Genomic DNA, 57671 nt, shown 5'->3' with positions numbered 1-57671 from the left:
GGAGGGTTCGCCGGCTGCAGGGGCACGCCGAGCACTGTCAACGTCTGGTCTGTACTTCCGGAAGGCAAAGTACGTACACTCCGAATCATCTTCTCCCTCAACTCGCGCGGCGAGTCGAGGTTGATCTCGTCCGCCAGCAACGCCGGGTAGGAAGCAGCATCCCCAAAGTGGTCGCCCGGCAGACGGTACGGCTCGAGTCCAGGCATCTCCGCGAAAACGGATCCTTCCGAGCGTTGCCAAGTGGGATACGGCACGATGTTGGTTGCAACTTCACGCCACAGCATCCGAAGCTCCGTATCCACGCCGAGCATCTCTGCGGCCTCGGCCGCGCGCACCAGCGCCCACCTGAACATACACAGCGAACTGACCATGTCCTTATTGCGCGAGAATCTCGGGTAAAAGCCCCAGTCTTCTTCCTGCATCGAAGGAATAACATGGTAATAACCATCCTCGCCCTTCTTTGCATACGCTGCGTAGAACATCGCCATCTGCTTCATCAGCGGATAACACTCGTTGCGTAGCATCGTCACATCACCGCTGTAGTCCCATTCATCCCAGGCGGGACGTACTAGTTGCGCCATCGTTCCAAGACAAAATTCGAGGGTGATCGCTGAGTGCACATATCTATCAGGCTTTATGGGTGGCAGATAGCCGTGCACGATAAGTATGCCCGGCATGGAGCACATGTCGTGCGCGTTTTGCTCAGCCGCAGGCATCCAGTGCCACACAATCTGCTTCCACATGTCTTCGCTATCGCCCCAATTGCGGACGAAACGCGGCGTAGTGAAGATCTCGTTGTAGCAGGGGGAGCTGAACCACTGCTGGAAGTCCCGCTCCGGCAAAGCATAAGACGCGCTACATTCCAGAGCGCGCATGTCGGTCTTCGTTCCGCCGCCATGGCTGTCGGAATAGCTCTGATAGATCTCACGGATGTCATCCGTGCAATCGGCTCCTGATTCTCCGCGAAAGATGCGACCGCTCTCGCGACGATCGTAAAAACCATCCCACCATGCAGTATTTTCGCTGACTACACCGTCGAAACCTGCATGAGCCGCGTCCGCCAGCTTCTTCTTCGCCAGTGCTAACATGTCCTCGCCATCCATCGTAGTCACGATCGTGACCAGAGCTTCAAAGCCGGTCCCTGATGCCGGAAGCGTAACAGTGGCGGCCGCACCCGGAGCCTCCGATATCAACGGGATCGGCTCCCCATGGAGGTCCCATTGAACATCTGGCGGAGGCGGAGGCGTGCCCAGGCCGGTTTGGCTCTCTACGGCGCTCGTCTGCACCTGGCCGGGAGAGATGATCGTGCCCATCAGAACATACTCGAACCCTTGCGGGAACGTCTTTTCAGGCGGCATGCGCTGGCGAATCCAGAAGTAGCGACCGTCGACGCCACTGGTCGGTGCGTCTATAGGACCGTTATAAGCCTTATCTTGCTCTGCAGCCGGATTCTTGTAGCTTTTGCCGTCGTCAGAAACATAGAACTGGTGTGAGGTGTCGCGGTGGCGGTAGAGGCGCAGCCACACTGGCGAGTCTATGCCAGAGAGACGTCCCCGCACTGCATAGAGGTTGCTGGTCATGCCCAGCACATACTCAAGCTCGGCCTTTGCCCCGGCCTTTTCCATCTGGAACCGCACGACGCCGTCGGCGCAGTTTTGGCGAAGCTCTGGTGCGGGTGCATGTGCCAGAGCGTCAATGCCGAGAACGATTTGTCCGACCGGTTTCATCGACGGAAATGCATAGCGAATGGGCTCGCGAGAAGGATCGTGCGATCCTCCCTCTTTCCACAGCCAGCCCAGATCGATGGGCCGCAGTGACGTCGCCCGCACTCCATCGTAGTCCGCGTTCACCTCGGCGAAAGCGCCTTCGGTGATCTCGGCAAGTGTAGGCGGTCGGAATGGGTGGATGCGTCGGTCCCACACGTTGTTTTTCGTCAGGCTTACGGTGATGCGGTCGGTCGGTCCCCACAAAGTAGTGCGCATTTTCAGATTGTTGATCGACATGGCCCCACCCCGCGTAGTATCACTCCACCGTGGCGGCAGAGGATTTTTAGGGTCGAGCACTCCCTCAATGTTGATTGAGCGAGCCGCCTGCTTCAGCGACATTTCGCGTTCCCAGGGCAGCGAAGTCTTTGCGGCAACTGACTGTGCGAAGACAGGCGTGTCCCCTAAACGGAAAACAGCGGCACTCGCGACAGCGCCAAGCGAAGTCTTAAGAAAACTGCGTCGTTGCATAAAGAATTTCCTTCCGACCTGGTGAGTGGCTGGCTATTCCGCGATGACAGACTTCGAAGGATCAGACGCAACGCCTGCGCTGCTAAGAGTAATGACGCTGTACTCGTTTTTGCGTCCGGCAGGCACGGTAGTGTCACAGTAGCTCATGCGTGGGTAAGGCGCCTCGGGAGTGTCGTGATAGGAGAGCCCCTGGAACAACGGGCGCCCAAATAGGCGGTCGGGTGGCCGCTCCGGAAGACGAGCAATCCCGCGTCCGTTGCGCATCACCACGAACCCGCCGATGCCTGCTTCAAAGCCGGACTCGGCGTTCCACGTAATCTCGTTGCACTTGCCGCTCGTCTTGACTGACACGCTGAAGGGAGCGGGCGGAATCTCCGAGGTAGCCACGGTGCCCTGCTGCACATACTGCATCCATGCCAGGGCGACGCGCTCGTTCGGCAACCAAACAGCCTTCTTCACGTCGCCTCGGAACTGTGCAGCTGGCACCGCGGTAGCACTCATAGCCTCGGCGAGCCATGCCTGTGCATGCTCGACGGGCCGCAGCGCGTTGCTGGTGACACCCTTTTCAGGCAGACGCATTGCCATGCAGGCATCGAGGAATGGGATGGCAAGGTACCGAGAATCGCCGGTCTGGTGAGCAGTGCGAGGATCGGGAGCAAAGCCAATAGGAGCACCGCGCTCGCGGTACTCTTTGAAGGTGGCGATCGATCCCTCCCATGGTTCGTGCCCCTTCTCCTGCACGCCGGCATTGGTCATCGTCGGGATGGTGTATACCGCTTCGGGAATGGAGGGCTGCCGGAACTCGGGTTTATCACGGAACATTGCTGCTGTACCGGAGCGCAGGAAGATTGCTGCGATCCGCTCCGGGTGCAGCGTACTCATGGTGTTGGCCCAGATGCCTCCCGCGGAGTGACCCCAGAAAATCCACGGCACTACAGCAATTTCAGAATGGCCAGACCTCTCTGCTACGTCTTCGAGAGAACGCAGGTAAGTCTTTTCTGAACCGATTCGAGGGTCAAACCAGAGTTCCGAACCTCCCGGTATCAGGCCTATCCCATCGTTGAGTACTCGGTAGCTCGGACCCAGCAGAGCGCAGTCCCATTTCTTGGCTAGGGCCTGCCAGTGCAAATCATAGACGGCGGTCGCTCCGCCCTGTGCGGCAAGGATGCTCGCCCCGTGTTGGTGCATAATGACGCCGCGTATCCGCTGCACCCCTGGCGGCAGCCAATACTTATAGCTGACCGCGAGCTGTAGTTCGCCAGCCGCGCTCGACGCCGGATACTCGATCTCATAGTAGCGGCCAACGTCGTCCGAGGAACCGAAGGGACCCCACGTCCACGCAATCTTCTCAGCCGTAGCCTGCTGCTGAGACAATACTGGCGTGGGACCGGAGGCTGTCCACAGACCCAAACCCGAAGCGGCCAACCCGGTCATGAAAGAGCGCCGCTTGATGCCCGACGCGAACAGTTTGCTGGAGTTCATGCTCATCATTTTCCCTCGTTCTTAAAACATCAACTTCAGTCCCAATCGGATCTGCCGCTGTCCAGTCGAACTGGTGATGGTGTCATACCCGTTGAGGTTCGTCACCGCGCCATTTGCAAAGGTTGCGTTCGATACATTGGCTGCAGGGTTAGCAAACTGCGGCGTGTTCGTTAGACCGAAGGCGTCGGCCCGAAACTGCATTTGAAACCGTTCATGTAGCGGAAAAGTCCGGTAGAGACTCATGTCCATATCGAAGAATCCTGGGCCGCGAATCTCATTGCGGGAGGAGTTGCCAAACGCTGCGGTGGTGACCGGTGCGAAGGCATTCGGATCGAAATACGGTTGGTTAATCCCGTGGCCGCCGAGGATCGCGACATGGGGTTTTATTTGGTTGGCTACCTGAGAGTTTCCGGGAGCGTTCAGCGATGTCGCGGCTGCAGTTACCGTGAATGGCGTTCCGCTGAGTCGGCTCAAGACCCAGTTCACTTGCCATCCGCCTGCAAGATAGCCTGCCATACCAGTCTTAAGCCATCGACCGTCGCGCCCGAATGGCGCCAGAACTGTGCCGAACGTCTGGAAGTTGTGACGGATGTCGAAGCCCGCAGGGCCATAGTTGCGATTGATGGCGGGCAGGTAATTGAACAACAGAGCACGGTTAATATTAGGCGCGACGTCTTCGAAGTCCAATGCCTTCGAGTACGTGTAGTTCGCGCCGAAGCTTACACGCCCGACCTGACGTTTCAGTTGCGTCTGCAAGCCGTTGTAGGAAGAGGATGCGAAGGGCAAGGTCTCACTGATGCTGGAGGAGTTACCAAACTTCGCATAGAGAGGTTGACCCGCAACGCCCGTCCCGGGAGCGGCAGCATTGACGTTGATCCCATAATTCAGATCTACACCGTGCGTGGCCACATACCCCACCTGTGCTGTAATGCCCTTGCCAAAATCGTGTTCAACCACCAGGTTGTAGTTCTCAATGTATGAGCGCTTGTAGTGTGTGGGACTGATGGCTGCTCCGTATTGCACGGGTAAGGGCGAAAATGGCGAGGTGATGTTCGGTGCCGTGAACGCAGGAATACCGGTTGCGAGGCTGCCCGCAGCGGAGTAGCCATTACTTCCCTGGTACTGTGCTGACGCGACGGCGGGATATGACTGTACCGTACCCGTGAAATAGCTCCCGTCCGTGTTGATTGCGAAACCAGAACGTACCACTGTGTGCTCGCCAAGACGATAGGCAAGACCCAGGCGCGGGGCGACGTTGCCATGGCCGGTATCCACCCCCATGGTGAACGGATTGCCGCCGATGCCACCGAGATACAGGAGATTGGTGTTGGCATCGTACTGCACCAGACCGATACCGTAGTTGTGATTTGGATAAGGGTAGTATTCGAAACGCAGACCGTAGGTCAATGTGACGCTCTTGCCAATCTGCCATTGATCCCGGCCGTAGAACGCATAGCTACTTTCGATGACGCGCGAGGGATCGAAGACCTGATGGTCCTCGCCCATGGTCTGTGGCGAGCCCAAAAGGAAATCGGCGAAGGAGTTATACAGGTTGGGCGAAGTGCCGCCGTTGAGAGCCGTGACACCTCCAGAGAAGGAGAAGCCTCCGCGCACTCCAAACGAGGTATTGGCCTGAAAGTTTGCCATCTGGAAGTGGATGATCTCTCCGCCGAACCTCATAGCGTGTGAATTCTTGGTCCAGCTGAGGTTGAAGTCCTCCGAATAGAGGTCGTTCACGAACTGGAAAGGATTGGAGGAGTTTGTGTTGCCCAGCGACGAGAAACCTGAGAGCGTGAAGTTGGGATACCCACCGTTTAATGGGTTGCCCACACCTGCTCCGCTATTGGTTCCCGGGATTCCGAGCACATCTGTGCCATAGTCCTGACCGATATCTGTGTTCGTCGCTTTGAGGTTGACATGAATATAACCAGCATTTGCGTCGACGAGCAGATTCGGCGTGAAGTTATAAGTCCCACCGAGGGCTACGCGCTGAACCATGCCACTGCCGTTGCCCGGCTGGCCGCCGTCGAGGGTACCGCCGCCAGCCGGCCCGAGGGCCTGCGGATCATAACTCGAAGTCGGCGAGATGCTATAGCTGCCGAAGGTGGTCATCCGGCTGAGTGGGTTATAGTTCACCTTGATGTCAACAGCGTCACGATTCGACCGGAAGTCCCCGGAGGCAAAATAGTCGTTAGCCACCGTGCCCGGCACGTTGGGCATCGGGATAAGTGCAATCATCTTCGCGGCGGCCGGGTTGATTGGTCCTACCTGGTTGCCAGCAAAAGGGGTGCGGGCCAGACCGGAGGCAGTACCTGTTGTCGGGTTGTAGATCGTTGTCCCTGTTCCAGAGAAATTGCCCACGCGCATCGCTGCGGTTGGCACAGTCTGATATCCGTAGACCAGGTTGCGGAGCACGGTGCGCTCCCACGAGCCAAAGTAAAAGAGCTTATCCTTCACGATCGGGCCGCCTAAGTCGACGCCGAACTGATTGAGGATGTACTTAGGCACACTGTTACCAGTGAAGAAATAGTTCTTTGCCATCAGCGCGGAGTTGGTGTTGTACTCCCACGCTGCACCATGGATCTGATTGCCTCCGGATTTGAGGTAGACGTTGATCTGGGAGGAGGCGGCACTGCCCTGTTCCGCGTCGAAAGTATTGGTCACAATGCTAACCGCCTGTATGGAGTCCTGTGGCGGGATATACGCAGCGTCCTCCGGCAGCCAGGGAAAGAGATCGCTCACGCCGTCCACCTTGGTATTGTTTTGCGTCTCCGGCGTTCCGTTGATGTTGAAGTTCAATGAGCCCTGTGGATTCGAGGGGCCACTGTGCCCAATACCCGGGGGTGTCGAACCGGGGATTGTGCGGAAGAGACTCTGGAAGTTGCGCGTAGTGCTGGTTGGCAGGTTCTCCAGTTGCTGCGCACTGATCTCGCTGTCGACATTCGTCCGGTCCGTTTGCAGTAGTGGCGGAGCGTCGGTCACGGTCACACTCTGCTGAACTGAGGCTGGCTTCAACATTACATCGGCGCGCCGGACGGTATTGGCCGAGATAACTACCCCGGTTTCTTGCACAACGGAGAATCCGGCTGCCGCGATATGAATCTGATAAGTGCCGGGTTGCAGATCATTGATCAGATAAACGCCATTAGCCTCTGTTTTGCCATGAGTCACCACGCCCGTGCCACTGTTAGTCACGTCTACGATAGCGTCGGGCACCGAGGCCTTGCTCTCATCAGTGACGTTGCCCGTCAACGAGCCATAGAGAACCTGCGCGTTCGCCAGCGGGTGCGCCACCAGAGTTAGAAGCATCAACACGTTGAGGAGGAAAAGGCGGCTCGGGCTGAGAGCTCGCCAGGAACGAAGAAGCATTAGAGAGTCGGACATAATTAGCACCACCACAATAGATACTTGGAAGTTCTGCAACACCGTAGTCCGCGGGAGACTCCCTGCCAAGGTCGCAACAGGTTCTTAACAGTAGTCATTGGGACACTCCAACGGCGAAGGAACATCTGGGCCATCGCGTAAAGCTCTGGAAGCGTAGGATCTGAGTTCAACCTTCGCCAAAGACAGGCAAGCACGCCCGTAGGGCTCAGAGCGTTTGTGGCGGCGGAAGATCCTCGGCCCGCATGCCGAGCGCAGGATTTGATGACCCGCCCATCTCCAGTACGATCTCTCCGCCCGCCCGGACTTCCTCATGGCGGAACCACAGGCGCGTCTGGGGGCGCCCGTTCAGCCTGGCGGACTGGATCCCCGTGTCGGTGGGGCTCTTCCGGTGCGCTTTGATCGTCAGCGACTTTCCTGCTCCCATGTCGATGCGTACCGAATCAAAGAGCGGGCTTCCGAGCACATAGACTGTGCTGACGGGATCCACCATGTATAACCCCATGGCGCTCATCACATACCAAGCGGACATCTGCCCGCAGTCTTCGTTGCCCGCCAGCCCGTCCGGCTGGTCGGTATACATAGTCTTAAGCAGGGATGCCACGCGCCGCTGAGTCTTCTCAGGCGACCCGGTATACATATAGAGATAGGCGATGTGGTGCCCGGGCTCGTTGCCGTGGGCGTACTGTCCCACCAGTCCTGCGATGTCGAGGGGGGCGTTGGGCGGCAAGTCCGAGCTGGCGCTGAAGATGCCGTCGAGCTTTTCCTCCAGCGCCTTCCGTCCTCCCAGCATCTCTGCCAGACCGTCCACGTCTCCCTGCACGCTGAATGTGGCCGTCCAGGGATTGGATTCCGTATAGTCCCGCCAATTCCGGGAGTAACCCATCTCATTGGCTGCGAAGGGCGAGGACCAGCTTCCGTCGGCCACCCTCGGGCGGATGAAGCCGACGCTGCGGTCGTACAGCACCCTGTAGTTCCGGCTACGGCGTAGCAGGTACTCCGCGTCTCGATCTGCCCCTGCGCTCCGGGCAATATGCGCCACGGCGTAATCGTTATAGGCGTAGTCCATGCTCTCGCCAATGGAGTCTTTGCTAAGATCGCATGCGACATAGCCGCAGTTGCGATACTGGTCGAGTCCCCGATACCTACTTTCGGTCGCCTGCTGCCGTAGCACCTTGTACGCTCGCTGCGTGTCGATGCCGCCGAAACCTTTCTCCAGCGCCTCCGCAATGACTACAGAGGAGTGATAGCCGGTCATGCATTGCGTCTCTTTGCCCTGTAGCGGCCATACCGGCATTCCCACCGGACTTTGTTCCCCCATGCGAATCAGGCAGTTTACGAAGTCCGGCACGCGCTCCGGCTGGAACAGTGTATATAGGGGATGTGCGGCTCGGTACGTGTCCCATAAGGAAAACGTGCTGTAATTGTTCGCACCAGTCTCGAGCTGGTGCACCTCACCGTCCATCCCACGGTAGCGTCCATCCACATCGCTGAATAATGTGGGAGCCAGCATGGTGTGATACAGACTCGTATAGAAGATACGGCGTTCACTCGGCGTACCGCCCTCAACCTGAATCTTCCCGAGCTCGGTCTCCCAGGCCTGCAATGCCTCGGCTCGCAACTCGTCGAATTCCCACGCCGGCATTTCGTGCTCAAGATTGGCGAGCGCGTTTTGCTCATTTACGGCGGAGATACCTGTTTTTACCAGCACAGGCTCATTGCCGGGATCGAAGTGAACGGCGCACTTCAGTTCCCTTCCCTTTGCATGCCCTCGGTCTCCTGTCCACGGTATCCCGTCTGCCAGAATGTCGATCCTCTGAAAGGGGCGCGAGAACTTCATAGCGAAGTACAGAAGGCGCCCATTGGCCCAGCCCGCAACTGTCCGCCCACCGAGAAGCGTGTCTTTACCTACGACACTCAGGCTGGCCGCTTCCGAACGCTCAGGTCCTCCGTAGACGTGAGCCAGATCAACCAGCAAATGGCGGTCGCCTTCCGTGGGAAAGGTATAGCGGTGCATGCCGGCACGCGCTGAGGCGGTGAGTTCCACGAAGATCTTGGAGTTCTGAAGCAACACTGAGTAATAGCCGGGCTCAGCGACCTCGTCCTCATGGCGGAACCGCGAACGATAGCCGGCACCCGGGTTATCCCTCGTGCCCGGCACCCAGCGCACATCACCAAGCCGCGGAGCTACCAGGAAGTCCATCATGTCTCCAATGCCGGTGCCGCTCAGATGCGTGTGGCTGAAACCCATCAGCGAGTCGTCGCTGATATGGTAGCCTGAGCACCAGTCCCAGGTGCTGTCGAAGGTGTCCGGGCTCAGTTGTACCATTCCGAAAGGCACCGTGGCGCCGGGATAGGTGTGTCCATGGCCCCCCGTACCAATGAAGGGGTCGACCCATCGGGCGTAGCCCACGGCTTTCCGGGTTTCTCGGTATCCCGCATCCGCGGAGGGGCTCTGAGAAAGGGCTCGGCGTGCCGAAGAAGTATACAGCGACGCGGCGATTCCGGAGGCAAGGAAGCTTCTGCGGGATAGATTCATGTTCGAATGGCTCATCTCGAAGAAGAGCTTAGAACCGAGCGATGGCTAACGGTACAGTGTCCAACCGTAGCTACGTGTCCGTATTAAGGTTGGCACGAGGATAAAACCGCAAGGCGCAGGCGAGTGCGCCAGTCTTTGCGGACGCGCTCCTTCACCTTTAAATTTAAAGGTGACACTTCCCGCTTATGACAGAAGATTCCGCAGCCACAAACTGCATGCGCAATGAGCAATTTAGTAATGCATCCCAAAGCATTGTAGGACCCGAAATTTTACTGAAAATGCTACCTATTTGGCGTTGTGGGCTTTCCGTCAGGTGACGAGTTTCCGGGACCGCCTACTGCGTGCACCACAGGAATTCGGTCGTCAACCGCCGGCAAAGGAAAAAACGGCAGGTGAGGTTCGGTTTGATACCAATAAGCCACCGAGGAGAAGTTGTCTGAACGATGGTTCGCGTGCCCGTGTTCGATCGTAGCTCGAATACTCTTCGAGAATGGTATAGGGGAATCGAGGTGAAAGCGATAAACGCTGCTTCGTGAACCGGCCTCTTCCTTGCCAACCACTGGCGCGCCATAGAGTTGGTATGAAAACGGCGTACCAAAATCCCAGGCTCCTAGAAAATAGTCTTCCGCACCGGTGCCGGAGATCGAAGGTATGCTCTCTCCATCAATGTAGAACATGTCATTTCCCTCTCCCCACCAGCCATCCTGGTTCTGGAGCACGGACATAGTTACGCCAACATACTGGCCGCTTCCCTTAGCTTCAAACCAGAGATAGTTATCTGTTCCTTCAGGATTGCGTTTGAATACAACCAACGGGTCGTAATTGCTGTACCACTGATTCGTCCACCCCACATTGGGCACGGCCTGACGATATTGCGCATGGAAATAAAGGGTATTTGGTGGCAGAGGATGATGATCGGTCCTGTATTCGATATTGTAGTACAAATTCGAAATATTCTGTTTACCTTCGTTGGTTACGGTAATCTTGGCGTGCTTGCCATATGGCATAGGAAAGAAGCAATTCAAGGCCCTGCTACTGCCTACAGACAGCATTTTCGATTCCCAGTTGAAATAGTCGCCAGTGCCAAGCCCAAAAAAATCTCCGATAGGGGCTTCGACACTCGGGTCCGTTTCTCCATCCCAGTAAATTCGCAGGACGATGCGTTTAAGATGATAAGGTTCAGGATCGTTGATCGTAAACCACATATGAGAAATAAGGCCGGGACCGTCCGCATCCAGTAAGATGCGCGTGTCGCCCGGATTAATACTGCGATAATCACTCCCACCATTTGTGATTTCTTTGCTGCCAGCTCGATGCAACGTATAGGTCTGCTTTTGCATTAGATTGGGCGGCTGGTCAAAACTCTGCGACTTGGCCCCCAGTCCCAACATGGGGAGTACAAGTACCACTCGGTAAAATCGTCTCAGGACGCTGCGCATATCTTCTCTCTTTTGTTTGCTTTCAGTTTTGTTAACGTCCGCCAAACACTTCGAAGAACTCAAACAGCAGTTCTTCGCGGCCTGATTTTGACCGTCGTGTTCCAGTCAATTGTTCTTTCGTCCGTATCTTTGGCGACCATCCAGATGCAGGCCTTTTATCTTTGGAATGATTCTCTAGCCCTCACGAAGCATCGTGATATTTCGGAGAACGATCTGCCATTTGCATGGAAAGGTGCATGACAAGAAATCCTCATCAAGAGAACCTCACCACTTTGCGAACTCAAAAAGCGAGCGTTTCGCTCGTGTTGATAATGCATTCTGCTTCCAATTCGTCTTCACGCACATCTACGCTCGATGACAACTTCATAGACATTAGGCAGATCCAGTTCGAGCCGCTTGAGTATCACACTTGTCTTGAGAGCTTCGAGACCCTAGGTCTTCAGAAACTCCTCAACCTCTTTTAAGGTCGGGATCGAAGGTTGTGCTCCAATCCTTGTCACTGAAATGGCGGCTGCCGAGCACGCGAATCTTGCCGCGTCGACGGGCGCCATTCCTCTTACTGCCAAAGCATAGGCGAAAGCACCATTAAAGGAGTCGCCGGCTGCAGTCGTATCAACGGCTGTCACAGAAAACGCTGGAATTAACGTAGCAGTGACGTCGACCCCTTCCATATAAACCCCTACAGAGCCGAGCTTCAGCAGCACATTTCTAACTCCGAACCCCAATAAGTATGCTGCGGCCTGCCCGGCAGCGACGACATCGAACGTGTCGGGCAATTTCATCCCAGTGTCTCGAAGAAGAATTCGTGTTTCACTTTCGTTTGGTGTAAGCCACGTGACGTTTCGAAGGAGCGACGAAGATAGTGGGCAGGCTGGTGCAGGATCCAGCACAAACGGAATGTTCAATGATGTAGCAAGCGTTCCTAGATACTCCACTGTAGACATAGGTATTTCCAACTGCGTCAGGATGATAGATGCTCGCCCAATCTCGGCATCGTGAAGATCAATGTCTTCGGGAAGTAATCGATAATTTGCTCCGGTGTTAACCACAATCGAATTGTCCCCTTGAGGCATCTTCATGATTACGGCGGTTCCAGACGGTCCCGGGACCTTTCTGATAAAGTCGGTTTCGATGCCATGAGATATGAGATCAGCAAGCAGTCGATCGGCAAAGACATCGTCACCCAGTCTGCCAATCATCACTACCGGTCCTCCAAGCTTTGCGACGCTTACCGCCTGATTAGCGCCTTTTCCTCCAGAGTATGTGGCAAAGCCAAGACTTTTGATGGTCTCTCCCGGTGCAGGCATGCGGTCCACGGACGCTACTAGATCTAAATTGATACTTCCCACGACGACGATTGACTTGTTCACACTCATATTGAAATCTCCGCGTTATCGGCTAAAAAGAGGCGCTATCGCGATAGCCCCAAGGCCTACCAAGAAAAACAAAAACATCCATGGCACGAGACGCTTTGAGGCCCTTGGAGCAGAGACAAACTCTCGCCAGACGAATACTCCCCACGCTGCGGAAATCATCGTAGCTCCCTGTCCCAAGGCATATGAAACGGCTGGGCCAACTAGGTTCGCGTTTGAAGCCACGAAGCTCGCAACCGCACCGCTACACCATATGAAGCCGCCGATCATGCCCCAGAGGTGCCAGGTTGTTTTCGCCGATGCATACTGGGAGAAACTTGCGGGCCGTTCGCCTGTAAGCGAATGACGCATCAGCCACGCGTTAACCGGTAAGCTACATCCCGCTACGCCTAATGCAAAGATGAACGCAACTGTGTAAGGGCCTAAAGCGTTCGAGCCAATCGAAGCTTTGGCGACGAAGGGATAGAACAGTCCCATAAGAATACCGCTGACTACACTCAACACAATCCCACGCCTGCCCGCGAGAGAACTCGTTTCGCGACGCTTGTATGCGAGTGCATCCAGCCATATTGCAACTCCCACGAGCGCAACTCCACCAAAGATCAACAAGGGGTTCCCCATCGGTTGGATGATGTAGTTCAGGACAACGCCTACGATAAGTGCCAGGCCTATCCCCACAGGAAATGCGACAGCCATGCCTGCGATATCAATAGCCGCGACAAGAAGCAGATTGGCGACATTGAAAACCACTCCTCCTGCAAGTGCGAGCAAGATGTGGGGGAAAGATACTATGCGGAGATTTTCAAGGAATGCCGTCGGACCGCCGTAGACGCTCCCTAGAGTTAGCCCCCAAAACAGGCTGCAGAGAACGATGCCAATCACATAGTCCCAATAGAACAGCGAAAACGAAAAACCTGAAGTGAGCTTGCGCGTGTTCGCCCACGAACCCCAGCAAAGCATACTGGTGAACATCAGGGACAGCACAACAAAGTAAGCCTGTGGTTGATACAAGTATTCCTCCAAACTATTTCTGCCTTAGACAACAACTTTCGTAAGAAATGGTGCAGTGTGGCTTCTTTTCTGGAAGCGGTATTCCACTTCCGTTGCTAGAAGCGCAGATGCCCCTGCAACTGGATCTGGCGCGGTGGATACTGCGTCGTCGACGTTCCGAAGCTTGCGTTTGAAAGATCATTGACTGGATATCCCAGATTCACCCGATTGAATGCATTGAGGAGCTCTCCACGCATCTCAAACTTTCCTGCGGGACCGAGGATTTTGACGGGGAAAACACGTTGGATCGCTAAAGATACGTTCGCATAGCCAGGCGTGTCATAGGTGTTCCGACCCAGATCCCCCTCCTGCCCGGCAGCAGGTACAGGAAAGTCCGAGGGCTTGAAAAGTCCTTTGAGGAAATCTGAGCGATTCGTACTAATGTGACGCCCGAATTTAGGAACGTTCGGCACATCAAAGTCAAAGCCATCCGCGTTGTAATCTCCTCCGCTCGCGTACGGAGCTGAAGTATATACGGTGAACGGGGTGCCCGATTGCAAAATGATCACCGGCGCAACCGACCAACCTCCAAGAATGGCGTGAGCGATGCCACTGTGCGGTCCTGATATATACCAATACGCGTCTGCCGAAAGCCTATGTCGTGCATCATAGTCGGACCGTGCATACTGACGCTCAGGATGTTGGGCGTCGAAAATAGATTCTGCTCCACCGACGCCATTGTCGTTGCTGCTCGTATAGTCCAGGGACTTGCTCAAAGTGTAGGTTACGTGCATCGTCCAGTTTTTGGACCAGTGACGTGATATGCCGATTGTACCGAGCTCACCGTTGCCAATGCCTACGCTCCGACCATAAGTGACCGTACTAAAACTGGGATTGAGACGATTTGAGAAGCCGTTGTTAATGACGTAGTCGCCCGCAAAGCGATTGACGTCAGTCTGAAGATAGAGATCTCTGCTTGCCGAGCCCATGTAATTAGCTTCGATTACGAATCCACCGATGGCATGTTGCACTCCAAGAGCCCAGCTATGTACAAGGGGAGGAGCAAGATTCGGATCCAAACCTCCAACACTAGTGCGCGTTCCAACCAAACCGCCGCGTTGATCTACCTGATACGTGATGCCATGCGGCGGGGCAAAACCAGTTGCTCCCGAACCGCTTGTTCCGTATGAGAAATTTCCAGTTGTAGTCCCTGCGTTGAAGATATCAATGGTCGGGTCGGCTACGCCAGGTGGGTTTGTCCGCATATTGTTGACGTAGGCGTATTCGCCGACCTTATTGCTAAAGAGCGAATACCCCCCATGAACCGAAGTTTTGCCGTTCCCAAAGACATCCCAAGCAAATCCTACTCGTGGCGCGAATCGGAATTGTGTTCCGGTCGTTGCAGAACCGTTGCCATGGCGAACCTGCATACTACCGTTCGCGATTTGTTCAGCGAGCGAGGATCCCGACCCGGCTGTGAAGAATGCGATCGGCGTGTGACCGTTCTCTACGGTAGCCAGGTGGCCATAATCATCAAGGCGCATCCCAAAATTCAGGGACAACCTCGGTTTCACTTTCCAGTTGTCCTGGACATAGGGTGCGACGTAAATCATCATGACGCGCTGGTAAAGATTATTCGCGGTTGTTTGAGTGGTGAGATCTACGACAGGACCACTTTGATAGAAGGGCTGGTCTGCGGCAAAGTCCACCACATTGAGGAAGTAAAAATATGGCCGCACGAGTCCATCTGTAAAATTGTCAAGGTCCTGCTGTCGCTCAATATCAACTCCGACATGGACATTATGCGCCCCACGGGTGTAGCTCAAGCTGTCTTGGTATTCCCAATTGTTCTGGGCCCAACTAATCGGGCCATACTCGGAGAAGTCATCGCTGAGTGAGCCAATATAGTAGACATTTGGTAGAGATGGCGCTCCGATGGGCTGATTCCCCGTGTTGCGGGTATAGCTGATGCCAGCCTCGTTGACAAGTGACGAAGAGAACGCGTGGACATAGTCAAACTTGGCGTAGAGCGTGGCGTTCGGGCTAATGTAAGAGTAATTGGGACGTGGGTCCGCGACCTCGCCTTGAGTCGTATTCCGAAAAAAGCTGAAGAAGAGTTTGTCGTTGTCGCCGCGTAGGTTATGGTCCAGGCGGACGTGGCCCTGAAAGCCATTGCTAATAGGAGAAGAGTTGACTCGTGCTGTTCCAACTGCAACTAAAGAGGCCGGAATGGAAGGAGGGGTGTACACGCTGGCATATTGAGATTCCACCTGCGCAACCGTTAGGAAGTTCGAAGTGGGCACCGCACCTGGAGGTCCAGCTGCAAAGAATTGGGCAGCAATCGAATTTGGAAAGTTTGTTTTGACGTAGTTTTCGAACTCGGGCGTTTCGACGTTCGCGAAGACAGTCTGGCCCAGAAGAGAACGCGACCAGAACAACGATCCAAAGAAGAATGTCTTATTCTTGTAGATCGGCCCGCCAATTGTTCCCCCGAAGTCATTGCGAATGTATTTCGGAACCGATGTCTGAAATTCCGTTCTTGCCGTAAGAGCATTGTCAGTATGGAACTCCGACAACATGCCGTGAAATTGGTTTGTCCCCGATTTTGTAAAAATTTCTATGAGCGCTCCGCTCTGCAGGCCTTTGCTCGCGTCGAATGATGCTGCCGTGACCTTCATCTCCTGGATAGTCTCTGGTTCCGGCGTGATATTAGTGATGCCGTCGCGAGAATTGCCATTAACCGTAGTGCCATCGACTTGGTATTCGTTGGCTTCTTGACGCTGCCCTCCAGCATTAATCTGATAGCCTGCCTCCGCCGTAAAACTGCTCGTACCTACAGACCCAGCAGATCCAATATTGCCGGCAGCTCCCCCGAGGCCTGTTACTCCTGGCGCAAGGGTGGCGACTGACGCCAGGACATCCTGGCCAACAAGTGGAGATTCCTGAACCGTCTGTGTCTCAAGAGTACGGCCGATATTCCCGCTGGTTGTCTGTACCGTCTCATGGTCTGCTGTGACTTCTACGGTCATGCTCTGCTGACCAACATCGAGCTTTGGATACAGGGTGCGTACATCATGGCCTTCTATTCGTATATCCTTCTGTTCCCACGAAGTAAATCCATTCCTTTCGATCTTCGCTCGGTACACGCCCGGAGGCAGTTGCAGAATATGGACATAACCCTGACCGTCCGCAGTAGCTTTCTCCGTTATCTGAGTGTTCTGATTTGTGATCGTAAACTGAGCTCCAGGTATTACGGCCCCCGTTTTATCGACGACAGTAGCCTCGATACCGCTTGCGAATTGAGCCAATACTGGACGAGTAAATAATAGAGAAGCGATAAATACAGTCAGCAACAAACCTGGAAAAGAAGATATCCCTCGTTTCACTGCGATGTTCATGGAGCCTCCGACCGACATAGTTCTACTTGAATCTGTTGTCTCGTTGTTTGAACGCTTTCAGGAAAGGCGCAACCTCTAATAAGTGGAAGTGTAAGCAGTGCTTACGGCTGTCTTACTCTATTCGCGCGCAACGACATTCTGAGTGTGGAGGATGCTGACCCGAAGGCCAGAAATTCTCGAGGATTTCCGATCGGAGTATCCCTCCCGCGCCCACGCTGAACTTGCCCGCCTTATCAGGCACAGGGGTTCCATAAAAGTTTTGCGTGCCAACGTCAATGCCATACAGGGACTGCAGGTTCAGTCCGGCCTCAAGCATCGGCGAACCGGGCAAGAGCAGATACTCAAACAGATCTTCTGGATGATATCCATTTGTAATCCCTCCTCCACCGGGGGCGACAAGCAGAGGATCGGAGGTCAACCCGACATTAACGCCTCTCATCTCTTCCTGACTGGTGGCCGATTGCCAATCTGAAAAGGAGGAATATCCTACGTTGCCCCAACTCCACGTGCCATTCCCTGCGTAGTCATTCCCCACCATCGAGATGTTCGATGGGTTTGGCAACAGGAAGGCAACTGACGGCGGAGAGTTCTGAGAATAGAAGATATTGTTTGCGAAGATACAGTTGATAGGCGCAGTTGCATTTGCACCGACCATGGCCACCTTATCGTAGAAGGTGTTGTTATAGATATAGCAAGCGTTCATCGATAGCGAATCGTCATTAGCTATGAAAATGGCTCGTGCGCTGTTTTGACCGATGTTGTATCGGAAGATATTGTTCGACCATTGCGGCTGCCTCGAATCGGTATAGGCATAAACTAGAAAGTCCGCCCCGTAGTTATCGTGCGAATAGTTGTACTGCACGACTGAGTTGGTTATCCCTCCATCGAGGTCGAAACCGTTGCCATCACATCCACCCACTGCAAAATTGGTCTCATTGTCGTAGGTCTCGTTGAATTCGATAACGACATTAGCGGACGAATAAGCCCAGATTCCATTGGGACCGCCACAAGTGTCGTTGTACACGCCCGTATGATGAACGACGTTGCGAGCAATGGTAGCGTTCGTCGAGGTTGAAAGTAGAATCCCTGAGCCTGTGTTGTTCCTGGCCTGATGTTGGCCAACGCAGTTGTAAACCGAATTTCCAATGACCTGGACGTCGCTGTGCGCAGTGGGATTCGGGTAGGTGGGATTGGAGATGATGCGGATGCAAGCTGAGTCATCTCCGATATTTGCTTCGTTACCCGTCACGTCGTGAACATCGTTGAAGGAGATGTTTATCCCAGAGAATCCAGATGTACCGTTCGAGCCAGAGACCTCAATGCCATTATCGCCATAGCCGCTGACCGTATTGTTTGTAATCGTAGGGCCATTCAACTTGACATTGTCGGCGAGGGAATTATCAACAACGATCCCAAACGACGTATTGGACGTGATCCCTGAGCCAACGCAGTTTAGATTGTGAACAGTGATGCTCGGGACGTTACTGACTGAAACACACGGCAAAGATCCGGAATCGATGGTTGCCTGCCCGTCCCCATAGGTGCCGACAGTCATGCTTGTTGCGGCATTGGCCGAAGTGAACATAATCGCGCCAGAAAAAGACTCTCCTCCTTGAAACAGCACTTGATCGCCCGCTCCAAATGTTGAGCTGTCGATTTTTGCGACCGTCTGCCAGGCGGTTGAAGATGATAAGCCATCATTTCTGTCTGATCCCGCGGTGCTTACGTAGAAAATGCGGCCCCGCCCACCAAGGGGGCTACCTTTTGCCGAAGGAGTGGGAAAGAAGCAAGCCGCGGTTATAAGTAATCCGGGAACGATATATTGACTAAAACTTGATGGAACGTTCATGGCGCCTCTGACAACTTGGATCTCAAGATCAAGAGCTTTATAATTTGAAAGCTTTCAAATTGCGACGGCGCCAATCTTATTTACTCAGTTCAAACCTTGTCAAGAACTTTTTCGCAGGAGGATTGAAAGCGGTATGAGCAGCGCCGATTGACCACAGTCTAAGATTGCTATCCATTTTTAAATGAATGCTATAGGGAGGTACTTCCCTGACAGCCTTCCTCGTTGACACCTTTGCAGGATCTAGCTTCAGGGGCTTCCGACATGAACTGCAGCGGATTTTCGTCTAGAGATACCTGTACAGTATTTTTTGAAAGCTTTTATATTGAAGTGACTCTATGATTTTTCTTAGGGGTTCCTCCGTGCGATCACGCCAGTCTTGCATCTTCTTTCTTATTGCTCTAGCGGTTTCGACGCCCTCTCGCGCACAAGACACGGTACTTCCCTCAATAGCGGGCGAGCAGATCCCCGGTCCGACGTGTGGCGGATTGCCTCAGTGGTATATGCGAACACCCGCCTCCACCTGCACCGACGACGAATTGGGTTCATGGCTCGCGGATATCGACCATTGGCGAGCGGAGCGGCGCATTCGTGTGGGCTATGACGGAAAGCAATATGAGAGATCGGAACTTTTGTGGACCCAATCCAGTTACATTCAGACTCAAATGATGGTTCATGACCGGTTCTTTTATAACCCCACGATTCAAAAATATACCGTGGACAGATATCTGAAGGACTTGGAGACGCGTTACGGTGGCGTTGATAGTGTTCTTATCTGGCCCACCTATCCCAATCTTGGCATCGACGACCGGAATCAATACGACCTTGTCCGAGACCTGCCAGGAGGTCTGGAAGGCGTGAAGCGCATGGTGGACGACTTCCACTCCCATCACGTCCGCGTCCTCTTCCCTGCCATGTTGTGGGACCAAGGGACGCATCCAGAAGGAACAGCAGACTCTGAAGCTCTGGCGCGTGAATTAGCCACGATCGATGCCGATGGGATCAACGGCGACACGCTGGAGGGTGTGCCAAGAACTTTTAGAACAGCGTCGGATGGGTTCCACCATCCACTAGCGCTGGAGCCGGAGCTCGGTCCCGCGTCCGATGAGATGTTGAACTATAACAACATGACATGGGGGTATTGGAAGTATGATTTCGTGCCTTCGATCAGCCTGTACAAGTGGCTCGAGCCACGACATATGGTAAACATCTCCAATCGCTGGGCACACGATCACCAAGATGACCTTCAATTCGCTTTTTTCAATGGTGTTGGATTTGAGTCTTGGGAGAATGTATGGGGTATTTGGAACCAAATAACCCCTCGTGATGCTGAAGCCCTCCGAAGAATTTCTACGATAGAACGCGCTTACCGCCATCTTCTCGTTAGCAAGCAGTGGGAGCCTCACACCGCCATGCTGCAATTTGGAGTCTTTGCCAGCAAATGGCCTTCAAGCGACGCTACACTGTGGACAATCGTCAATCGTAATCACTACGAAGTCACGGGCAGACAGTTGGCAATTCCCTACCGGGAAGGAGTTCATTACTACGATCTCTGGAACGGAGCTGAACTGCAGCCTCGGCACGAAGGCAATCAATCCATCCTGAGTTTCCCTTTGGAGAGCGACGGGTACGGCGCTGTCCTTGCTTCTATCCGCGAGGACGACAACACCCTTCGCGTGCTGTCGACGATGCATGCGTTGAGTGAACAACGCTTAGCCCGGTTTTCGAAAGAGTGGGTTTCACTGCCCCAAGAGATCGTTTCCGCTAAATCAACCGTACCGCCAACCGAAAATCCGCCCGGGATGGTGAAGATCCCTGCAACCAAATTCGTCTTTAGTGTGAACGGCATCGAGATCGAAGGGACAAACGATAATGGAGTTGACGTGCAATATCCGGGTGAAAGATCGGCGCGCCGTTACCACGACTTCGAAATATCGATCGGGTCTTTTTGGATAGATACTTATCCTGTCACCAACGCAGAGTTCAAGAAGTTCTTAGACGTCACGCGCTACAGCCCCACAGACCAGCACAACTTCCTGAAGGATTGGGTAAAAGGAACATATCCTCTCGGATGGGCGGACAAACCTGTGACCTGGATATCACTGGAAGATGCACGTGCCTATGCAAAATGGGCTGGCAAACGCCTCCCGCATGAATGGGAATGGCAGTATGCCGCCCAAGGCTCGGATGGTCGTGTTTATCCTTGGGGTAATGCATGGAATCCCAACGATGTACCCGCGGTCGATACTGGAAGAATGATGCAACCTCCAAGTGACGTTACCGATCACCCCCGCGGCGCAAGTCCCTTTGGCGTACAAGATCTCGTCGGCAATGTCTGGCAGTGGACAGATGAATTTACGGATGAGCACACGCGCGCTGCAATCATTCGGGGTGGAAGCCATTATCAACCGCAGGGTTCGCGGTGGTACTTCCCCCAAGCGTATAAACTGTCTCAACATGGAAAATACCTTCTTATGGCGCCCGGTATTGACAGGTCCGGGACGATCGGTTTCCGTTGTGTCATGGACGCTGAGGATAAGGGCGCGTCATGAGTCGTAAACGCGATATATCGGCAGAGGCAGGCGCGCGCGTTACGATGCATCAGATCGCAAAGCGAGCCAACGTTTCGCTCGGCACGGTCTCGCACGTAATCAATGAGACCGCTACAGTGCGCAAAGAGTTGAAGCAACGAGTAGTTGATGCCATTGAGGACCTTGGCTACCATCCGAATCAACTGTCGCGTGGCCTTCGCCTGAACAAAACAAGCTTGATAGGCATGATCATACCGGATATCACAAATCCGTTTTTTCCCGCCGTGGTCCGGGGCGTTGAAGACATCGCCTATAAAAACTCATACCGATTGATGCTTTGCAACGCTGACAATGATCCGGCAAAGGAAGCGGCCTATTTCAACGATCTGCGGTCCTTCCTCGCGGCCGGTATATTGATCATTCCCTCGCTGAACAGCACCATCGCGTGGAAACATGCCATGCCCCCCATGGTCTGCGTTGATCGGCGCTTGAAAGGTTGGAAGGGCGACAGCGTAACCGTAGCTAATGCCGATGGCGGCTATCTAGCGGGCAAACATCTTACCGAGATGGGTCATCGTCAAATCGGAATCATCTCGGGCCCCTCGAATTTGGCCAATGCCGGCGATCGCCTGGCGGGATTTCTCAAAGCATTAGGGGAAGCGGGAGTTTCATTGAGTTCAGAATATGTACAGGAAGCCCAATTTGACCGAGCTGGTGGATATAGCTCTGCAATGCGGCTCCTGAACCTCTTGCCGCGTCCCACCGCACTGTTTGCAGCTAGCGACCTTATGGCGATCGGGGCGCTCTCGGCAATCCGTGCGTCCAAGCTCCGTTGCCCGGACGAGGTCTCTCTAATCAGCTTCGATGCGCTCGATATCACCGAACTGACTGACCCAGCCGTCACGGGCATCTTCCAACCTGGCTATCAACTTGGATACACAGCCGGAAAACTACTGCTTGACCGGGTTGATGGGCTTGATCTCCCCGGTCGAGATATCGTCCTCAAAACAGAATTGAAAGTACGCGATTCCGTTAGTCGATTGTTGGTCATGGCGGATAAGTGATCCGCACTCATGGGCGATCACGATGAATCATCGCGAAAGGGTGCGAATCCCTTTGCCTCTGCTGTAAATGCAGGCCAGTAAGGAAATCCGGAATGGTTCGGATTTCCACTATGCGCGAAGGCGGCGCAAGCCTCAACCATCTGGCGCGAAAGACGCGGGCCGGAAGCCGTGGTCTCCAGATCAAAAAGCTGAACAAGGGTGTCGATATCACCAGCGTTAAGAGCGTGGTCGAAACTGGTTCCCTTCGTCTCTGTACGATCGGCTCAGCGGCTTCCATCCGTCCCATCCCGGCGGCTCACACCACTTCTTCAAAGAGAATGCCTAAGCGGAAAGTCGCCGTCGAGACGGTACTCCCATGACACTTACTCTCATTGAACTGTTCCCGATGAAATATCGTCATCTCAACTCGCGAGGTTCGGCATCAGAAAAATCGGACTCGCCGATCCGAAGGGACAAACTGCCGCTCTTCCGGAAATAAATAGGACGCATCAGTGTTTCTCTATATAAAGCTGGCCGGTGAATCATCGATAAACCAGTCAAGCAAATTAAGGAGAACAACCTCGCGTGAGCAGATGGACATTGGATAGGATTGTTGTTCCGGATAGGATCGCTGGTCCTGGCCCGGCAAGAGAGCTTCCCCCTCCCGATTGTGGACACAGTTTTAGCGTGACTTTCTATTTGACCTACAGGAGAAGCGCGCCAACTCTGCTGAATAAGCTCCGGAACAAACAAGCTTTTCAAGAAACGCCTAAATTAGAGTGGCAGGAGACGATCACGATGAAGGAGTCGGGCGGCGCGATTCTATTTCCACGATTTTGGACGTTTCAAATGGATATGTATCGGCATAATCCGTCGTCTCTCAATCTCATAACCTGGCGAAAGCGATATATTTTGGCCTACGGTGACGTCGCGCGCGAACCTGCTCCTCCCCGTACACGGGGCTTCGTAAACCTAAGGTCTCCCACCGGCCGTTATCTCACGTTAGCCGATCTCCGGGTAAACACAGCTATACCAACTACAAATCCTATAGCTAGAGCTGAAGCCGTTCGCGACTATATCGCCGCAAATGGATGCCAGATGATCATTAGCCTCGAAGACAGGCCTAGCATATCTTCAACGGGAAATTTTCTTCATAAAGAGCGCCTTACGGAGTTCAACATTGGTTTACGAGGTATAAAAAACCGCATAATCGCTTACCAAAAATTGGACGTGCAAAAAGCAGCACCACAAGGTGCACCGGTTTTGGTCACAGATCAGAGAGACTTCCAGCTCTCTGCCGCCCCTACAGGGGTAGTTCCGGTTCCCGGCCACTATGCTATGTCAGATCCCCCCGTTAGTGTGGAAGACGCCAGAGACCCCTTGGCCGTGAATGGAGAGTACGACTAGGGTATTCCCACCCCCTTGGAGAGCTTGGATGATGAGTGCGACGCCAAGAAGGCCGAATCGGCTCTGTTGCATAGCTAGGCAGTATCGACATATAGATGTAGGTGTAGCCAGGCGCAGGCGAGTGCTACGAGTGCTTTTCTGACAGCAGGCCTAATCGCTGCTTCGCTTCTTTCCGAGACTATTTCTAAAGCGCGGCTACCCGAAGAATCGAATAATGGGTATCTGAGATGTGCTCGGCCCCTTCTCGCATCAGCCTGACACCACAAATGGGACGAGGCGAAATGTAGTCGTTGATGGTCGGTCAAAAGTCTGCGGGATCGGAGTACTTCGCGTTGCTGCGCCTCCATTTGTCTTAGAGCGATCACGGGAAACCAATGGTCCCACACGTTGTGATCGGAGAGAAGGCGGAAAAACTACTGCTAAGCGCTCGATAAGCAGTAGGTCCTAAACCATTCAGCATTCCTCGCACGGTTCTCGCGGCTAAGCATGTTCGGTTCGGCTGCGAGAAAGAACAGTTTCCATTTCATCACGAATCTCAAAGGCGAGAGGAATATTCAAATGCATCATTTATTTTCAATCAAGAAAGAGAATCTCACTTGAATTTAGCTAGACTTATCGTCGCAATAATTGCCGTTCTGCCCCCGTCCTTAAACGCGCAGCAACCCGCGCACCATAGCAAACAGGTCTCAACGCAGACCAGCGAATCTATGCAGAAAATGGTTGGTGATATTTTTGTAAACGGGCAAGCGTATGAATACGATCGTCACCTCGCAGATGAGATTGGGCCACGCTTGACAGGATCTGCGAACTATATGAAGGCGGCTCAATGGGCCCAGCGGAAAATGCAGGCTCTCGGACTGGCCAATGTGCATACTGAGATCTTTTCCATTTCGGCCTGGGAGCCAGATGGCCCGGCGATCGGCAGTATCACGATGCCGTTTGGACACGAACTGCACATCTATTCATTTCCAGGCAGCCCCTCCACACCCAAAGGTGGTATCTCTACAAAGGTTGTGCACGTTCCGGGAATCACTCGTGCTGAGATTGAGCCAGTTCAGGACTCCCTCCGAGGAAACTTCGCTCTGGTAGATCGACAAAGCCTGCCCGCCAATCTTGTAGATGTCGATTTAATGCAGGTCATGCCTCTCCTGGAAGAGTTTGGAGTCAAGGGCATTCTTGTTGGGGATCTGTTGCCCGCTCCGATCGGTCATTACGAGAATGGGATAGAAGATCCTTTTACCTCTACCCCGGATGGAAGCATGTTGAAAGTACCCACAGCTCAGATAGGGAGCGAGGATGTACAACTCATCCATCGATTGATGGAGCAAGGAGATGTGACAGTAACCTTTAACTTCAAGACAAAGATCAGGCAGAGTGTAGATGTTCCTCAGGTTGTCGGTGAAATTCCTGGAAGCCAATATCCCGATCAGATTGTCCTCGTTGGAGCACATCTTGACAGCTGGCATCCTGGCACAGGGGCTCAGGATAACGGCACCGGCGTTGCTACCGTTCTCGACGTTGCACGCGCGATTGAAGCCCAGCAGAGGGCTCCCCGTCGAACCGTCCGGTTTGTTCTTTTCGGAGGAGAGGAGCAAGGAACGCTTGGCTCCATCTCTTATGCACAACATCATCGTGATGAACTAGATAAGTTTGATGCTGTCCTGATCTCAGACACCGGTTCCGGGCCGGTGCTCGGCTGGTCAACCATGGGTCGCAACGATGAGCAGGATTCTCTGCAGGCTGTCGAGCCATTTCTTCACAACATAGGATCAGATCGTATGGACAATTCGACCGACGAATTAATCGGTTCGGATCATGCTTCCTTTGTCGGATCTGGTGTTCCTGCCCTTCTTTTATCGACAGACCTCACCAATTACTGGTCGATCCATCACAAGGCATCGGACACTTTTGAATCTGTAAGCCGTCAGAATCTGATGCAGGCCGTCGTGACGACGGCCCTGACTGCCTATGCGATTGCAGACAGTGAAGATTCGTTTGCCAGGCACTTCTCCCCATATGAGGTCAGGCAAATGTTTCAGGAAAACGGACATGAGGCCTATTACCTCTTTGCAAAGAAAGTAGGAATGGTTCCCTGAGTTCGTCACTTCGGATTTTTCTCCTCTCTCCATCCCTCGGGCATTCCAGGATGGAAAGAGGGACGAGTGTGGAGTCTGGCGCAGAATGCGACGAAGTCCAGAGGGAACCATTTGGAGATAAATCATAGTCCTCTATACGTTTCTCGACCCGTGGCCAAAATGACAAAACCAGCTCAACGGTCTACGAGATCGCAAAATTTCGCATTGCGACGCCCCCATTTGTCTTAGAGCGATCACCGGAAACCAATAGCCCGATAGGTCTTGATCGGAGAGAAGGCGGAAGAATTACTGCTAGGCACTCGCTATACATGAGCTTCTCAAACAATCAATATTCCTCGCAGTTTTCTTGCGGCTGAGCATGTCCGCTTTGGCTGCGGGCAAGAACGGTTCTCATTCCATCACGCTTTCTTGCAGAGAGTGTGATGAAAATATCATTATAGGAGTTGACTGATGCGATCTCTAGAAAGAGCAGGCGTACGCTTAGCGTTTGAAGATACCGAAACAGCCTCGCCCCCGATGCTTCTGGTGCATGGTTGCGGCTTAGATCATCGTTCGCTGAAGAATCTCGCGGATTTTTTCCATTGCTCTTACCGAATTATCTCGGTCGATCTCAGAGGACATGGAGAGAGCGATGCTCCGCGTCAGGACTATACGATGCCGACCTTCGCCGACGATCTGGGATGGCTCTGCACCGAACTCTCATTACGAAACTTGGTCGTAGTCGGACATAGCATGGGAGGCAACATCGCTCTTGAGTTAGGCGCATATCACCCCCGACCTAGTATCCATGCTCGTCATACTGGATTCCATTATGCTGCCGTCGAAAGAAATGCTGGCGGCAGTCTATGCAAGCCTGGCGGAAGCGTTGGTAGGCTCGGATTGTGTCGAAGCGTACAAGAATGGTCTTTATAAATTGTGCCTCCCCTCTGATGCGCAGTCACGAAAAGTAATTGAGAAAATAGACGTACAGCAGCATGTTCTCGCGTCCACCTTTCGCAATCAGTTGGTTGACGCAACTTCCGCGGCGAGTGCTTGCCGGATTCCTATCCCTTATATTCACTCGATCACGCCGCTTGTCCAACTAGAACGATTCACGTAGTTACTCCCCAACTAGTGAGTAGCAAAACACTCGGTTCAGGTCATTTTTCCCCGATTGAAGTACCAGATCAAATCTGCGCAATGATTTCCCGTTTCATTCATTCCCAGGGAGCTCGGCACAACATGTGAAAGCGCACACACTACCTCTTGACGAAGAAATCACAATTCCCTGTACGCACTCTCAATCAAATCGAAAAAAGTCTGACACTGCTAGCTGCTCAGGAGTTCAAACAGGACTTGGAATCCTGACAGTCACCCCGGTCTGTTTTGCGCAACTTTACCCATAGGAGAACTTCATTGGCACGTATCGGCATCCTTACTCTTTATGCAACCGGACACCTCTTCCCCTCCCTCGCGTTGGCGAGGGCGCTCGAGCAACATGGGCACCAACCCATTTTCTTCAATTTGCTCGATACAGAAGGTGTGATTGAAGCTGCTGGCATCCACTTCGTTCCATACGCGACACAGGAATACCCGCTCGGGTCTTTGAAAGAGATAATGGAGAAGATTGCAGCACTCTCAGGGCAGCCAGCCTTTGCCTATTACGTGGAACGCATGATGACCCTCTTTCGCGCTGGCTTCCGTGATCTCCCGGAGACATTGAGGAGAGAATCTCTCGATTTGCTTATTGCAGATCAGGTATACTTTGCCGCCGACACGCTCGCCATGCATTTAGAAGTGCCATTTGTTTCACTCGCGAATGCACTTCTGATAAATCGAGAAGATATGATCCCACCACCTGCCATGTTGTGGCCCTACGACGATTCGCCAGCTGGTCAAGAGAGAAATTGCAAAGGGTGGGCGGGAGTTGATCAGGCGTTGGTGCCGCTACTGGAACTGATCAATGGACAGCGCGCCACGTGGAAGCTGCCGCCTTATAGGAATATAGAGGAATCTTTTTCATCGTTGGCACAGATTGTTCAGCAACCATCCTTTCTGGATTTACCCCGTCGCCAAGCTCCGTCGACGCTTCATATGGTCGGGCCGCTCAGGGATGATAATGAATCCGTTGATATCCCTTTCGAATGGGATTGGCTGGACGGGCGTCCTTTGATCTTTGCCTCATGTGGTACGCTGCAAAACAGACTGCGCTTTGTGTTTGAGGCAATGATCGAGGCATGTGGTCTCTTCAATGCACAGACGGTGATCGCACTGGGCAGTAACGCTCTCGATCCAGATTCGTTTCACAATGTTCCGCCTAATGTGAAGTTGGCGACATTTGTGCCTCAGCGCGAACTCCTCCGACGCACGACATTGTGCATCACCCACGCAGGTTTGAATACCACGCTCGACTGTCTGGAGTTCGGAGTTCCAATGGTGGCGGTTCCGATTGCAAGCGAGCAGCCTGGTATCGCGATGCGCATCGCCCATCTGGGCGTTGGCAAAGTCATTCCTCTCACTGAGTTGAATAAGACGACCCTCGAAGCAGCAATCGAGGAAGTGCTGAGTCATCCCAGTTATGGATCCGCCGCGAAGAGTGCGGCAACGAAGATGTCAACCCTTTATCCGATCGCGCACGCAGTCAAGATAATCGAAGCCGTGCTTCCGTAGCACTATCGAACCAAGGTGTGTTCGAAGAGAAGATTGATGATTGATGATGCAATAGACTTCCCAGCGAAGACGAACACTGGTCATTTGTTTAGGGTAAGAGGAGCTCTTTGCCCGGACATTTGTGCGAGTTCAATTCGGGAATTTTTCAAAAACAAAACAACTGAAAATAAAAAGTCGCTAAAACGAAGTCTCGGCCCACTTCAGGCCGTGGGTTCGTCCGCATCGGTTTCTTGCACCGACGCTCGCGATGTAATTCGACACAATTCTCGCAGTGATCTTCTGGTCGTGACCATAAAATCTTCATCGACTGTGGGTTCGAGTTGAGAGATGTTGTCAATTCGTCCAGGGAGAACCGCTCTCGCAATCCGCAAGCTCAAGTGGGAGCGGTTCGGCGGTGACACCGACAATAGGTGTAGTTGTGGCGTCCCCTCTTTCAGAGGGGATGCTGCGCACCTTCACTTGGCGCGATTCACTAAGCAAATCGCGCCAAACGGAGACCAGCCCAGACAAATTCAGATCCCGTCACGAACAGACTCTAATGGTGGAAGCTGGAAGCTACCACCATTAGAGCCCAAGGATATTGCCCTCATCGTAAAGCAGTAACGACTAATGCCGAAGCTGTGCTGTATGGCGCTTAGGGTTGCAGCATGCAGAGAAACAGCTTCGTCGTCGGGTGGTAGCCAAGGCGAGCATATATGGGGTAACCCGCCTCCGTGGCATGCAGTACGGTGCGCTGAAGACCGGTTGCTTCATGAGCCGTCTGCAAGGCATAACGCACCACGGCCTCACCGTAGCCCTTACCCTGCGCCTCTGGAAGCGTGGCGACCAGAAACAGAAAAAGACAACCTTCATTGATGATCGCTGTTGCTGTGCCAACTGCCTTGTCGCCCTCATACGCCAGGAATCCATAGGCGTGGTCTTTCCACAGCGAATGATCCTTCACCACGGAAACCGCTGTTTCCATTGGCAGGTTGTAAGCGGCGCAGTTTAGTTCCGCAAAGGTCTGTATGGTTGCGTCGTCTTCAATCCTGACGAATTGCAGGTCAGGATGCCCCTTCGCTTCCAACGGAAAGATGTTGCCGGCCATGCCGGTTGCCGGAATGGCCGCAACGAGCTTTGCCTCGGCCAAAGTCTCTGTGAAGTTTTCCTTTGCAGATCCGCTGAGATAGTCGTGAAATACGACAAACAGCCCGCCATGGGATTTACCTTGCAGGTAGTCAGACGCCTCTTGCGCTTTGCTTTTGAGCACCTCGGCGTCGCTTACGGGCTCATTCAGGAAGAGAATGTTGTAAAACGGAAAACTGGTGTCAGGCCAGCTAACAGCCAGACCTGGTCGATCGCTCTGATCGGCATGCGGAAAGCCTTTGCCAAGCAGCTTCCAGGTCGTGACGAATTGGTGGAGAGATTCAAACAGTTCTGCATCGTTACTTGGTAGTGACACGTATGCTCCTAAGAATGTTATTTTTTTATCTGAGAGTGACGAGCACTCGAAAATCAAAGAGTCGAACCACGGCATGTTCAATTAACATCGATTCCGGTCATTTTATTCTCGCGGCGAAGAGCCATTACAGGAAAAGTCTCACCCTCTTCGCTCCTTTACATAAAGCGGCCGATTCCTGCGCGACGGTTTCACCGGGCCTTACAAACTCAGTCAACGGATAACTTGTCGGATGGACGCTTCATCAACGAAACGCAGCATGCCGGCTCCTCGTGAGTACCCTGGCCGCCTGAATCCTCGTTACCAGGTATGGCTCACGATCCACCAGCGCTTTTCAATATAGATAAAGGTGGTAGTTGCGGTCGTAATATTGGATTCATCCGGAATGGGGTGCGTGCCCTCGATTTCCCGTGCGCTCAATGTCGCCAATGTGACCTGAGCATTCCGCTGTATCCGAGCCAGGACGGGTATATCAATGACTTTTTCGTACCAAGCCGTCCGCTGATGAATCTTTTTGAACTCTCTGATGCAGTCATCGAGTGTGACGGTCGAGATGCGAGTAACGCCGTCTTCCCCGACATCGTTATATGTGAACATGACACTTGGGAGCACCAGCGAACGAAGTCGGTCAGGGTTCCAGTCTCCTCTGGGACCAGAGACTGCCTGATGCAAAGCTCGTATCGCGGCTTCCGGAGTACTAACATCTTCCGGGCGGGCGGCTGGCACCATCCTTTCTAGTTCCTGTTCTGTGTATGAAGTAGAAGGCCTGGGTCTTTCGACCGACGGAGATTGCGCAGGTATAGAACTTTGTGCAATCAACGGCAGGGTAAATGTAAACCCAAGCACGGCTGAAACGGCAATGCTGCGTAGAGACCGTTCAACCCCAACAGGAATTCGATCAATATGTTGGGCCAGACGATTCGGTAGCGCTTTGCTTCCCGCTCGGTGACCGATGTGAGCGGTCGAAGGTCGAACCACGCCTAGTGAGCAGATCAAACTTTGAATCATAGTATTTTCTCCTGGTAAGAAGTACTGTGCCGCGAACAGGACCCAGCTAATAGTTGTGCGTGACGGATTTCCTGATCCTCTTCTTGAAGAAGGAATGAGTGATTTGGGCCTGCTTCCACCCATACCGCAACGGTAGATAGATGGTAAGGTTTCACCCTCTCTTTTGGGACTACATGTTTCTCGTAGACGAACAGCTTGCGCAGGACCTTGAATAGACGTTCGGGGCGGGGATAAGTATCGGGAGAATGTGTTAGCTCGTCACTAGATGAGACGATTTCGAAAGCAGGCCGCGCGCGGAATTTCGATACTTATAGATGTTGATGCTCTCGGAGAAAGCGAAAGGGCGAAAGAGACTTTCCCTAAAGCGACTATCTGCGGAGAGCTGGACAATGTAGAGGTAGCGATTGTGGGTCGATAACGTTCTAGGCGCGCCCCCCAACAATTTTTACCTACATAGATTAAATGGAGATCACTCATGCGTTATTCGCTGGCAGTTAACGATGAACTTAGGAACCTATTCCATGGCGAGGTAATCGAACCCTCGGGTATCCACTACGACGAGGCGCGCCGGGTCTGGAATGGTGCCGTCGATCACTATCCGGAGTTGATTGTGCGTCCGTTCGATGCTGCTGCAGTGTCGGTTGCTGTTTGTTTCGCCAATCGCAATGGCATGCCTATTGCTGTACTGGGAGGTGGTTATGACTGGGCAGGCCGCTCCGTGCGGTCAGGCGCGATGGTCATAGATCTTATCCATATGGCGACCGTGGATGTCGATGCGGAACGGCAAGTAGCTAGAGTAGGCGGCGGCTCGAAGAGCAATGAGGTCCTGGCGCGTGCCGGAGAGTGTGGACTGGCAGCAATCACCGGTGCGGTCGGCCATGTCGGCATCACTGGCTTCGCCCTGAGCGGAGGCTATGGTCCACTGACACCGGGCCTTGGACTTGGAGCGGATAACCTGCTCTCCGCCGAGCTCGTCCTCGCGGACGGGACTCTCGAGACTGCCAGCAACGAAAAGTCCCCAGAGCTGCTGTGGGCGCTGAAAGGCGGAGGAGGAAACTTCGGCGTCGTTACGTCATTGGAACTGAGGCTACATCCTGTATCAGATATCCTCGCAGGCAAAATTCTCTATCCCTGGAGCGGGGCCGCTGCTCTACTAGAGAGCTATGGACGGTACATGGCAAGCGCTCCCAACGATCTTGCGGCAACATTGGCTCTTGTGACCGCGCCTGACGGAAAGCCTGCCGTTGCTCTTGCGCCTTGTTGGCAAGGTGACCTTGCGGATGGAAGTGCCGAGGTGGAAAATCTTACGGCGATTGGCGAGCCGGCACTCGCGAAGGTTGGGCCGATGAAGCCGAAGGACCTGTTCTCGCTCTTCGAGGCAAATGCAGTCCCGGGCAGGCGTTATGCACAGCAGACACGATGGCTGCCAGCACTTGGCCCGGACGTTGTCCAGGTGTTGCTGGCTGCAGCGCAGGCCAAGAGCTCTCCGTTCTCCGCTATCGCCATTCAATCGTTCCACGGCCTGCCTACGTTTGTGCCTGTTGATGCCACTGCCTTTCCTATTCGCAGCCCGCATTTCCTGGTCAGCATCGTCGCAGCCTGGGAAGATCAGAGCGCCGAAGCCGATGAGAAGAACCGTGTTTGGGCTTCTGAGACGTCAAGGGCACTGGAGCCGTTCTCGTTGCCGGGTGGATACGCAAGCCTCCTGGGCCCGAATGAAACGGAGCAGCTGGCACATGTCTACGGCTCCAATACGGAGCGGCTGATGCGGATCAAGCGTCAGTTCGATCCCTCGAACCGCTTCACCGCGAACGGGCCTATCTCGCTCTAGCAGCGTAATGACAAGCTACGCGGCAGCGATCCGTAAGGCACACGAAATCACAAGGGAATCTCTGCCTCTGAACGTGCCACCGACGATTGATCCTACGAGTGCATTCAGGAAATAAGGACTCCAGAGACTCGCTGTATTTCATAACGATGCAATGTCTTAAAAGTGAAAAATGCTACCGTACATCCACCCCGAAGCAATACGCGAGCTCCTCCGTCTCTTCGAGAAGGCGCCTTCTAAAGATAAGCAGAGAAAAGATCAGAACGATTCGCTGCATATAGCCTCGACGATATGCCATTGCGATGCGTGTGAAACAGCCGTCGATAGTCTAGCCGGGAGATTGGAGAAGTCAGAATGAAAATGAAAACTGTACTGTCTTGAAACGCAGGAGCTATCGGGCTGCCGCTCCAACAGTACGGCCTAAGGTTCGCCATGTATGACGGTATCCATAGCACGTTCACTCTTTAACAAAAAGGATAAAGTATGGCTCAAGTAGGTGAATTCGCTCAACTGGATTTGTCTGACAATCCACGGTACTTCATCGAGTTCCTGGATATGGTAGATCGAGCACCCAAAATAAAGGAGGTCCGAAATTCAACATACAAAGCGATGGACCTCGCTCTAGGCAGCCATGTGCTTGATGTAGGTTGTGGGCATGGAACGGCAGCGATCGAAATGGCCCGATTGGTGGGTGTGCATGGCACAATCGAGGGTGTGGACATCAGCGGCGACATGATTGCTGAAGCGAAGATGCGGGCGCAAGACGTAAGCAACGTCACGTTCAGGACAAGCGATGCGTATCAGCTTCCTTATGCCGACAATACTTTCGACGCGACACGGATGGAGCGCGTTCTCCTCTATATCAAAGACAGAGAGAGAGTCATCTCTGAAATGATCCGCGTGACGAAACGCCGAGGTCGAGTGGTCCTGGCAGATGTTGATTTCGAGAGCACAGCTATTTTCAGCAACGACCATTTGCAAACACGCAAGATGACAGCTCTGATTGCGGATGCCTGTGTCAATCCAACATCTGGTCGTGAACTGCCCTACTTATTGCGAGCTGCGGGGTTGGAAGACATTTCTGTTGATTTGCAAGCTATATCTACACCATACGAATTCTGCTTCCACTTGAGCAATGGGACGTTGCGTTCGGCGATTGAAGGGGGGCGAGTGACACCTCAAGAAGTGGATATCTGGCTTCAGGATCTTGCCTCCATCGAGGCTGCTGGACAATTCTTTCAGTCTTGGGTGTTCACAATCGTCGGTGGTGTTGTAGGGTAGGGTGTCATCTTTGCGGCGTTCGATTAAGTATTGGAGATCTCCCGATCTTTCTCGAGGTGTATTTGCCGTTTCTTGAGGACAGTCACCCGTTACTATTTGATTTGTCAAAGCGGGTCATCTCCGATGCGGATGTGCTCTATCTTGAAGCGTCCAGAGACCGCAGCGGAACACAAAATTGAAGCACACCACGAACACACTACTGGCATCTGTGAGCACAACTTGAGATTTGGCGACCGACCAACAGGTTCCTGCCGCTAACACCTACGAGCGGTCCGGTGAAAGAGATGTCCCAAGACCCCACCCTTGGATCGTCTTCTATCACGCGACAACGCACAACAACCATTCGGAGACCTATGAAAAAACTAGAAAGTAAAATCGCGGTCATCACGGGCGGAAATAGCGGTATCGGATTTGCAACAGCCAAACGCTATGTTGAAGAAGGTGCTCACGTGTATATCACTGGCCGGCGGCAAAAAGAGCTTGACCATGCGATCCAGTCCCTCGGGAAGAACGCGACAGCTGTGCGCGGCGACGTTACCATCAACGCGGATTTGGACCTACTCTACGAACAAATACGTCACGAGCGAGGACGCGTCGACATTGTGTTCGCAAACGCAGGCGTCGGGGATCCGGTTCCATTTGAGCAGGTTTCGGAGAGCTTTTTCGATTCGATCTTTGATGTGAACGTACGCGGTCTTTTTTTTACTGTTCAGAAGGCACTTCCCTTGATGCCTGATGGGAGTTCGACCATACTTTGCGGCTCGTCTGCAGCGACAAAAGGCATTCCAGGGGGGAGTGTCTACGTCGCGAGCAAGGCGGCACTTCGGGGTTTCGCTAGGTGCTGGTCCGTGGAGCTTCAGCAGCGAAAAATCAGGGCAAATGTCTTGACTGTCGGTCCTACAGATACGCCGATGATGCTTAATAACGGCTTGCCTGAAGATCAAATTCCGGCGATCAAAGCAATGTTTGCTACGCAGCTCCTGACTGGCGAGTTCGCGGATCCGGATGAAATAGCGAAGGCTGCAGTATTTCTGGCGTCCTCAGACAGCAAATTAATTATTGGAGCCGAGATCTCCGTGGATGGTGGCCATGCACAACTTTAGCTACAAGAAAGCAATGACCTGTCTCTTTGATCAAAAACGAAATTCCGGTTTGCGTCTCCGCACAAATCTCCGTCGCTCCTTCTTGAAAGCTTGCACGTAGGACCTTCAAGCTGCGCCACACTAACTATTCCATCGGCACAGAGGATCGTGCACGCCAGATCTAGTCAACTCATCTCTATGGACACGCATTACACCACTCCTGGTTGGCCGGAATAAATGCTTGAGCGAAAAATATTGTAAGCAGCGTGCGGACTTTAGCCGGTTATGTTGATTTTCGTGTGCTCTCGATATGAACTTGGTAGTTGACCACGTTTCTGATGGCTATCTGGGTTGCGGGGTCTTGTAAATCTGCTGAAATATCAACGAATACGGAAAGGATGATGTGAATTCTACTGCTTCAATTCGTGCTTTACGAAGGTCCAACTTGGACATGCGTCAGGCTGAACAATTAGTCGGCTCCTTTGAGGCGAGGAAGCCCTTGAGCCGTATTCCCTCAATTGATGTACTTCGGGGGGCGCCATGATTCTCATGGCGCTTGATCACACACGCGATTACTTTGCACCCCAACTTTTGATGACAGACGATTTATCTCGAGCATCGACGGCTTTGTACTTTACGCGTTGGATAACCCATCTTTGCGCTCCCACCTTTATTTTTCTCGCGGGCCTTTCGGTCTATCTTCAATTGGCCCGCGGTAAGACAAAGGCCGAGCTATCCTTCTTTCTGATTACGCGTGGCCTGTGGCTGATTTGGCTGGAGATGACCGTAAATACCTATGGTTGGCAGTTTTCGCTGTCCATGCCTTCCCTTCAGGTGCTCTGGGCTATTGGCATCTCCATGGTCATGCTTGCCGGCCTTATCTGCTTGCCATTGCCGGCGATTGCCGTCACCGGGCTGGCTTTTATTGCGGGCCATAACGCGTTCGATCACGTTCATGCCAGTTCTCTTGGGCCTTGGGCAAATATTTGGCACCTTTTGCATGAGCCGGGCTTTCTTGTAGTCGCAGGTAAGCCAGTGATCTATGTCATTTATCCAGCCATTCCCTGGAATGGGGTGATGGCTCTGGGATTCTGCTTCGGCCGCGTTATGGCTTTGCCTGACGCTTGGCGTGCAAAGTTTACTGTGGTGTGCGGCGCGAACCTGCTTGTGCTCTTTGCCATTTTGCGCAGTTTGCATGGCTATGGCGATTCCACATCATGGACAAGTTCATCGGGTGTGGCGGTCGCTATCAAAGGTTTTTTCAACGTGGAAAAGTATCCGCCCTCTCTGCAGTACTGCGCGGTAACTCTGGGACTTTCTCTTTTGCTCCTGGCGTGGTTTGACTCGCTTCTGGGATCAGGAAAGGCTCTATGGCTTCGCAAATCGGTTGAGGTTTACGGTCGGGTGCCGATGGCGTATTACCTGGTTCATATCTACGTTATCCACTCTGTGACGTTTGTCCTGACCGCATTGATGGGGTATGGGTGGCATGCTTTGGGGCTGCCTCAGGGGTACGGGTTTAGCCTTCCAGCTGTCTATCTAATCTGGATGACGATCGTTATTTCGCTTTACTGGCCCATGCGGTATTATGCGGATTACAAACACGCACATCCGGAGAAGCGCTGGCTCAGCTATTTCTAGACGCATTTCGAGGGCCATTTATATGACGGCCCACCGCTGGAGAGGCTGGATAACTAGAAGCTGAAGCGAGCTTGCAGTTCGACGGTGAGCGAGCCCAGGGCACCTTGTGTCTGGCTAAAGCTCGCACTGTGATTTTGTTGACGATGCCGAAGTTGATGATGTCCGCGCCTCCGCAGATCAGGTTGAGCTGCTGAAGAGGTTGAAGGTGTCTGCGCGAATTTCGTTCTTTGCGTTCTCGCCAAGAACGGGCGTCGTGGGCAGCCCGAAAGCTTGGTGAAGATTGCCTCAACATCGTTGTAGTCCGGTGAATTGAGAGTTACGCGCGACTCCTGTGCTGGTGGCGTTGGTGCAGTTGCCGCGAAGGCTCCGTCTGCGGATGTCAAGTTTGGCACGGTTGAGATGGCGAGGCCACCGAGGGGGAAGTTCTTGTTGAAGCCCGAGCAGTTCGTACCTGGCCCGGACATGAAGGCGGAGAAGCTGCCGGCTGTTCTTCGTGCAGCGGCCTCTCCCCTCAAGTCATCCGCTTTCCAGCAGAGCCGCGGAGTCCCCGGCATGTTGTCTCACGCTAATGTGTGATTGCCAATAACGAAATGCGCGGCACACGGATTCGATTCTCGCGCTTGCGCGTTTTGACAATGTCATAAGACGACCGCATCCTCATCAGCGTATCCATCTTCACTCCAAAATCTTTCTCGATGCGGTGCGCCATATCCCCTGAGAGATCGGCCTTGCCATTGAGCAAGTAGGGGATCTGACATACCCTCGTGAAGGCAGGACAATTCTTGCAGTCATGGGTGTTTGCAATTACCGGTGGTATCGTAGCGTGGGGTTTCTTCCGAGGATGCTTACGCCTTCCTCGAGCATCAACCGACTAGTTCTTTTGCAGCGAGCGTGCGGTCTCTGGTTCTGCGGTACATCGCGATGAAGGCGCTGACACTGTCGTAGCCGAGTTGATGCGCGATGGATGATACGGATTCCTTGTCGCGGAAGAGTACATCTGCACAATAAGTGACCAGAGCACGGCGCCACTGTGCGAAGGACAATTCGGTCTCGATACGAAAGCGTCTGGTGAATGACCGTCGGCTCATGCCAATATGATCGGCTGCGACATCCACGTCCATGATTAGATTCGGGGTCACCATCATGACGGTAGCCAGATAACGCATTGCCGGCAAGCGTGGCAGAGCCAGCGCAAAATTCGTTCTCTGGCCTGCATACAGCAAGTTGCCAATTATCGATCTCACCTTGCCACGCGATCCCGTCAGAAAGCAGCTAAGGTTCAGTTTGGGGGGAATAGCCAGCCGACACGGTCTTGGCGGAAATCGCAACCTTGGAAGCTCTGCCTCCCAAAACGTCGCACCAGTAAAGGCGGTTATGGCGCTTCCGCTATGTGGGCAATTTGCTGGAATCCAGACGAGACTAGGACCGAACACAGCCCACGCCGCATCCCTAAACATCAAGGCCATCTTGCCACGATGTACGTAAACCAGTTGTCCCTCCGAGTGCATATGCATTTCGAGGTGGTATGGAGGCAACCGGAAGTCAACAGGCGCCGTAGAAAGTCGGGCTCCTAACTGTTGGCCCATTTGCGACATTCGACCGTTCCTTTCCGCGTAGTCTAGCACGCTAGATGGTCAATGAATGCAAGAACCTCGAAGTCATACTAGTCCATGGAGGCTGGTCGGATGCAAGCTGCTGGAGCAAAGTAATTCAACAGCTTCGCAAGCACGATGTCTTAGCTTCCGCCACACAATTGTGTCTCAACAGCCTTGAGTCCGATGTCCTGTCACTTGCTCAACACATCGAAAGCCGGTCGGCCAGCCAACTCGTTTTAGTTGGTCACTCCTATGGCGGCGCTGTCATCACTGAGATAGCGTCTCGCTATGAATCAGTTAGGGCGCTCGTCTACGTCGCTGCGTCGGCTCCAGTTGCCGGGCAAAGCTTTGGCGATTTCATGCAACACCACCCCTCGCCCGTTCCGATAGTGCTTACACCGGACAGCTACGGCCTCCTCTGGGCGAACTCCAGCGCTTTCACCAACGTACTGGCCCATGACCTCCCAACTGAGGAAAACTACCTTCTCCATGCGGTGCAGAAGCCGGTTGCATCGGCGCTACTTGGCGATTCCGTCAATGTGGAGGGCTGGCGCCAGAAGCAATGTTGGTACGTCGTCGCCGAAGAGGATCGGCTCTTTGCACCTGCTGACCAACATGCTTTGGCTAAGCAGCTAAATGCCAAGACACGGTCGATCTCTTCCGGGCACTTCGTTCCTCGAAGCCGCCCTGAGGAGCTTTCCGAAGTGATTTTAGAGGTCGTTCGGAGTACCGTAGTTGAATTAAATTTTTAGCCGAACCAAAGCCTGCCACGTCGTCATCCCACATTTTCGGAAAAGTTCCCCACCCTCAAAGGTCCGGTGGTGGCGAACCTCGCTCAGGGCGTTAGGTGAACTGTCATCAATAGGCCAGAAGAAATAATCTTCTAATGGCATTTCTACGAATAATGGCGTGAAAAACAACGAGCGAATTCACGATTGAAGGCAGGATCGCCCGCGTTCATACGTTGTTTGCGCTGTCACCGCCAGTCACGTCGAAGGTTGCTCCAGAGACCATGCGTGCTGCGTCAGATGCGAGAAATACGACCATTGGCGCCATCTCCGCTGGATCGATCCAAGGAACGCCTAGCGGCGATCTCACCTGCAGCACCTTCCTCGCAGCCGCCTCGTCAGCCTTCACATCGCCCGATGGCGTCCGACCCGCGAGTTGCAGAGCCTGTTCATAGCGTTCCTCATGTCGCGTGAGAGCAGTGTCGATGAGGCCAGGGACCAAACAGTTGACAGTAATGCCATGCCTTCCAAGCTCCAAAGCGGCGGACTTCATTAGCCCGATAATGCCCCACTTCGACGCGGAGTATGCAGCACCATTGAAGGTGCCGTGTCTACCTTGAGTGGACGTGGTCATAATGATTCTTCCTGAACCGCGCCGAAGCATCGCTGGACCGAAGGCGCGAACTGTGTTCGCTGTTCCGGTGAGATTGACGTCAATCTGAATATGCCAATCTGCATCCTCCATTTCCAGGAGGGGACGGAACGCCTGGATGCCGGCGTTAGCGAACAGAATATCGATATGTCCGAACTCTTTCTCGACATCGGCAGCCGCATTGCGGAGCTTCGGAAGCTCTCGCTGATCGAGAATGATGCTCTTCCATGTAGCGCCAGCCCCCTTCACTAGCTCTCCAGTTGCCTCTAGATCATCGGGAGTCGCGGGTTCAACGCCCGATCGAGGATCCACGGTTGTGCAGATATCGATGCCAACGACATGGGCTCCGCTGCGTGCAAACGCGACTGCGACTGATCTCCCGATACCGCGCGCCGCTCCTGTTACGACGGCTACTTTACCGCTCAAGCTCTTATCCCACCCGCTTGTCTGCTCCATCTTTTGTCCCTCCATCTTTCCTATGAATGCAGCAGCCGTAAAGGCAGCTGAGCTGGACGTCAAAGAATCTCTCCGCGATAGGGTGTTGTTCTTACTTCCCATGTGATTTTCTCGACTCATATCTTTCCTTCCGCGATTTACGTACTAACTACAGATCAAAGTTTTTCTAAATTTGCAGGAATCAGTGAGGGACGGCTCGGATCTGGCGATGGCCCTTTGGGCTGAGCGTAGGGAGTTTGTGCTCCAGACGAGAATGCAGAAATAAGCAGCATGCCTACAGCGAGCAAGATCATTGGCGTTGCGTGGCCAGAGTTTAATTTTATTTTCCTGCAAATGAATGCTGTCAATATCGACAAGAAAGCTATGTTCATTCTGGTAATCACCTTGCCTCACGATGTAGGCGCGAAGCAGTGAAGCGATTCACTCTTATGTTGGAACATTAGCCAGGATTTGTAGCCATTACATTCACGTTATTGCCCTGATATCGTCTTCTTGCCATTTACTCTTTCCCGCGCGAGGCAAGCAATTCTTTATGAACCTCTCTGATCGGTCGATTTGCGCAAGACTGCGATATCGGCGCAATCTAGTGACGGTTCGTTCCCGCGACAGGTTGCGATAATCAGTAGCAGTTGGAGGTCGATATGCCTCGTCTTAGACTTTGGCTGGCTATCTTCGCACTGATTGGATTTGAAGGATCTCTATCGCGAGCGCAGGGTGAATATGGCTCGTGAGTCTTGCCGTGTTCAACTGATTCACGAGCAGTACCCCTTATAGTTTTGGGGTTCATTGCGAGGCAAGATCGCTTTTTGGCTCGCTATCCGCATAAAACAGCCGGGGCCGTCTTTCTATGGATCTCGAAACCAAGAAACACGGAAAGTCGATTGACATCGTCAATATAGATAGAAGTGTTATGACTCAAAATCCTATTTTAAATCTGCTCGAAGATTCTAGGTTAGCCGCTCGTGCATCATCGCTCCATTGGAACGGGCTGAGGATCGAACGTCACATCATGACAGCTGGCGCTAGGTCAAGTCAGGCAATCGATCAGCATTACCTCATGCTTTGGGAACAGACACCGTCGGTCGGCGAAATAGAAGTAAAACAGGGATCCTTCGCACGTTACAGGAAGCCTCCAGGAACAATAACGACTCTGATCCCGGGTATACGCGGGGCAGTACGAACGAAGTTAGATCACTCCGTGTTGGTGTGCTCTTTACCGCCTCTCTTTCTACATAATCTAGAACTAGAGATGGATCGGCGGCCAAGCGGTCCACTCCAACCATTGCACGGTACCGACGACGGTGCACTCCGAAAGCTCATGCACCTGCTTATCCATAGAGCAGCTGATGGACGAGGATACGACGCAATGGGAATTGAATCTCTCTTTGTGGAGCTCGGAACCCGGCTCCTCTTTGCGTCTCGTTTATTGCCCCAGGAGAAGCCCAAAGCCGATCCACACTTTCCTCGTCATCTTCTGCGTCGCGTGCTCGAAAGAATGCACGAGGAGCTAGATTCAGATCTTTCGCTTTCCACACTTGCCGCAGAAAGCGGATACAGCCGAGCGCATTTCATGAGGATATTTAAAGAGACCATGGGGATCACGCCCCATAGTCACCTTCTCGAGCTGCGGCTGCAGCAAGCGCAGAAGATGCTTACTTCCGCTTCAATATCAGTTATCGACATCGCCCTCGCGTGCGGGTTTCGCAGCCACGCTCACTTCACCGCCTCTTTTACCCGGCGCTTCGGCCTTGCCCCTAGCTTCTATCGAAGATCCTTATCGGTCGGATGAAGCGAAGCGAGTCGCTAAAGGAGACCTTCTGGAAAGCTTTTATGGAAGCGCAGGTTAGAAAAAGAGACTAAGGACGCACTGGACATCCCTAACCGCAATTTCTTTGCCAAACGGGCGTAAACTCTCCAGCGCGAGAAACGTCCTAGTCGCCCTGCTGATTGGCCTCGCTCATGACCAGAAAGCCGATAAGTGCCAGTCTGGTTTTCCTTCATTCACCCAGCCATCATTCTATCCGATCCCAGTTCACTATTTGCACCAGAGCCCTTCATCGAGGGTAAGCCTGAAATGTATTTTGGTGTGCGCAAGCCAGACCGACTGACTGAGTGGGCACCCTCTCACCCAATAAAGAATGGGTGTCCGAATAACCAGTCATGGTCGCAGTCTTGACCGAATCTATCTTCGAGAAATGTTTTGCGAACGCTAGAACATGCTACCCTCGGCAGAGCCGCGCCCCATTTTGGGGCAATGGATGTGTTCTGCGAAGAAATATTACGGGCCTCTGACACGATCTTGGGAATCGATTGCCACGTCTGGTGTACTCCTAGCCGGAGTATCGGATATGAGGCTACAACGTCATAATGACATAGAAGGCTGTAGACGATGCAAGATCCGAAGGTTCAGAAACCTTCCGGCCAAATCCAATCATTTATCGTCCGGGATATCAGAATACGTACCCAAAGAATGGACTAAGCCTTATTCTGTTTCTGGCTATCCTCCTTCATGCGCTTTGGAGCAATGTCATTTGCTTCGCTGAGAAGGAAACTACGGAAAGCGCCCACGCTCCCTGTAGGTAGCGGGCCGGCTGGATAGGCCATCGAGAATCTGCGCGAAAGTTTAAGATCACGGATCCGAGCAAGCTTCAGCGTACCTAGAAAGAGTTGATTTCGCACCGCCCAGCGTGAAACGAAGGTCACTCCGAGTCCTGCTTCAACCGCGTTGAGGAGTCCCTCTGTCGAGTCGAGTTCCATGATGACCCTCAGACTCTTAGTTCGCAGACCAGCGACGGCGAGGGCCTGCTCCACAACCCGCCGCGATCCTGAACCAAATTCCCTCATCAAGAGTGGCTCGCTCTTCAGATCTTCGAGCGCAATCTCATGATCGGCCCATTCGTGCGCCGCAGGCACGACTAAAACCATGTGATCTTCCATGAATGGTTCGATGTGTACATCCTTACGCTGTTCAGGCCCTTCAATAAGGGCTAACTGGATCTCGCGGGATACCAGCGCCTCAAGAATCGAATCGGTATTGCCGCTGCGGGCCTTGAGCAATACCTTCGGATTTCTCTTTAGAAATCCGGCAAGAAACGTAGGCAGCAGATATTGGCTGATCGTTTGCGATGCGCCAATCGTAAGCTCACCCGCCTGATTGCCATATGCTCCGGCGACCGCGGAGATCGCTTCCTCTCCCAATGTCTTCATTTTCTCTGCAAAGGGAAGCAAGGCGACGCCTCCCGGTGTCAGTGAAATATGGCCGCCGCTGCGATCGAACAGCGGAACGCCGAATTCATCCTCGATAGCCTTGATTTGTTGGGTCACTGCAGGCTGGGTAAGCAACAGTTCTTCAGCCGCTCGGCTAAAATTCAAGTGCAGAGCAACGCTACGAAAGACGCGAATTCGGAAGTTCTCCATCATGGTTGAGCAGCTGCTTTCATAAGGAGTACGCAGTAAATATTGCAGCGATGGATACTGCGTCTATCCGGCAGGTTCGACCGTAGCAATAGCATACAGAGAGCGCGACGATAGCGAGCGGGAGACTTTCCACGAGAGTACATTGCCAGCCAGCAAATAAGGGAAGAGGTGCCATTGACCAGTGAGCTCTACCGCCATAAATGTAGACATCCACGGCGCATGAGTTACCGCAGACAAGAAGACGCTCACACCGATGACTGCGAAGAGAGCGGGCTGAGCGACGTGCAGCAGATGTCCAGCGATGAGACCTGCAGCGGCCCCTGCAAAGAGCGTGGGCGTGAATACTCCTCCCACAGTTCCGGCTCCCACACACAGAGCTGTTGCAGCCAGTCGAAGAATCAACAAACACGTGATACTCCAAATCCCAGGAGTCGTTTTGAGAGTCTCAATCAGAGCCAAGTCTCCATTGCCCCATACCGCAGGTCGAACAAGACTCAAGGCCCCGACGGTCAAACCGGCCCACAGAAGAGCAAAGGGTAAGCGGCGGGCAAACCGAAAACTACGCAACATCAAATGATAGAGCGGCGCGGCGACTCCCAGAAGGATCGCGAGCAGAATGGCCCAGAGCATCTCTGGGGAAAGCCGGAATACCTCGGGGACGGGAAAGAGCGGGCCGCTTGTCAGCAACGTGCGACTCGTCAACCATCCGGCCACGGACGCCAACGCCAGCCGCGGTACTTCGGCCCACACCCACTCGCCCAGAACAATCTCGGCAGCGAAAAATACACCGGCAATGGGAGCCTGGTAAGCTGCTCCAACAGCCGCAGCTGCACCGTAAGCGACTTGGCGGGACAATGGAATCGCGGGGAGAGGCGAACGTTTGCCAACCCAGGACGTCACAGCCGTCGCAAACTGGATCATAGATCCCTCGCGTCCAATTGCGGCTCCGGTTGCGACGGAAAATGCAGACGATAGCGTGCGCCAGAGCGTCGGCATGAACGCTATGTGTCCTTCCTGAAAGCGAACGGCTTCGACATAGTCCTCGAAGGGTCCGGCTCGCGACCACCGGCGGACTGCCCAAAGCACAGTCATCGCTCCGAGAGCGCCTAGCACTGGCGTCAGGAAACGGCGCATCGGAGATACTGATGCCGCAGCTTCGGGTAAGAGCCCAGTGTGTTTCACAAAAACCCGCTGCAGTAAGCGGAAGAAGAGCCGTACACTTACGCAAGCCATACCGCTCACTACTCCCAGTACGGCTGCCCATGTTCCCGCAGCAAGGGTGATTGTAGGGCGTTGCTCCAAGGGATGCGCCTGCTCCAGCAGGACCTTTATCATGCCGCCGATCCCTGCACAGGCAGTTTAGTAAGCTGGTTTCCTGCGACCTGCGACTGCATTCCTAGTTGGAAATTTCGCGTCAAGTTCAACCGGCTACGAAGGGTCTCGGCCAGACCAACAGCCTGTTCGCGAATTTCGGGAATCGCAATTGACTCCAACAGTGTCCCAAGTCGGCCCGGCCCAAGATTGTAGATGCGCTCGGAAACCTCGCCATTTGCGTCCATTATGGCGCCATCATGGCCACATTGGAATCCGCCCCCTAGCGGTCCCGCAGAGACCAGGCCTTGCTCAAAGAGGCGATGCAGCAGCGGCGAATCGACACGCCGGTAATTCATGCTGGGTCCGGTGCAGTTGATCACGCGAGCTGCGCCAAAGCGCTCGGTTGTATGCGCTGTCCGAATGCTGACGACCGTTCCACTGTCCTCCGCCTCAACCCCTGACAGGTGTCCTTTGCGGATCACAAGTGTGCCGCCCCACAGTTCCGCGTCGATGACGTCTGCAATCGGTGGGGCCATGCGATGGCGTACGATATCCCAACTCCGCTGCAGATGGCGGCGAAAGCGCTGCTGCTCCTGTAGCGGTAGCGCAAGCCAGAGATCGTTCGTCGTCGCGCGCAGGCTGTCTATCGCTGCTCTCCAGTCCGCGCCACCGCGGATTGCCATTCGAAACGCGCGAAGATATGCCAAGCAGGTAGGCTGCGTATTCTGAGGGATCGTGCTCTCGGCGATCGGCGTAGAGAGAGCATGACGACTCGGAAAGACACCATGCCGCGAGATAGCGGTAATTCTGCCACGATGGCCCAGTTCACGTAACCGGAGAACGACATCCACACCTGTCAGGCCGGTCCCAATCAACACAATGGATGCCTCGGGATCGAGATTCGCATACGTCGTGTCGGCCCACGCGTCATGGCAATACGCGCCCGCCTTGATCGCATCTTCACCGACGCCCGGCAATGCAGCAGGGGCGAAGTTACCGGTTGCCAGTACCACCAGATCTGCTTGGAGTTCTTGGCCATCATCAAGAGTTAGGACCGCTCCAGCACTCACGGCACGATAGTCCACCACCGAGGCACATATTTGTTCCAGGCCGATGTCCTCGACAAGGGAATGGATGTAGCGTCCGAAGACAGCACGCGGAGCAAAGGTCATGTCGTCCGCTGCGGTGTCATAGTGCGCTCGTAACCAGTTAAGGAAGTGATCTTGCTTTGCAGGCATTGCGCTGATTTTGCCGGCTGGAACATTGAGTAAATGCCGCAGGCTGGGCGTTGAGTATGCGAGTCCGAGCCCAAGCTCAGGCCGAGGTTCGATCACGATGACCCGGGCGTCAACGCAGTGTTGAAGGAGATGGTATGCGGCAAGGGTTCCACTTACTCCACCGCCGACAATTGCAATTGTTTGGGTTGCCGCGTCCCGTGTCTTCATGACTCAAAGCTAGGCTTGCCCGGCGTGTTTTGGAATTCGCAAATTCTTATGAGGCATAAGCCCATTCCAACAACGAGCGATGACAGCTCGCTTATACGGCATCACAATTACTTCTTGGACCTCGAGCCTCTCTCGGATCGACACTTGATTTCGAAAGGGAATCCAAAATGAACATTATTTCTCACCGCTTCATTCTCAAAATCCTTGGACTAGCAATCCTTATGACTCCGGTAGTAGTTGAAGCGGAGATTCACTCTACATCCAAAGAGATCGTCGTGATGGATCCACACGATCTGCCAGAGCAGGCCAAACTGCCGGGCAACTCCCTTTTCCTTCATTCTGACGATGCTGGTAGTACTTACCTTTTCGTAGAGCAGCAACAGGGTGCACGCCTGTCAGTCTTCGACGTGACTGATCCAGCTCGCATTAAAATGGTTTCCACAACTGCACTGAACGTGTCAGGAGCATTTGACTTTATCCGCCCGCTTGATGGACGAGCCGAGCTAGTCCGCTTTCGAGATGGCAAGGGGGTCGCGGTGCTCGACCTGCACAAGCCTAGCAAACCTGCTCTCCATATGGTCGACGCACTCGCAGATCTTGGCCTGACTCAGCCGCTAGGCGAGAGCGGCTTTCTTGCAGTGAACGAGCCGTATGATTATGTTCGGGCCACACCGCGGGACTTTCAGGTGGTTGATATCTCGATACCGTCCGACCCGAAGTTGCTCGCCACAGTGAAGCAGGTAAAGCACCGTGTCGTCAACGAGGACACCGGCACAACGTTCCTTCTCGGGAGCGATGGCCTCACCGTCGTGAGACGCCTCAGCGTTGAGTACGACTACAAAGTGCGTCAAATGCAGATGCAAGGCAACTAATCCCTGGTCGGCTCTTTAGGATATCCACTAAATAGAAGCACCGAGGCCGCGCTGCTCACATAGCAGTCGCGGCCTTTGCTAACTCCCTCTACTTCGCTACATACGTATCAACCTCGATTCGCGATCTCGGCGCTTAGCTCGCCTCCATTTCTGTGAGATCTGGCGTCCTCCAGAGATTGCAAGAATTCGGTTCGAACTCATTTGCAAACTTGAGGAGGATTCCAAGTGATGCCTGATGGAGTTATTGGCTTTGGTTCATTTACTTCCCAGTCCTCAGCCTTCTCGCTGCTGCAGGAGGCGCGGACGCGCACGCTGGACTTCTTCAGTTCGCGTATCCGCAGCCCAGAGTCTAAAGCGAGGCGGTGCGCAGTTCTCCGGCATCGGCGCCGAGCAGCATCGTTGATATCGCCCAAATGGAGCCCATCGATGTGGCTGCGTTTGTAAAGACGCAGTTCAAGCTGCGCTCTAACCCCACAGTAAAGTAGCGGCTGGGTGCACAGCACATGCCCTTCGGCTGGATTGTGGTCTTCCAAATCCCGGCCATGCCTGTTAGAGGAACCGAAGCATTCGCAACGGCGGGCAAGATGCCGTCGCTGCAGGATGACGAGCCCGAACTTTTATCGATGCGACCGGCACTACTTCCCTGCCCAGTCTCGCGCTATCGGGCTCCTGATCGATCTGATGATCTACACATTTCCCGCGTCGACACGGCGGGTTCGATGCATGAGCAGTACCCTTTTTAAGGGTAGGGCCCATTGCGAAGCAAGATCATGTCTGCACAATCAGCCCGAATCGTCTTTCTGAGGATTTTGAAAAAGGAAGGACCGAAGGTCAATTGACAATCGTCTACATACATAGAAACGTTATGGCCAAAATACCAGGTTAAATCTGCTGGCAAATTCCCAAGCGTGCGGCCCGTTCCGACTGCCTACAGAGATTCGTCAGAGGAGCAACTTCAAGTAGGGCGTGGGGGACGCTTAGGGATAAAAGCCGAGACTTTTTGTCTTTGCGTTAAGGGATTGTCAGAAATATTGTGTCCAGCGAAGCTGGCAGAGAGGGGATTTGATTAGAAGAGGCGTTGCTTTGTGTGTCCGAAGTGCGGCTTCGATGACAGAGTATGCAACTCCCTGAACCGGTCATTGTCGCTCGGGAGACGGCGACATAGCTGAGCCCCCTATTCCGCCATGAAACAACATGCATTGCATCTCGGTCGCGCGCGTGGAGTATTAATCCGTCGGATCGAATGAGCGTTCCACCTGTGTCGATTGGTAGTGCGCCGGGACCAACAAGCATGCTGATCTGTTCATTGGAGAGACGAAATGAAACCAGTGCAACACGCTTGCCATTAACGTTCATCACTTTTCCCCCGATGAGCTCGTACTTCGCTCGATCATCAGCAGCAATCCCGGCGTTGGCCAGGTGGAATGGAAAGGACACTCGTTGCATAAACCACTCGGAAATCTTTCCGGAAGATTCTGTCTCGATGTCGAGAGGAAGTCTATTCTGCTGCAAATCGCGATGAGCAGCCATCGCGATTTGCAGCATGGCAGTGGTCTGCCTGGACCGTTGAAAGCGAAAAAAGAGAGTGACAGCTACCGCCACAATAAATATAGCGGCGATGGAAACTATTGACCGCCCCCATCGAAGATTCCTCCGTGGTACGAGTCGTGGCTCGGCAAGCACCTGCACTTCTCGGTTGCCGCCAGCTGCTAAAGCTGCCATGACCCGCTGTCGAAGAGCCTCAGATGCGTGAACATGGCGACGTGCGGCGCGAATTCTGCTAGAAAAAGCTTGGGCTTGTTCAAGTGCCTGGTGGCAGTAGCCGCATGACTCTATGTGCTGAAACAGTTCTGACTCTTCATCGGGCTTGAGTTCTCTATCGATGAGGAGTTGAACTTTAGACCGAATTTCCGTACAGCTCGTCATAACTTCTTGTCCCTTTCACGATACCGCGGCTCTGCCAGTCTGCTCCGAAAGCAGCCCCCGTAATTTGGCACGCGCCCGTCCCAGGCGCGACATGACAGTTCCCATTGGACAATTGAGGACCGAAGCAATCTCTAGGTACGACAACTCTTCAAATTCCCGCAAAATCAGAACCTCTTGAAACTCGGATGGCAACTTGCCGATCGCAGTTTTTACACGTATCGCGTCTTCCTCTCCCTCGAGCTGAGTTTGCGCATCGGGAAAATTGCTGGGCAGCCCGTCAATGATACAGGCGTCGTCGTCTCCTACAACAAACTGCGGTCCTCTACGACGCCGTCGAAGCTCGTTGAGCCACTGATTGCGCAGAATCGTAAAAAGCCACCCTTTGATGTTGCTATCTTCACGTAGCCGGCTGTATGCTTCGATGGCGCGAACATAGGTTTCCTGAACAAGATCCTCCGCTTCTGCGGTGTGCCTAGTGAGCGCGAGCGCGTAATAATACAACCCGTCAAGGTACTCAAGTCCATAGGCTTCAAAAGTTGATGCGTTTGCTCTGGGAATGGTTACCATACCCCTATTCTCTAAATCCGCGCGCGGCCTGCTTTTGAAATCGTCTCATTTAGCGACTAACGTTTTACTCACACTGCTTCGGCGATTGTAGGATTAGCGCGCGATGCTTGAAAGCATCGCTATGTGGACAAAATTTCAACCGCAGTTGGTTTTGTGCCTCCGCTGTCGATCGCCAAGCTCTGTTTTATTAACTGGGCCGACAATCATCGGACGCTATAATAAATGGATGTTCAAGCGTAGTCGGTTTCCGGTCGAGATCACTCTGGTCTGTGTCTGTTGGTCCTGCAAGTATGGGATTTCGTAAGGGATCCGACCGAGATGATGCAGGAACGCGGCGTGGAAGTGGACCTATCCACGCTCATGCGTTGGGTTTATCGCTATGCGCCTTAGCTCGAGAAGCGGGTACGGGCTCAGCAGGGCTATGGCTCGACATCAGGGCGAGTGGACGGAGCAGGCGGCAACCCCAGAGAATATACGGCAAAACCTCCGCTTACATCTTGCCCCCCTTCGTTCCGTCATCCGCCTCATCAGGAGACTCTGGGACAATAATTGTCCCAGCAGTTGCCACGATCGAACTGCCGACACCCTCAATCATGGTCAACGCTCCAGAGATGTTCACCCCTGTAGGACCGATGGTGATAGAGTTGCCAGCAGCTTTGAGGCAGATTTCGAGTCCACTCTCGATGATAAGCATCATACCGGCTTTGACATTCACTTCAGATCCAGCGCTGAGAGAGTAATTAATTCCAACTTCTTCTGCCTGGTTCTCCCCGACATATAACGAATAGTTTTGGCCCACATTTGCAGCGCAATTTCCTAAGATATCGCTGTGTCGATCACCAGTAACCTTCTCATACCGACACCCTTTGACAATGAGCGAGTCCTTGCCGCCTACATATTTGCGATGATCTTTCTCAATGCGATGGTCCATATCTTTTTCAGCATTGAGGAAGATTTGTTCACTTCCCGCTTTGTCTTCAAAACGGAGTTCATTCGCGTTTGCAGCGCCGCCGCCTTTGGACGATCGGGTAAGTACACCCGAGCGAGTATATTCAGTTGCCGGGTCGTACCTGGGCTTATTTACTCCGTTATAGAGTGAGCCGACGACGATTGGCGCGTCCGGATCGCCCTCAATGAAGTCGATCAAGACCTCATCATTGATACGAGGCCAGAAATAAGTACCCCATCCGGAACCAGCCCATGCCTGTGAAACCCTAAGTAGCGTGTTATCTGTCTGGTTAGGTGGTCTCGTGCGATCCCACCAGAACTGCACGCAGACACGCCCATACTTATCTATATAAGAATCTTCGCCAGCGGGTGCGACGACTTTTCCGGTGACAACTCCATTAACGCGTGGCTTCGATGTTGTCCGCGCCGAGCGGTAGGCGAGCGCTCCCGGTTGTGCGGTGAAGATATTGCGATATCCCCTTTCGATTGCAGTATTGCAAAATGGCGGCTCCTGCCTAAGACTGTGCTCGACGCTTAATACGAGATACTTAGAGTTCAGTGCAGGGTCTGGATGCTTCTCCATGGTAAAGGTGAAGCCTGATATTAAGAGGCTTGCGTTCGACTCACCGGTGATCTGAATCTCCTTCGTATCACTCCTGTCACGAGTGACATCCTGCAGTTGACTTTCAACTTCTTGAATCCTGCCATCGCTTCCACTGGTTTTCGCCCATGCGGAGGGGCCATCCGCATAGTCGTACCACTCATGATTATTATCGCCGAGAACTGCTTTACTCGAAGAAGATGGAGGGTTGCTCTCTTGTCGCGCAAACTGGGTAAAGCGGTACTCCCATAGCGTGTGTTTTCCAGTAACCAATGCATAACGAACCCCGAAGTAATGCAGATGCATATCATAAAAACCTTCGCCCGCTCTCTCCAGCTCGGGCATATATTTATAGGTGCTTTTCACTGGACATGGCGCGAGTTTTCCAGAGTTGTCGGCAAGCACCATGACGTGATCGTTCTCTGTATGCGTGAAATAGAAGAAAATGCCATGTTGCTCCATGAGACGTGTAACAAAATCATAATCAGTCTCACGATACTGTGTGCAATAGTCGAGTGGCTGACATGCCTCCTCAGTATCGTTCCTGGATGTTATGGAGTAAGAACCAAGCACATTCTTTATAATTTCGATTACGGTCAGATTCTGGAAGACTCGCGACTGCGTATTGAGTGTCAGCAGCCATAGGCTTGGCACTACAACGGCTCTGTAAATAATTACAGGTGTCTTGTCACCTTCTAGTGATGAGTCGTGGCCTACGAGTTCCAGGCTGCGTACGATTCCGTTGAAATAGCGGTGCCCATCCTCACTGTAAGAAATGCCGAGTGTGACACGTTTTCCTATCAATAAGCCTGGTTGGATTGGGTTTTCGGGAAGGCTTAGTACCTCCAACTCCAACTCCGTAAGAGTCGAGATAGCCTCACGTCCTTTAAAGCCGTTGATTAGAACGGCGTTTTTACCTAGCGGAGTGATGAGTGTGAGCTGACGGTTGTCTTGTGAGTATGATGGCATGTCGTTTGCTACCGCTTCCTATTTCTAAGGCTGTTCAATTCTCAGAGACGCCATCTATTACAGCTAGCTAATCTATGTTTCTAACGGATGAGACAAGTCGACCTCAGTCGTGATCCCTCTCTTTGTAGTCCATTTGTAAATGAACCTGCCCGTTCGATCAACGCTCAGAAAAACGGCGCTCCCTGTATCGCCCGTTGCCATATGCAAGAGCAACTCGCGCGAGATTTCGGGAAGCATGGTATTCGATAAGATGTTGTCCACGTTTCGTGCGCCACTTTCTACTTCCGTGCAACGGTTAGCTATCTCGGCGACGATAGTGTCCTCGTAATGAAGGCCGACCTTGTGATTTTCGCGCAGACGTCTGATAATTTTATTGAGTTTGAGGCGGATGATCTGCTTAAGCGCTTCGTCGCGAATCGGAAGATACGGAACGATCAACATACGCCCAAGAAAGGCCGGTTTAAATATCTTGTTTAGCTCCGGCTTGATCACGCTGACTAATGTCTCCGGAAACGGCATTGTCTCAGGATCAGCAGTCAACTTCATTATTGTTTCAGTCGTGGCGTTGGTGGTGAGGATTATCACTGTGTTTTTGAAGTTGATGACGCGCCCTTCACCATCTTCCATACTGCCCTTATCGAAGACTTGGAAAAAAAGCTCAAGTACATCTGGATGAGCTTTTTCCACCTCATCGAGCAAGACCACCGAGTACGGCCGACGACGGACTGCCTCGGTCAGTATCCCTCCTTCGCCATAACCCACGTATCCCGGCGGAGAACCCTTAAGTGTGGAAACAGTGTGCGGTTCCTGAAACTCGGACATGTTAATTGTGATGACGTTGCGCTCTCCGCCATATAAGAGGTCAGAAAGCGCAAGCGCAGTCTCTGTCTTACCCACGCCACTTGGACCTACGAGTAGAAACACGCCGACCGGTTTTCCTGGGTCGTCAAGACTAGCGCGCGAAGTGAGTATGCGCTGTGAGATCGAATCCATCGCGTAATCCTGGCCAATCACACGATTTCGCAGGAGAGAGGAAAGCTCCAGCACAGTCGAAAGCTCATCGCCGACCATCTTACCGAGAGGAATGCCAGTCCAGGCTGAGATCACCTCTCCGACCAACTGGGCATCAACTGCGACCCGTAGCATCGGATTTTCGCCTTGTATCTCGGCTAACTCATGCTCAGCCACCGCTAGAGCTTCGCGAGAGGGCATGCATAAAGCTTCATCCGCCAATGGAGCTGTCGAATCGTCATAGGGGGAAGTGCATGCATTGGCGCATTCAAGCGCTATCCGCATCGTACCAATTTTTTCAACCAGAGCGATCTCATACCGCCACTGTGCACTGCTGACCGCAAGCTTGTTCTGCTCGGTCAGAAGCGTTTCGGCGATCTCACAGAGCCGTTCTGTATGGTTCGCTCCAACGATTTCTTCGCGAGTCAGCATACGCGTCTGTGTTTCGAGGTCGGCGATCCTTCGTTGCGTGTCTTCGATGACACCAGGCGTAGTGTTCTGGCCAAGAGAGAGCCGCGCACAAGCTGTATCGAGCACACTTACTGCCTTATCGGGTAATTGCCGTCCCACCATATATCGGTGCGACAAACGCACTGCTGCTGTGACAGCTTCGTCCAGGATACGTAATCCATGATGCTTCTCGAGAGCGGGTATGAGGCCACGTAGCATGGTTGCGCATTGAAGCTCGATCGGCTCCTCAACCTTGACAACTTGAAAGCGTCGCGCGAGTGCTGCATCCTTCTCAAAGAATTTCTTATACTCGGACCAGGTGGTTGCCGCGATAGTGCGGAGTTCACCGCGCGCCAGCGCAGGTTTCAGCAGATTGGCTGTGTCATTCTGTCCGACCTGGCCTCCAGCACCGATCATTGTATGCGCCTCGTCAATGAAGAGAATGACTGGATGCGGTGATGACTTGACCTCCTCAATCAATCCCTTGAGCCTGTTTTCGAATTCACCTTTTACTCCCGCTCCAGCCTGCAGCAGAGCGAGATCCAGAGAGTGAAGCTGTACATTGCGCAAAGACGGAGGCACATCGCCGGCTGTGATGCGCAGAGCAAGACCTTCGACAATCGCTGTTTTTCCCACCCCAGCCTCGCCGGTCAGAATGGGATTGTTCTGGCGTCGGCGCATCAGGATGTCAACCACCTGTCGGATCTCCACATCTCGACCGAGTACAGTGTCGATCTTTCCTCCGACGGCAGCCGCAGTCATGTTCACGGTGTACTGATCGAGATGAGTAGTGCGATATTGCACACCAGCTGCAACAACTCCAGACGAGGGACCAGAATCAAGCCGCACAGCGCCAAAGTTCGTCGTCCCTTCGCGAGACGAGCTAACAATGTTGAAGAAATTGCTATGAAGAGCTTCTGCGGATATCAGCTGCAGTTCCGCGCTGATATCGCGAACTGTGCGCGAGAGTTCATTGCATGTGAGCAAAGCCAGCAGGGTTGAGCCTGAGCGAATATCTCCTGCCTCGTGGTCGAGCGTGGCCAACGTCCACGCTTCGGTAAACATTCGTACTAACTGAGGGCTCAATGTGGGTGAGCGAGCATTGCCCGTCTTTAGTTTGTCCAGCGAACGTTCAAGCTCTCGGGTGAGTCGCGACCGATCTACCCCGTAGTTCTTTAAAATGAGAGCGATATCGCTATCTAGATCATCAAGCAGCCTAAGCAGGTAGTGCTCGATCTCTATGTCGTAGTGAGTGCGTGCGACACAAAGTCCTGCGGCACCTTCCATAGCGCTGCGACAGGTATCATTCAGTTTCGCAATCAAGGACTTCAGGTTCACGTATTGCTCCTTTTTAGTTTTCGCTCGCTCTAGGGGACAACGCAGTTAGTACACGCGGTATACAGCGTCCTCGGCATCGTGCAGAAAGGGTCGGTTCTTCAACCAGCTCTCGAATCCGAGCCTGCCCATTTCATTTTGTTCCGAGGTAAGTAACACTCCTGGCACCTCTTCACGCGCCAGCACCAGACATACTGCAAAGTCGAACTCTCCCTGCCCGAAAAGCCGCAACCAGGCTTCCAGTTGCGTGGCCGCAAGACCGCCGGGAAGAAAGTCCTGATACTGTTTCAGAGACATAGGTCCTAGCCGTACTGTTACCGTGCCGTGTTGGTCCCATACTGCATCGCCGACTATTGTGCCGATGCCCAGAGACTCCGATTGAAGGCTGGTGTCGTTTAGATACGTCAAATCCTCTTTCGGCAAAGGATGCCAATTGCCAGTAAACTCGTCGATTCGCACGGGAACTTCAAAAAAATCACCGAGCAGTTGCTTCAGAGCCTGCGAGGTTGGTACATTGCGGCTCAGCAGACCCGCGTAGTAAAGCATTGTTTCGTCGGGTATTGCAGTGCGTTGCAACAGGCCAGCACTGCCAAATCCGAGCAAGCTGTAAAGGGTCGCCGTGACCTGATCTCCGCTGATCTGTCTTTGTGACTTGTCCAGCTCATAGCTAATAAAAAAGCGGTATTTCTTCCAACTGCGGTAGAAAAGGGCAGTAAAACGGTGATTGAAGATGTCAAAGAAGTCACCCGCCGCGTAGTCCTTTTCGCGCATCCGGTCCAGGAGATGCTCCGCATAGCGATGCGGCAATGGTCCATTTATGGTAGTCAAACCGAGAAAGTTGACTTCCATGTCATTCGGCTGTGGATCGTTTTCGCGAAAACTATGCACTTCGCTCGCTGGAAAGTTAAGCGACGTGCGAGAGGAGAAGCGCACCACCTCGCTTTGAGGAGATACGAAGTAACCTACCGGCATTCGCTCAGGAAACAGCCGCTCCAATAGGCGCACAGCTTGGAAGAAGCCTATGGAAAATGGTTCTTCGCGCAGCATATGGAGCATCGCCTCATGCTTGCAGGAGATTTCCACTTCTATAGGAGCACTCGACTGCCCGCTCGTGGTGTCCACGTTCCCAATCCCTCCTTTCGTAGATTGCTCTCTGCGTGTAGCTGACAAAAACTGTTCATTGACACGTAGGAGCCGAGAAAACGTTCCAGTACGCTCGCAAACAGGTACGCTCCACCATTTGCAAACTGGCTTTCGTCGAGTTCTATCTCGACGCGCGTACCCCGCGCCGGAGTATTGCCATAGTCGGCACGCATGATAGCAAAATGTCGTTTGCTACGCATGGCAACCAGTCCCGCGATCTGAGACTCAAGTTGTGCAGATTCAGAGAAGTTGTGGATACGGAGAATCTCCTGCAACGCCGTCAGGCCCCCTTCACTAAGCGAAAGATAATTGAGCGATAGCTGCGAGATGAGTCGCCATAGCTGCCCCTTGCCAGCTGGGGGGGCCAGAGAAGAAGTGGGGCGATGCAACGCACGAACGAGCTGAACACGCGCGAAATTCTCGGCATCGAAGTCACCATCCACGGAGCCAAAACTTAGCTGCGATGGCAGATCGTGGTTGGAACAGGTGCAGTGCACTGTTAAAACCTCCGCACCCGGCTCCGTGAGTGAACCGTTCAGATCAGCAAGAGCCAGGAAGACGGACGAAGGCTCTCGCTCTTCAAAAGACAAATATCGACGGTTGGCATGCCAGAATACGCCTTGCTCGGGAACGATCGTGTTATAGCGATAGGCATAGAGGGGAGCGAGTGATGTGGTCTGACGTCTGCTCGGATTGGTTGCAAGCACGTCGTCGATAGAGAACACCTCCATCATCCGGGGGAAACGTGCGTCGGCCACTAAGCGATACTCATGCTGCTTCTGGGTCAGGAGAATGGGTTCGGCAACTTGCGAAAACAAGTTAATAGCGGGTGTGCAGCCGAGCCGCAGTGTTTCCGTTGTGACGCCAACCTCTAAGGTCTGCTGGCGCTCCGGTCTCTCGAAGCGACCGAAGTGAAACAGAAGTTCGACCTCATCGCTCGAAGCAAACGCCGACATGACATCTAACCCTGCGAGGTCGAAAAAAAGAAATTTCTGCGGGAACGCAAAGTACTCCTGTAGAAGTCGGTAGCTGTCGAATGAGCGCCTCGGATACGGTAATAGGCTCTCCTCTTCCTCAAAACCCACTGGTCTAAGCCCGGAATGCGGAACCGGAATGATTGGCCCATCGACCACATGAGGATCTCTCATCACGATCGAGATACACTTGCTCGCCAACAATTCGTACAATGTGAAAATCACATTGCTGTCGCCTGCAATGTAAAAGCGCAGTGAAGAGATCCCGAGTGCACCAGGCTTAACGTCTTTACCGCCACGGAGCACCACACGCAGAGCGGCCGTGGCACCGGCGACTCTCACCGGACGTGACAGTTGCTCCGGCATGCGCCAAGTACACTCGGCCACCGTGATTGGCCATAGCTCAACCGGATATGTAGTGCGAAAACGGCACGCCATGCCATCCACATTTCGCCTCGTTCTGAGGGCGGTACCTCCGGGCAGTGTTAGCGCTGCGCCTTGTTTACCGGCGCTCTCAGAGTCTATCTGGCACTCCACTACGGTGATCGCAGGAATAGGCCGCAGATAATGCGGGTAAATAAT

At 53.3% G+C, this 57671-nt stretch carries 38 protein-coding genes and 1 pseudogene (2 of these 39 running past the window's edge); 16 read left to right on the top strand and 23 right to left on the bottom strand.

Annotated elements, in window-relative coordinates; all coding sequences use genetic code 11:
* The 9 genes from GSQ82_RS13970 to GSQ82_RS13930 form a co-directional block, all read right to left on the bottom strand.
* Positions 1-2234, bottom strand: the 5' portion of a protein-coding gene (locus GSQ82_RS13970) for a hypothetical protein (protein ID WP_158792853.1). The gene continues 406 nt to the left of window position 1, outside the view; only the first 2234 of its 2640 coding nucleotides appear in the window; the start codon lies at positions 2232-2234; its stop codon lies beyond the left edge, outside the window.
* 33 nt (positions 2235-2267) lie between these two features.
* Complete coding sequence (locus tag GSQ82_RS13965; protein ID WP_216847085.1) at positions 2268-3725, bottom strand: hypothetical protein; 1458 nt, start codon at positions 3723-3725, stop codon at positions 2268-2270.
* Between the two features lie 12 nt (positions 3726-3737).
* On the bottom strand, positions 3738-7100 hold the full coding sequence (locus GSQ82_RS13960) for a carboxypeptidase regulatory-like domain-containing protein (RefSeq protein ID WP_158792851.1): 3363 nt from the start codon (positions 7098-7100) through the stop codon (positions 3738-3740).
* Positions 7101-7305: 205 nt separating this feature from the next.
* Positions 7306-9636: a GH92 family glycosyl hydrolase gene (locus GSQ82_RS13955; RefSeq protein WP_158792850.1), complete on the bottom strand. Its 2331-nt coding sequence runs from the start codon at positions 9634-9636 to the stop codon at positions 7306-7308.
* Between the two features lie 281 nt (positions 9637-9917).
* On the bottom strand, positions 9918-11075 hold the full coding sequence (locus tag GSQ82_RS13950; RefSeq protein ID WP_158792849.1) for a glycoside hydrolase family 172 protein: 1158 nt from the start codon (positions 11073-11075) through the stop codon (positions 9918-9920).
* Between the two features lie 431 nt (positions 11076-11506).
* Complete coding sequence (rbsK, locus tag GSQ82_RS13945) at positions 11507-12451, bottom strand: ribokinase (protein WP_158792848.1); 945 nt, start codon at positions 12449-12451, stop codon at positions 11507-11509.
* 15 nt (positions 12452-12466) lie between these two features.
* Positions 12467-13459, bottom strand: a complete 993-nt coding sequence (locus GSQ82_RS13940) for an AcrB/AcrD/AcrF family protein (protein WP_174243077.1) — start codon at positions 13457-13459, stop codon at positions 12467-12469.
* 95 nt (positions 13460-13554) lie between these two features.
* Complete coding sequence (locus tag GSQ82_RS13935) at positions 13555-16836, bottom strand: carboxypeptidase regulatory-like domain-containing protein (protein WP_158792847.1); 3282 nt, start codon at positions 16834-16836, stop codon at positions 13555-13557.
* A 112-nt stretch (positions 16837-16948) separates the two neighbouring features.
* A complete protein-coding gene (locus GSQ82_RS13930) occupies positions 16949-18685 on the bottom strand; it encodes a right-handed parallel beta-helix repeat-containing protein (RefSeq protein ID WP_158792846.1) in 1737 nt (578 codons plus the stop codon).
* A gap of 500 nt (positions 18686-19185) precedes the next feature.
* On the opposite strand from GSQ82_RS13930, the gene GSQ82_RS13925 reads away from it, so the two are divergent.
* From GSQ82_RS13925 to GSQ82_RS13900, 7 genes are all read left to right on the top strand, one after another.
* On the top strand, positions 19186-21234 hold the full coding sequence (locus GSQ82_RS13925) for an SUMF1/EgtB/PvdO family nonheme iron enzyme (RefSeq protein WP_254061645.1): 2049 nt from the start codon (positions 19186-19188) through the stop codon (positions 21232-21234).
* Entirely contained in the window at positions 21231-22277 is a 1047-nt protein-coding gene (locus GSQ82_RS13920; protein WP_254061644.1) for a LacI family DNA-binding transcriptional regulator, read from the top strand. The genes GSQ82_RS13925 and GSQ82_RS13920 overlap by 4 nt, the downstream gene beginning before the upstream one ends.
* Before the next feature lie 92 nt (positions 22278-22369).
* Complete coding sequence (locus GSQ82_RS13915; RefSeq protein WP_158792844.1) at positions 22370-22636, top strand: hypothetical protein; 267 nt, start codon at positions 22370-22372, stop codon at positions 22634-22636.
* Between the two features lie 1623 nt (positions 22637-24259).
* Positions 24260-25759 (top strand): M20/M25/M40 family metallo-hydrolase, encoded by a 1500-nt coding sequence (locus GSQ82_RS13910; protein ID WP_158792843.1) that lies wholly within the window; start codon positions 24260-24262, stop codon positions 25757-25759.
* Positions 25760-26209: 450 nt separating this feature from the next.
* On the top strand, positions 26210-26671 hold the full coding sequence (locus GSQ82_RS25740) for an alpha/beta fold hydrolase (RefSeq protein WP_158792842.1): 462 nt from the start codon (positions 26210-26212) through the stop codon (positions 26669-26671).
* The gene (locus tag GSQ82_RS24550) at positions 26571-26858 is read left to right on the top strand and encodes a hypothetical protein (RefSeq protein ID WP_174243068.1); all 288 of its coding nucleotides are present in this window, start codon (positions 26571-26573) and stop codon (positions 26856-26858) included. The genes GSQ82_RS25740 and GSQ82_RS24550 overlap by 101 nt, the downstream gene beginning before the upstream one ends.
* Positions 26859-27154: 296 nt before the next feature.
* A complete protein-coding gene (locus GSQ82_RS13900) occupies positions 27155-28408 on the top strand; it encodes a glycosyltransferase (RefSeq protein WP_158792841.1) in 1254 nt (417 codons plus the stop codon).
* 634 nt (positions 28409-29042) lie between these two features.
* Here GSQ82_RS13900 and GSQ82_RS13895 read toward each other — a convergent pair.
* Both GSQ82_RS13895 and GSQ82_RS13890 read right to left on the bottom strand, forming a co-directional pair.
* Positions 29043-29849, bottom strand: coding sequence for a GNAT family N-acetyltransferase (locus GSQ82_RS13895; RefSeq protein WP_158792840.1), 807 nt, complete (start codon positions 29847-29849; stop codon positions 29043-29045).
* Between the two features lie 297 nt (positions 29850-30146).
* On the bottom strand, positions 30147-30854 hold the full coding sequence (locus GSQ82_RS13890; protein ID WP_158792839.1) for a hypothetical protein: 708 nt from the start codon (positions 30852-30854) through the stop codon (positions 30147-30149).
* A 475-nt stretch (positions 30855-31329) separates the two neighbouring features.
* On the opposite strand from GSQ82_RS13890, the gene GSQ82_RS13885 reads away from it, so the two are divergent.
* From GSQ82_RS13885 to GSQ82_RS13870, 4 genes are all read left to right on the top strand, one after another.
* Positions 31330-32685 carry an FAD-binding oxidoreductase gene (locus GSQ82_RS13885; protein ID WP_158792838.1) on the top strand — a complete coding sequence of 452 codons (1356 nt, stop codon included), beginning with the start codon at positions 31330-31332 and terminating at the stop codon, positions 32683-32685.
* Between the two features lie 480 nt (positions 32686-33165).
* Positions 33166-33963, top strand: a complete 798-nt coding sequence (locus tag GSQ82_RS13880) for a methyltransferase domain-containing protein (RefSeq protein WP_158792837.1) — start codon at positions 33166-33168, stop codon at positions 33961-33963.
* Positions 33964-34316: 353 nt separating this feature from the next.
* Complete coding sequence (locus GSQ82_RS13875; RefSeq protein ID WP_158792836.1) at positions 34317-35066, top strand: SDR family oxidoreductase; 750 nt, start codon at positions 34317-34319, stop codon at positions 35064-35066.
* Between the two features lie 519 nt (positions 35067-35585).
* Positions 35586-36686: a DUF1624 domain-containing protein gene (locus GSQ82_RS13870; protein ID WP_158792835.1), complete on the top strand. Its 1101-nt coding sequence runs from the start codon at positions 35586-35588 to the stop codon at positions 36684-36686.
* 863 nt (positions 36687-37549) lie between these two features.
* Here the strand turns inward: GSQ82_RS13870 and GSQ82_RS25125 are convergent.
* Both GSQ82_RS25125 and GSQ82_RS25735 read right to left on the bottom strand, forming a co-directional pair.
* Complete coding sequence (locus GSQ82_RS25125; protein WP_254061643.1) at positions 37550-37930, bottom strand: helix-turn-helix domain-containing protein; 381 nt, start codon at positions 37928-37930, stop codon at positions 37550-37552.
* A 138-nt stretch (positions 37931-38068) separates the two neighbouring features.
* A pseudogene (locus GSQ82_RS25735) lies at positions 38069-38272 on the bottom strand (AraC family ligand binding domain-containing protein); the annotation flags it as partial.
* Positions 38273-38316: 44 nt separating this feature from the next.
* On the opposite strand from GSQ82_RS25735, the gene GSQ82_RS13860 reads away from it, so the two are divergent.
* A complete protein-coding gene (locus GSQ82_RS13860) occupies positions 38317-39033 on the top strand; it encodes an alpha/beta fold hydrolase (RefSeq protein WP_158792833.1) in 717 nt (238 codons plus the stop codon).
* Positions 39034-39238: 205 nt separating this feature from the next.
* Here the strand turns inward: GSQ82_RS13860 and GSQ82_RS13855 are convergent, their stop codons facing one another.
* Positions 39239-40237: an SDR family NAD(P)-dependent oxidoreductase gene (locus GSQ82_RS13855; RefSeq protein WP_216847084.1), complete on the bottom strand. Its 999-nt coding sequence runs from the start codon at positions 40235-40237 to the stop codon at positions 39239-39241.
* A gap of 150 nt (positions 40238-40387) precedes the next feature.
* Between GSQ82_RS13855 and GSQ82_RS13850 the strand changes: the two genes are divergently transcribed.
* Together GSQ82_RS13850 and GSQ82_RS13845 are read left to right on the top strand one after the other, a co-directional pair.
* Positions 40388-40531, top strand: coding sequence for a hypothetical protein (locus GSQ82_RS13850; protein WP_158792832.1), 144 nt, complete (start codon positions 40388-40390; stop codon positions 40529-40531).
* Between the two features lie 952 nt (positions 40532-41483).
* Positions 41484-41906 (top strand): helix-turn-helix domain-containing protein, encoded by a 423-nt coding sequence (locus GSQ82_RS13845; protein ID WP_158792831.1) that lies wholly within the window; start codon positions 41484-41486, stop codon positions 41904-41906.
* 686 nt (positions 41907-42592) lie between these two features.
* Here the strand turns inward: GSQ82_RS13845 and GSQ82_RS13840 are convergent.
* The 3 genes from GSQ82_RS13840 to GSQ82_RS13830 all read right to left on the bottom strand — a co-directional run bounded on the left by GSQ82_RS13840 (position 42593) and on the right by GSQ82_RS13830 (position 46293).
* Positions 42593-43537, bottom strand: a complete 945-nt coding sequence (locus GSQ82_RS13840; protein ID WP_158792830.1) for a LysR substrate-binding domain-containing protein — start codon at positions 43535-43537, stop codon at positions 42593-42595.
* A 60-nt stretch (positions 43538-43597) separates the two neighbouring features.
* Positions 43598-44626, bottom strand: a complete 1029-nt coding sequence (locus tag GSQ82_RS13835) for a chloride channel protein (protein WP_158792829.1) — start codon at positions 44624-44626, stop codon at positions 43598-43600.
* A 239-nt stretch (positions 44627-44865) separates the two neighbouring features.
* Positions 44866-46293 (bottom strand): FAD/NAD(P)-binding protein, encoded by a 1428-nt coding sequence (locus tag GSQ82_RS13830; RefSeq protein WP_158792828.1) that lies wholly within the window; start codon positions 46291-46293, stop codon positions 44866-44868.
* Positions 46294-46460: 167 nt separating this feature from the next.
* Between GSQ82_RS13830 and GSQ82_RS13825 the strand changes: the two genes are divergently transcribed.
* The gene (locus tag GSQ82_RS13825; protein WP_158792827.1) at positions 46461-47165 is read left to right on the top strand and encodes a hypothetical protein; all 705 of its coding nucleotides are present in this window, start codon (positions 46461-46463) and stop codon (positions 47163-47165) included.
* Between the two features lie 362 nt (positions 47166-47527).
* The gene (locus GSQ82_RS25375) at positions 47528-47650 is read left to right on the top strand and encodes a hypothetical protein (RefSeq protein WP_256370085.1); all 123 of its coding nucleotides are present in this window, start codon (positions 47528-47530) and stop codon (positions 47648-47650) included.
* A gap of 526 nt (positions 47651-48176) precedes the next feature.
* Here GSQ82_RS25375 and GSQ82_RS13820 read toward each other — a convergent pair.
* The 6 genes from GSQ82_RS13820 to tssF all read right to left on the bottom strand — a co-directional run.
* Positions 48177-49091, bottom strand: coding sequence for a zf-HC2 domain-containing protein (locus GSQ82_RS13820; protein ID WP_158792826.1), 915 nt, complete (start codon positions 49089-49091; stop codon positions 48177-48179).
* Positions 49092-49106: 15 nt separating this feature from the next.
* The gene (locus tag GSQ82_RS13815) at positions 49107-49658 is read right to left on the bottom strand and encodes an RNA polymerase sigma factor (protein WP_158792825.1); all 552 of its coding nucleotides are present in this window, start codon (positions 49656-49658) and stop codon (positions 49107-49109) included.
* A gap of 490 nt (positions 49659-50148) precedes the next feature.
* Positions 50149-52176, bottom strand: a complete 2028-nt coding sequence (locus GSQ82_RS13810; RefSeq protein ID WP_158792824.1) for a type VI secretion system Vgr family protein — start codon at positions 52174-52176, stop codon at positions 50149-50151.
* 72 nt (positions 52177-52248) lie between these two features.
* Entirely contained in the window at positions 52249-54975 is a 2727-nt protein-coding gene (gene tssH, locus GSQ82_RS13805; protein WP_158792823.1) for a type VI secretion system ATPase TssH, read from the bottom strand.
* A 45-nt stretch (positions 54976-55020) separates the two neighbouring features.
* Positions 55021-56094, bottom strand: a complete 1074-nt coding sequence (gene tssG, locus GSQ82_RS13800) for a type VI secretion system baseplate subunit TssG (protein WP_158792822.1) — start codon at positions 56092-56094, stop codon at positions 55021-55023.
* Positions 56058-57671, bottom strand: partial view of a type VI secretion system baseplate subunit TssF gene (tssF, locus tag GSQ82_RS13795; RefSeq protein WP_158792821.1) — the 3' portion only. The gene runs 231 nt beyond the window's last position; 1614 of the gene's 1845 nt are visible here — the last part of the coding sequence; its start codon lies off the right edge, out of view; its stop codon occupies positions 56058-56060. The genes tssG and tssF overlap by 37 nt, the downstream gene beginning before the upstream one ends.

The organism is Granulicella sp. L60 (genome assembly GCF_009765825.1).
In the GTDB taxonomy this organism is placed as follows: domain Bacteria; phylum Acidobacteriota; class Terriglobia; order Terriglobales; family Acidobacteriaceae; genus Edaphobacter.
This window is presented reverse-complemented; position numbering and strand designations above follow the sequence as displayed.

Bases quoted from the DNA above. Each gene is read 5' to 3' on its own strand.
- GSQ82_RS13965 (WP_216847085.1), bottom strand. From the start codon at position 3,725: ATGATGAGCATGAACTCCAGCAAACTGTTCGCGTCGGGCATCAAGCGG.
- GSQ82_RS13960 (WP_158792851.1), bottom strand. From the start codon at position 7,100: ATGTCCGACTCTCTAATGCTTCTTCGTTCCTGGCGAGCTCTCAGCCCG.
- GSQ82_RS13955 (WP_158792850.1), bottom strand. From the start codon at position 9,636: ATGAATCTATCCCGCAGAAGCTTCCTTGCCTCCGGAATCGCCGCGTCG.
- GSQ82_RS13950 (WP_158792849.1), bottom strand. From the start codon at position 11,075: ATGCGCAGCGTCCTGAGACGATTTTACCGAGTGGTACTTGTACTCCCC.
- rbsK (WP_158792848.1), bottom strand. From the start codon at position 12,451: ATGAGTGTGAACAAGTCAATCGTCGTCGTGGGAAGTATCAATTTAGAT.
- GSQ82_RS13935 (WP_158792847.1), bottom strand. From the start codon at position 16,836: ATGAACATCGCAGTGAAACGAGGGATATCTTCTTTTCCAGGTTTGTTG.
- GSQ82_RS13930 (WP_158792846.1), bottom strand. From the start codon at position 18,685: ATGAACGTTCCATCAAGTTTTAGTCAATATATCGTTCCCGGATTACTT.
- GSQ82_RS13925 (WP_254061645.1), top strand. From the start codon at position 19,186: ATGCGAACACCCGCCTCCACCTGCACCGACGACGAATTGGGTTCATGG.
- GSQ82_RS13920 (WP_254061644.1), top strand. From the start codon at position 21,231: ATGAGTCGTAAACGCGATATATCGGCAGAGGCAGGCGCGCGCGTTACG.
- GSQ82_RS13915 (WP_158792844.1), top strand. From the start codon at position 22,370: ATGGTTCGGATTTCCACTATGCGCGAAGGCGGCGCAAGCCTCAACCAT.
- GSQ82_RS25740 (WP_158792842.1), top strand. From the start codon at position 26,210: ATGCGATCTCTAGAAAGAGCAGGCGTACGCTTAGCGTTTGAAGATACC.
- GSQ82_RS24550 (WP_174243068.1), top strand. From the start codon at position 26,571: ATGCTGCCGTCGAAAGAAATGCTGGCGGCAGTCTATGCAAGCCTGGCG.
- GSQ82_RS13890 (WP_158792839.1), bottom strand. From the start codon at position 30,854: ATGATTCAAAGTTTGATCTGCTCACTAGGCGTGGTTCGACCTTCGACC.
- GSQ82_RS13885 (WP_158792838.1), top strand. From the start codon at position 31,330: ATGCGTTATTCGCTGGCAGTTAACGATGAACTTAGGAACCTATTCCAT.
- GSQ82_RS13880 (WP_158792837.1), top strand. From the start codon at position 33,166: ATGGCTCAAGTAGGTGAATTCGCTCAACTGGATTTGTCTGACAATCCA.
- GSQ82_RS13875 (WP_158792836.1), top strand. From the start codon at position 34,317: ATGAAAAAACTAGAAAGTAAAATCGCGGTCATCACGGGCGGAAATAGC.
- GSQ82_RS13870 (WP_158792835.1), top strand. From the start codon at position 35,586: ATGATTCTCATGGCGCTTGATCACACACGCGATTACTTTGCACCCCAA.
- GSQ82_RS13860 (WP_158792833.1), top strand. From the start codon at position 38,317: ATGGTCAATGAATGCAAGAACCTCGAAGTCATACTAGTCCATGGAGGC.
- GSQ82_RS13855 (WP_216847084.1), bottom strand. From the start codon at position 40,237: ATGAGTCGAGAAAATCACATGGGAAGTAAGAACAACACCCTATCGCGG.
- GSQ82_RS13850 (WP_158792832.1), top strand. From the start codon at position 40,388: ATGCCTACAGCGAGCAAGATCATTGGCGTTGCGTGGCCAGAGTTTAAT.
- GSQ82_RS13845 (WP_158792831.1), top strand. From the start codon at position 41,484: ATGGGAATTGAATCTCTCTTTGTGGAGCTCGGAACCCGGCTCCTCTTT.
- GSQ82_RS13840 (WP_158792830.1), bottom strand. From the start codon at position 43,537: ATGATGGAGAACTTCCGAATTCGCGTCTTTCGTAGCGTTGCTCTGCAC.
- GSQ82_RS13835 (WP_158792829.1), bottom strand. From the start codon at position 44,626: ATGACTGTGCTTTGGGCAGTCCGCCGGTGGTCGCGAGCCGGACCCTTC.
- GSQ82_RS13830 (WP_158792828.1), bottom strand. From the start codon at position 46,293: ATGAAGACACGGGACGCGGCAACCCAAACAATTGCAATTGTCGGCGGT.
- GSQ82_RS13825 (WP_158792827.1), top strand. From the start codon at position 46,461: ATGAACATTATTTCTCACCGCTTCATTCTCAAAATCCTTGGACTAGCA.
- GSQ82_RS13820 (WP_158792826.1), bottom strand. From the start codon at position 49,091: ATGACGAGCTGTACGGAAATTCGGTCTAAAGTTCAACTCCTCATCGAT.
- GSQ82_RS13815 (WP_158792825.1), bottom strand. From the start codon at position 49,658: ATGGTAACCATTCCCAGAGCAAACGCATCAACTTTTGAAGCCTATGGA.
- GSQ82_RS13810 (WP_158792824.1), bottom strand. From the start codon at position 52,176: ATGCCATCATACTCACAAGACAACCGTCAGCTCACACTCATCACTCCG.